55 protein-coding genes and 4 pseudogenes (2 of these 59 only partly in view) are annotated in these 55654 nt (G+C 71.6%); 28 read left to right on the top strand and 31 right to left on the bottom strand.

What is annotated here, in order from left to right:
• The 4 genes and pseudogenes from MDN94_RS29930 to MDN94_RS29915 all read left to right on the top strand — a co-directional run.
• Positions 1-4: the final stretch of a DoxX family protein gene (locus MDN94_RS29930; protein WP_482728958.1), read on the top strand. The gene continues 530 nt to the left of window position 1, outside the view; 4 of the gene's 534 nt are visible here — the last part of the coding sequence; its start codon lies off the left edge, out of view; it ends in the stop codon at positions 2-4.
• Between the two features lie 39 nt (positions 5-43).
• Positions 44-163 (top strand): annotated as a pseudogene (locus tag MDN94_RS29925) (MerR family DNA-binding transcriptional regulator); the annotation flags it as partial.
• Positions 164-165: 2 nt separating this feature from the next.
• Positions 166-270, top strand: a pseudogene (locus MDN94_RS29920) (GNAT family N-acetyltransferase); the annotation flags it as partial.
• Positions 271-375: 105 nt separating this feature from the next.
• The gene (locus tag MDN94_RS29915; protein ID WP_482728957.1) at positions 376-744 is read left to right on the top strand and encodes a VOC family protein; all 369 of its coding nucleotides are present in this window, start codon (positions 376-378) and stop codon (positions 742-744) included.
• A gap of 75 nt (positions 745-819) precedes the next feature.
• Here the strand turns inward: MDN94_RS29915 and MDN94_RS29910 are convergent, their stop codons facing one another.
• Complete coding sequence (locus MDN94_RS29910) at positions 820-1506, bottom strand: response regulator (RefSeq protein WP_482728956.1); 687 nt, start codon at positions 1504-1506, stop codon at positions 820-822.
• Between the two features lie 122 nt (positions 1507-1628).
• On the opposite strand from MDN94_RS29910, the gene MDN94_RS29905 reads away from it, so the two are divergent.
• The 3 genes from MDN94_RS29905 to MDN94_RS29895 are packed head-to-tail and all read left to right on the top strand — an operon-like array spanning position 1629 to position 4632.
• A complete protein-coding gene (locus MDN94_RS29905) occupies positions 1629-2612 on the top strand; it encodes a Bug family tripartite tricarboxylate transporter substrate binding protein (RefSeq protein ID WP_482728955.1) in 984 nt (327 codons plus the stop codon).
• Positions 2609-3139 carry a tripartite tricarboxylate transporter TctB family protein gene (locus MDN94_RS29900; protein WP_482728954.1) on the top strand — a complete coding sequence of 177 codons (531 nt, stop codon included), beginning with the start codon at positions 2609-2611 and terminating at the stop codon, positions 3137-3139. Before MDN94_RS29905 ends, MDN94_RS29900 begins: the two co-directional genes overlap by 4 nt.
• A complete protein-coding gene (locus MDN94_RS29895; RefSeq protein WP_482728953.1) occupies positions 3139-4632 on the top strand; it encodes a tripartite tricarboxylate transporter permease in 1494 nt (497 codons plus the stop codon). The genes MDN94_RS29900 and MDN94_RS29895 overlap by 1 nt, the downstream gene beginning before the upstream one ends.
• Before the next feature lie 62 nt (positions 4633-4694).
• Here the strand turns inward: MDN94_RS29895 and MDN94_RS29890 are convergent, their stop codons facing one another.
• Positions 4695-5183 (bottom strand): ribonuclease FAU-1 family protein, encoded by a 489-nt coding sequence (locus MDN94_RS29890; protein WP_482728952.1) that lies wholly within the window; start codon positions 5181-5183, stop codon positions 4695-4697.
• Entirely contained in the window at positions 5164-6084 is a 921-nt protein-coding gene (locus MDN94_RS29885) for a GNAT family N-acetyltransferase (RefSeq protein ID WP_482728951.1), read from the bottom strand. The genes MDN94_RS29890 and MDN94_RS29885 overlap by 20 nt, the downstream gene beginning before the upstream one ends.
• Positions 6085-6152: 68 nt before the next feature.
• On the opposite strand from MDN94_RS29885, the gene MDN94_RS29880 reads away from it, so the two are divergent.
• Positions 6153-6533 carry a GntR family transcriptional regulator gene (locus MDN94_RS29880; RefSeq protein ID WP_482728950.1) on the top strand — a complete coding sequence of 127 codons (381 nt, stop codon included), beginning with the start codon at positions 6153-6155 and terminating at the stop codon, positions 6531-6533.
• 129 nt (positions 6534-6662) lie between these two features.
• Here the strand turns inward: MDN94_RS29880 and MDN94_RS29875 are convergent, their stop codons facing one another.
• From MDN94_RS29875 to MDN94_RS29855, 5 genes and pseudogenes are all read right to left on the bottom strand, one after another.
• A complete protein-coding gene (locus tag MDN94_RS29875) occupies positions 6663-7169 on the bottom strand; it encodes a cupin domain-containing protein (RefSeq protein WP_482728949.1) in 507 nt (168 codons plus the stop codon).
• A gap of 76 nt (positions 7170-7245) precedes the next feature.
• Positions 7246-8340 (bottom strand): DUF5925 domain-containing protein, encoded by a 1095-nt coding sequence (locus MDN94_RS29870; protein ID WP_482728948.1) that lies wholly within the window; start codon positions 8338-8340, stop codon positions 7246-7248.
• Positions 8341-8409: 69 nt separating this feature from the next.
• Entirely contained in the window at positions 8410-9207 is a 798-nt protein-coding gene (locus MDN94_RS29865; protein WP_482729119.1) for a polysaccharide deacetylase family protein, read from the bottom strand.
• A gap of 20 nt (positions 9208-9227) precedes the next feature.
• A pseudogene (locus MDN94_RS29860) lies at positions 9228-9842 on the bottom strand (glycosyltransferase family 2 protein); the annotation flags it as partial.
• A 1-nt stretch (position 9843) separates the two neighbouring features.
• A pseudogene (locus tag MDN94_RS29855) lies at positions 9844-10588 on the bottom strand (glycosyltransferase family 2 protein); the annotation flags it as partial.
• A 490-nt stretch (positions 10589-11078) separates the two neighbouring features.
• Here MDN94_RS29855 and MDN94_RS29850 point away from each other — a divergent pair.
• Positions 11079-11888: an SGNH/GDSL hydrolase family protein gene (locus MDN94_RS29850; RefSeq protein WP_482728947.1), complete on the top strand. Its 810-nt coding sequence runs from the start codon at positions 11079-11081 to the stop codon at positions 11886-11888.
• A gap of 93 nt (positions 11889-11981) precedes the next feature.
• On the opposite strand, the gene MDN94_RS29845 is transcribed toward MDN94_RS29850, so the two are convergent.
• The gene (locus MDN94_RS29845; RefSeq protein ID WP_482728946.1) at positions 11982-12986 is read right to left on the bottom strand and encodes a serine/threonine-protein kinase; all 1005 of its coding nucleotides are present in this window, start codon (positions 12984-12986) and stop codon (positions 11982-11984) included.
• Positions 12987-13270: 284 nt separating this feature from the next.
• Between MDN94_RS29845 and MDN94_RS29840 the strand changes: the two genes are divergently transcribed.
• A complete protein-coding gene (locus MDN94_RS29840; protein ID WP_159693460.1) occupies positions 13271-13534 on the top strand; it encodes a hypothetical protein in 264 nt (87 codons plus the stop codon).
• 61 nt (positions 13535-13595) lie between these two features.
• On the opposite strand, the gene MDN94_RS29835 is transcribed toward MDN94_RS29840, so the two are convergent.
• The 3 genes from MDN94_RS29835 to MDN94_RS29825 are packed head-to-tail and all read right to left on the bottom strand — an operon-like array spanning position 13596 to position 16581.
• Entirely contained in the window at positions 13596-14804 is a 1209-nt protein-coding gene (locus MDN94_RS29835) for a CaiB/BaiF CoA transferase family protein (RefSeq protein WP_482728945.1), read from the bottom strand.
• A 59-nt stretch (positions 14805-14863) separates the two neighbouring features.
• The gene (locus MDN94_RS29830) at positions 14864-15640 is read right to left on the bottom strand and encodes an ABC transporter permease (RefSeq protein WP_482728944.1); all 777 of its coding nucleotides are present in this window, start codon (positions 15638-15640) and stop codon (positions 14864-14866) included.
• Positions 15637-16581 (bottom strand): ATP-binding cassette domain-containing protein, encoded by a 945-nt coding sequence (locus MDN94_RS29825; RefSeq protein ID WP_482728943.1) that lies wholly within the window; start codon positions 16579-16581, stop codon positions 15637-15639. Before MDN94_RS29825 ends, MDN94_RS29830 begins: the two co-directional genes overlap by 4 nt.
• A 62-nt stretch (positions 16582-16643) precedes the next feature.
• Between MDN94_RS29825 and MDN94_RS29820 the strand changes: the two genes are divergently transcribed.
• On the top strand, positions 16644-17348 hold the full coding sequence (locus MDN94_RS29820; RefSeq protein WP_482728942.1) for a TetR/AcrR family transcriptional regulator C-terminal domain-containing protein: 705 nt from the start codon (positions 16644-16646) through the stop codon (positions 17346-17348).
• Between the two features lie 272 nt (positions 17349-17620).
• On the opposite strand, the gene MDN94_RS29815 is transcribed toward MDN94_RS29820, so the two are convergent.
• The 3 genes from MDN94_RS29815 to hmgA all read right to left on the bottom strand — a co-directional run bounded on the left by MDN94_RS29815 (position 17621) and on the right by hmgA (position 20946).
• A complete protein-coding gene (locus MDN94_RS29815) occupies positions 17621-18781 on the bottom strand; it encodes a type ISP restriction/modification enzyme (RefSeq protein ID WP_482729118.1) in 1161 nt (386 codons plus the stop codon).
• Between the two features lie 61 nt (positions 18782-18842).
• The gene (locus MDN94_RS29810; protein ID WP_482728941.1) at positions 18843-19595 is read right to left on the bottom strand and encodes a GntR family transcriptional regulator; all 753 of its coding nucleotides are present in this window, start codon (positions 19593-19595) and stop codon (positions 18843-18845) included.
• Between the two features lie 22 nt (positions 19596-19617).
• Entirely contained in the window at positions 19618-20946 is a 1329-nt protein-coding gene (hmgA, locus tag MDN94_RS29805) for a homogentisate 1,2-dioxygenase (RefSeq protein WP_482728940.1), read from the bottom strand.
• Positions 20947-21040: 94 nt separating this feature from the next.
• Here hmgA and MDN94_RS29800 point away from each other — a divergent pair, with 94 nt between their 5' ends.
• The 10 genes from MDN94_RS29800 to MDN94_RS29755 all read left to right on the top strand — a co-directional run bounded on the left by MDN94_RS29800 (position 21041) and on the right by MDN94_RS29755 (position 34485).
• Entirely contained in the window at positions 21041-21670 is a 630-nt protein-coding gene (locus MDN94_RS29800) for a TetR/AcrR family transcriptional regulator (protein WP_482729117.1), read from the top strand.
• Between the two features lie 113 nt (positions 21671-21783).
• Entirely contained in the window at positions 21784-24030 is a 2247-nt protein-coding gene (locus MDN94_RS29795) for a molybdopterin oxidoreductase family protein (protein WP_482728939.1), read from the top strand.
• 131 nt (positions 24031-24161) lie between these two features.
• The gene (locus tag MDN94_RS29790; RefSeq protein ID WP_482728938.1) at positions 24162-25601 is read left to right on the top strand and encodes a CitMHS family transporter; all 1440 of its coding nucleotides are present in this window, start codon (positions 24162-24164) and stop codon (positions 25599-25601) included.
• Position 25602: 1 nt separating this feature from the next.
• Positions 25603-26961: an MFS transporter gene (locus MDN94_RS29785; protein ID WP_482728937.1), complete on the top strand. Its 1359-nt coding sequence runs from the start codon at positions 25603-25605 to the stop codon at positions 26959-26961.
• 118 nt (positions 26962-27079) lie between these two features.
• Positions 27080-27766, top strand: coding sequence for a hypothetical protein (locus MDN94_RS29780; protein WP_482728936.1), 687 nt, complete (start codon positions 27080-27082; stop codon positions 27764-27766).
• 274 nt (positions 27767-28040) lie between these two features.
• The gene (locus MDN94_RS29775; protein WP_482729116.1) at positions 28041-28670 is read left to right on the top strand and encodes a class F sortase; all 630 of its coding nucleotides are present in this window, start codon (positions 28041-28043) and stop codon (positions 28668-28670) included.
• Positions 28671-28974: 304 nt separating this feature from the next.
• The gene (locus tag MDN94_RS29770) at positions 28975-30306 is read left to right on the top strand and encodes an ABC transporter ATP-binding protein (protein WP_482728935.1); all 1332 of its coding nucleotides are present in this window, start codon (positions 28975-28977) and stop codon (positions 30304-30306) included.
• Positions 30307-30415: 109 nt separating this feature from the next.
• Entirely contained in the window at positions 30416-31810 is a 1395-nt protein-coding gene (locus MDN94_RS29765) for an aldehyde dehydrogenase family protein (protein ID WP_482728934.1), read from the top strand.
• A gap of 17 nt (positions 31811-31827) precedes the next feature.
• Positions 31828-32907, top strand: coding sequence for a zinc-binding dehydrogenase (locus MDN94_RS29760; RefSeq protein ID WP_482728933.1), 1080 nt, complete (start codon positions 31828-31830; stop codon positions 32905-32907).
• 210 nt (positions 32908-33117) lie between these two features.
• Positions 33118-34485 (top strand): MFS transporter, encoded by a 1368-nt coding sequence (locus MDN94_RS29755; RefSeq protein WP_482728932.1) that lies wholly within the window; start codon positions 33118-33120, stop codon positions 34483-34485.
• 69 nt (positions 34486-34554) lie between these two features.
• Here the strand turns inward: MDN94_RS29755 and MDN94_RS29750 are convergent, their stop codons facing one another.
• The 3 genes from MDN94_RS29750 to MDN94_RS29740 are packed head-to-tail and all read right to left on the bottom strand — an operon-like array spanning position 34555 to position 36896.
• Entirely contained in the window at positions 34555-35475 is a 921-nt protein-coding gene (locus MDN94_RS29750) for a DMT family transporter (protein ID WP_482728931.1), read from the bottom strand.
• A gap of 32 nt (positions 35476-35507) precedes the next feature.
• Positions 35508-36206, bottom strand: coding sequence for an ArsR/SmtB family transcription factor (locus MDN94_RS29745; protein WP_482728930.1), 699 nt, complete (start codon positions 36204-36206; stop codon positions 35508-35510).
• A gap of 15 nt (positions 36207-36221) precedes the next feature.
• Positions 36222-36896, bottom strand: coding sequence for a TetR/AcrR family transcriptional regulator (locus MDN94_RS29740; RefSeq protein WP_482728929.1), 675 nt, complete (start codon positions 36894-36896; stop codon positions 36222-36224).
• A 62-nt stretch (positions 36897-36958) separates the two neighbouring features.
• On the opposite strand from MDN94_RS29740, the gene MDN94_RS29735 reads away from it, so the two are divergent.
• Together MDN94_RS29735 and MDN94_RS29730 are read left to right on the top strand one after the other, a co-directional pair.
• Positions 36959-38110: an acyl-CoA dehydrogenase family protein gene (locus tag MDN94_RS29735; protein ID WP_482728928.1), complete on the top strand. Its 1152-nt coding sequence runs from the start codon at positions 36959-36961 to the stop codon at positions 38108-38110.
• 175 nt (positions 38111-38285) lie between these two features.
• Complete coding sequence (locus MDN94_RS29730) at positions 38286-38924, top strand: TetR/AcrR family transcriptional regulator (protein WP_441266506.1); 639 nt, start codon at positions 38286-38288, stop codon at positions 38922-38924.
• On the opposite strand, the gene MDN94_RS29725 is transcribed toward MDN94_RS29730, so the two are convergent.
• Positions 38912-39376, bottom strand: coding sequence for a MaoC family dehydratase (locus MDN94_RS29725; protein WP_482728927.1), 465 nt, complete (start codon positions 39374-39376; stop codon positions 38912-38914). The two genes, MDN94_RS29730 and MDN94_RS29725, sit on opposite strands and share 13 nt — an antisense overlap.
• A 107-nt stretch (positions 39377-39483) precedes the next feature.
• Between MDN94_RS29725 and soxR the strand changes: the two genes are divergently transcribed.
• Positions 39484-39960 carry a redox-sensitive transcriptional activator SoxR gene (gene soxR / locus MDN94_RS29720; RefSeq protein WP_482728926.1) on the top strand — a complete coding sequence of 159 codons (477 nt, stop codon included), beginning with the start codon at positions 39484-39486 and terminating at the stop codon, positions 39958-39960.
• A gap of 78 nt (positions 39961-40038) precedes the next feature.
• Here the strand turns inward: soxR and MDN94_RS29715 are convergent, their stop codons facing one another.
• Positions 40039-41112 (bottom strand): RNA ligase (ATP), encoded by a 1074-nt coding sequence (locus MDN94_RS29715; protein WP_482728925.1) that lies wholly within the window; start codon positions 41110-41112, stop codon positions 40039-40041.
• A 143-nt stretch (positions 41113-41255) separates the two neighbouring features.
• On the opposite strand from MDN94_RS29715, the gene MDN94_RS29710 reads away from it, so the two are divergent.
• Positions 41256-42008, top strand: a complete 753-nt coding sequence (locus MDN94_RS29710) for a hypothetical protein (protein ID WP_482728924.1) — start codon at positions 41256-41258, stop codon at positions 42006-42008.
• Between the two features lie 40 nt (positions 42009-42048).
• Here the strand turns inward: MDN94_RS29710 and MDN94_RS29705 are convergent, their stop codons facing one another.
• The 4 genes from MDN94_RS29705 to MDN94_RS29690 all read right to left on the bottom strand — a co-directional run bounded on the left by MDN94_RS29705 (position 42049) and on the right by MDN94_RS29690 (position 46826).
• The gene (locus MDN94_RS29705; protein ID WP_482728923.1) at positions 42049-42660 is read right to left on the bottom strand and encodes a hypothetical protein; all 612 of its coding nucleotides are present in this window, start codon (positions 42658-42660) and stop codon (positions 42049-42051) included.
• 101 nt (positions 42661-42761) lie between these two features.
• The gene (locus MDN94_RS29700) at positions 42762-44045 is read right to left on the bottom strand and encodes a serine-threonine protein kinase (RefSeq protein ID WP_482728922.1); all 1284 of its coding nucleotides are present in this window, start codon (positions 44043-44045) and stop codon (positions 42762-42764) included.
• Between the two features lie 78 nt (positions 44046-44123).
• Positions 44124-45443, bottom strand: coding sequence for an erythromycin esterase family protein (locus MDN94_RS29695; protein ID WP_482728921.1), 1320 nt, complete (start codon positions 45441-45443; stop codon positions 44124-44126).
• A gap of 144 nt (positions 45444-45587) precedes the next feature.
• Positions 45588-46826: an exo-beta-N-acetylmuramidase NamZ family protein gene (locus MDN94_RS29690; protein WP_482728920.1), complete on the bottom strand. Its 1239-nt coding sequence runs from the start codon at positions 46824-46826 to the stop codon at positions 45588-45590.
• Positions 46827-46985: 159 nt separating this feature from the next.
• On the opposite strand from MDN94_RS29690, the gene MDN94_RS29685 reads away from it, so the two are divergent.
• The 3 genes from MDN94_RS29685 (at position 46986) to MDN94_RS29675 (ending at position 50054) form a co-directional block, all read left to right on the top strand.
• Positions 46986-47750 (top strand): SDR family oxidoreductase, encoded by a 765-nt coding sequence (locus MDN94_RS29685; protein ID WP_482728919.1) that lies wholly within the window; start codon positions 46986-46988, stop codon positions 47748-47750.
• Entirely contained in the window at positions 47747-49399 is a 1653-nt protein-coding gene (locus MDN94_RS29680; protein ID WP_482728918.1) for an AMP-binding protein, read from the top strand. The genes MDN94_RS29685 and MDN94_RS29680 overlap by 4 nt, the downstream gene beginning before the upstream one ends.
• Positions 49400-49460: 61 nt before the next feature.
• Positions 49461-50054, top strand: coding sequence for a TetR/AcrR family transcriptional regulator (locus MDN94_RS29675; RefSeq protein ID WP_441266495.1), 594 nt, complete (start codon positions 49461-49463; stop codon positions 50052-50054).
• A gap of 648 nt (positions 50055-50702) precedes the next feature.
• Here MDN94_RS29675 and MDN94_RS29670 read toward each other — a convergent pair.
• From MDN94_RS29670 to MDN94_RS29640, 7 genes are all read right to left on the bottom strand, one after another.
• A complete protein-coding gene (locus MDN94_RS29670; protein WP_482728917.1) occupies positions 50703-51917 on the bottom strand; it encodes an acyl-CoA dehydrogenase family protein in 1215 nt (404 codons plus the stop codon).
• 7 nt (positions 51918-51924) lie between these two features.
• Positions 51925-52944: a phosphotransferase family protein gene (locus MDN94_RS29665; protein ID WP_482728916.1), complete on the bottom strand. Its 1020-nt coding sequence runs from the start codon at positions 52942-52944 to the stop codon at positions 51925-51927.
• Between the two features lie 166 nt (positions 52945-53110).
• Positions 53111-54025, bottom strand: coding sequence for an MBL fold metallo-hydrolase (locus MDN94_RS29660; protein ID WP_482728915.1), 915 nt, complete (start codon positions 54023-54025; stop codon positions 53111-53113).
• A 71-nt stretch (positions 54026-54096) separates the two neighbouring features.
• On the bottom strand, positions 54097-54393 hold the full coding sequence (locus MDN94_RS29655) for a hypothetical protein (protein WP_482728914.1): 297 nt from the start codon (positions 54391-54393) through the stop codon (positions 54097-54099).
• A gap of 129 nt (positions 54394-54522) precedes the next feature.
• Complete coding sequence (locus tag MDN94_RS29650) at positions 54523-54822, bottom strand: DUF202 domain-containing protein (protein ID WP_482728913.1); 300 nt, start codon at positions 54820-54822, stop codon at positions 54523-54525.
• Positions 54819-55208 carry a YidH family protein gene (locus MDN94_RS29645; protein WP_482728912.1) on the bottom strand — a complete coding sequence of 130 codons (390 nt, stop codon included), beginning with the start codon at positions 55206-55208 and terminating at the stop codon, positions 54819-54821. Before MDN94_RS29645 ends, MDN94_RS29650 begins: the two co-directional genes overlap by 4 nt.
• A gap of 90 nt (positions 55209-55298) precedes the next feature.
• On the bottom strand, positions 55299-55654 hold the 3' portion of the coding sequence (locus MDN94_RS29640) for an NUDIX hydrolase (RefSeq protein ID WP_482728911.1). Its footprint extends 172 nt past the window's final position; the window shows 356 of its 528 coding nt (coding positions 173-528); its start codon lies off the right edge, out of view; the stop codon is at positions 55299-55301.

Raw genomic sequence — 55654 nt, 5'->3', positions numbered from 1 at the left:
GTAGCTCGAGTCTCCTTCCGGGGGAGACATCAGGGTGGGGGGCATGGACGGCGACGCACTCCTTTCGATCGGCGAAGTGGCCCGGCGGGCCGGTCTCACGGTCAAGACCATCCGGTTCTATTCGGATCACGGGATCGTGTCGCCCGCTGAACGCGGCCCGGCCGCCGCGTCGCGGAGAAACGCCGCTACGCATTCGACAGGGTTCTGCCCGTGGTGCCTCCCGCTTTCCCTCTCGACGGCCACCTCCACATACGTCACAAGGACGTCTGACCACCGCAGGGGACCGGCGCACAGCGGCGGACCGGCCGGATGCGGGGGCCGGGCGGCCGCCGTACGGTGGGACGGCACCGGGTACCACCGACGTCGGGAGAGGGCATGGCCGGGGAGATCTCGTTCTTCGAACTGGGCGTCGCGGACTCCGAGCGGGCCCGGACCTTCTACGCCGGGCTGTTCGGCTGGACCTTCGAGGCCGGGACGACGGAGGGCGGCGGCTACTCGATCCGTACCCCCGGTGTCCCCGGCGGAGTGCACGGAGGGGACCCGGGAGCCGGCCCGTACGTCTTCTTCCGCGTCGACGACATGCAGCAGGCCGTCGTCCGCGTGCGCGAGCTCGGCGGCACGGTCGACGAAATCGACGTCGGCAGCGGCGACGAGGACACGATCGCCCGCTTCGGCCGCTTCCAGTTGTGCCACGACGACCAGGGCTCGCCCTTCGGCCTCCACCAGCCACCGGCCGGCACCTGACCCGCACCTTCGAAGACGCGGCACCCGCCGCGCCTTGCCACCTGCCGCACCCGTGGCGCCCGCCGCGCCCCCTAGTCAGCCGACGCGGCGGTAGCGGCGCTCCGGGCGGCCCGTGCCGCCGTAGCGGAGCGTCACCTCGGCCCGGCCCGTCTCCGCGAAGTACTCCAGGTACCGCCGTGCGCTCACCCGCGAAAGAGAGCCCGCCGCCGCGCACTCGGACGCAGAGAGATCGCCCGGGTGCTCCCGCAGGATGCGCTCCACCAGCTCCGCCGTGTGCGGGGCGAGGCCCTTGGGCAGTTCGCGGGAGCCGGGCGGGCGGGTGCCGAAGATCTGGTCCACGTCCTCCTGACGCGCCTCGTCCAGCCGGGCGAGGCGTGATCGGAGCGCGGCCACATGCCGGAGCTGCTCGTGCAGGGCGGCCTGGTTGAAAGGCTTGATCAGGTAGTGCAGCGCGCCCGCACGCAGCGCGGAGCGGACCACCGCCGCGTCCCGTGCGGCCGTGATGAACAGGGCGTCGGCGCTGGGCCGGTCCGGATCACGCTCCTCCGCCGCCCGCAGCTCGCGCAGCACCGTGATCCCGTCCATGTCGGGCAGGTAGATGTCGAGCAGCACGAGGTCGGGCCGCAGCCGCTCCGCGGCGCGCAGCGCTTCGCCGCCGCTGTGGGCCACGCCGGCGACCGTGAAGCCCTCCGCCTGGGACACATAGCGGCTGTGCAGCTTCGCGACCATGAAGTCGTCGTCCACCACCAGCACCTTTGTCACGCCGACACGCTAAGCCGCGACCACAAGGACCACAACGTCCGTTGATTCCGGAAGAGAGACAGCTTCTTAACGCGCAGGCAACATGTGGGCCACTTCACACATCTACGACGAGAGGCGATCCCGTGCGACTGCGCACCCCCATTGCCCTGCTCGGGGCGGCACTACTGGTGCTCGTGGGGCCGCCGCTGCTCACCTCGGGCAGCGGCGCAGAAACCGGTACCCAGATCCCTGGTCTGCGGTTCATGGTTCCCAACACCCCCGGTGGCGGCTACGACATCACCGCCCGCACGGCAGCCAAGAACGCCGAGGACGCAGGGTTCACCCACAACATCGAGGTCTTCAACCTGCCCGGCGCCGGCGGCACCGTCGGACTGACCCGGCTCGTCGGCGAGCACGGCAACGGCAAGCTGGTCATGTCCATGGGCCTCGGCGTCGTCGGCGCCGTACACACCAACAAGTCGCCGAAGACCCTGGCCGACACCACACCGATCGCCCGGCTCACGGAGGAGCAGGACATCGTGGTGGTCGCCAAGGACTCCCCGTACAAGAACATCGGCCAGCTGATCGAGGCGTGGAAGAAGAACCCGGGCAAGCTTCCGGTCGGCGGCGGCTCCTCGCCCGGCGGGCCCGACCACCTCGCGCCCATGTTGATGGCGCAGGCCGCCGGGATCGCACCCAAGTCCGTCAACTACATCCCCTTCGACGGCGGCGGTGAGCTGCTTGCCTCGATCCTCGGCAACAAGGTCGCCTTCGGGGTCTCCGGTGTCGGCGAGTACCTCGACCAGATCAAGTCGGGCGAGCTGCGGCTGCTGGCCGTGACCGGGCCGAAGCGTGTCCCCGGTCTGGACGCCCCCACCCTCCGTGAGGCCGGACTCGACACCGAATTCACCAACTGGCGCGGCATCGTGGCACCGCCCGGCCTCACCGACGGCGAGCGCGACAAGCTCGTCGGGCTGGTCACGAAGCTGCACGAATCGAAGCAGTGGCAGGACTCCATGAAGAAGAACGGCTGGGACGACGCCTTCCTCACCGGCGACAAGTTCGGCGACTTCCTCGACCAGCAGGACGAAAGCGTCGACCAGGTGCTGAAGGAGCTGGGGCTGTGAGCTCGACCAGGTCCACGACCACAACCCCGAACAGGCGTGCCTGGCTCCGGGAACACTCCGAACTCGGTGTCGGCGCGCTGCTCCTCGTCATCGGCGTCCTCGTCCTTGCCGACGCGCTCACCATGGACGTCGACATCACCCAGCGCGGGCCCGTCGGACCCACGACCGTGCCGATCGCCGTCGGCATCGGCCTGCTGGCCGTCGCCGTCCTCCTCGCCGTCGACGTACTGAGAGGCGGGCGGGGAGAGGCGGAGGGTGGCGAGGACATCGACCTCTCCGAGTCGAGCGACTGGCGGACCGTGCTGCTGCTCGCCGGTGTCTTCCTCGCGAACGCGGTCCTCATCGGGCCGCTCGGCTTCCCGGTCTCCGGGGCGCTGCTCTTCTGGGGCTCCGCCTACGCGCTCGGCAGCCGGCGCATCGACCGCGATCCGCTGATCGCGGCGGTCCTGTCCGTCGTCACCTACTTCGTCTTCAACAACCTGCTCGGCGTCCCGCTGCCCGGCGGCCCGCTGATGGGAGTGCTCTGATGGATTCCCTGAACTCCCTCCTCGACGGCTTCGGGACGGCGCTCACCCCGGTCAATCTGCTCTGGGCGGCGATAGGCGTCCTGCTCGGCACGGCCATCGGCGTGCTGCCCGGCATCGGCCCCGCCATGGCGGTCGCACTGCTGCTGCCGGTGACGTACGGGCTGGAGCCGACCGGCGCGTTCATCATGTTCGCCGGCATCTACTACGGCGCCATGTTCGGCGGTTCCACGACGTCGATCCTGCTCAACACGCCCGGAGAGAGCGCGGCGGTGGTCGCCGCGATCGAGGGCAATCCGATGGCCAAGGCCGGGCGCGGCGCCCAGGCGCTGGCGGCCGCGGCGGGCGGCCACTTCGCAGGCGGTCTGATCGGCACCATCCTGCTGGTCGCCCTCGCCCCGACCGTCGCCGAGCTCGCTGTCGGCATCGGCGCGCCCGACTACTTCGCCATCATGGTGCTGGCGTTCATCGCGGTCACCTCGGTCCTCGGTTCGTCGAGGATCCGCGGCCTCGCCTCGCTGCTCATCGGTCTCACCCTCGGCCTCGTCGGCCTCGACCAGATGACCGGTCAACAGCGCCTCACCTTCGGCTCCCTCCAACTCGCCGACGGCATCGACGTCGTCATCGTCGCGGTTGGTCTCTTCGCCATCGGCGAGGCTCTTTGGGTGGCCGCCCATCTGCGGCGCAACAGCGGTGACGCGATCCCGGTCGGCAGGCCGTGGCTGGCGAGGTCCGATGTGAAGCGCACCTGGAAGCCGTGGCTGCGCGGGCCGGTCATCGGCTTCCCGTTCGGCGCGATCCCGGCCGGCGGTGCGGAGATCCCCACCTTCCTGTCGTACGTCACGGAGAAGCGGCTCTCCAAGCACAAGGACGAGTTCGGCAAGGGCGCCATCGAGGGAGTGGCCGGGCCGGAGTCCGCGGCCTCCGCGTCCGCGGCGGGCACGCTCGTCTCCATGCTGACGCTCGGCCTGCCCACGACGGCCGTCGCGGCGGTCATGCTGGCCGCCTTCCAGCAGTACGGCATCCAGCCCGGACCGCTGCTCTTCGAACGCGAACCGGACCTGGTGTGGGGCCTGATCGCCTCGTTGTTCGTCGGCATGGTGCTGCTGCTCGCGCTGAACCTGCCGCTCGCGCCGCTCTGGGCGAAGTTGCTGCGCATCCCGCGCCCGTATCTCTACGCCGGCATCCTGTTCTTCGCGGCGGTGGGCGCCTACGCGGTCGGCGGCGAGGCCATCGACCTGGTGATCCTGCTGATCATCGGTCTCATCGGCTTCGGAATGCGCCGCTACGGGCTTCCCGTACTGCCCGCCGTCATCGGTGTGATCCTCGGCCCGGCGGCCGAGCAGCAGTTGCGGCGCGCGCTCCAGATCAGCGACGGCAGTGCCGTCGGGCTCGTCGGCACACCCTTCTCGGTGACCGTCTACGCCGTGATCGTGGTGCTGCTCGCCTGGCCGTGGCTGAAGAAGTTGCTCCTCAAGAACCGGTCGGTTGCCTAGACCGCGAAGCCGACATGAACAAGTGAGGGGCGGGCCACGGCGTGGCCCGCCCCTTCACCGTGTCACCGGTCCAGCAACTGCGTGAGACTGCCCCTCCGGGCCCGCTGTTCCAGCTCGTCCAGCGCCCGTACGGCTTCGGCCGCGGCGGTCGGGTCACGGTCGCGGAGACCGCTGTCCTCGAACTCGTCCTCGTCCAGCCGGAGGATCTCCTTGCCGTCCGCTGACACCCACAGGTCCAGATCCAGGTCCTCGACGCTGAGCCCGCCGGCCTCGTCGAGCTCGGCGGGCCGGGTGATGTCGCAGTACCAGCCCTTGAGCACGCCGTCGTCCGTGCGGACCTCTTTCACCGAGTACCAGCGGTCCCGCCAGTAGTGCTCGGTGAACACGTCGCCGGGCTCGAAGCGCACGAAGCCGAAGTCACGCACCCCGGGAGCCGCCCACAGGGCGCGGACCGTGAGATGTGTGCCGTCGTCAAAGAGCAGGTCCGCCGGATAGCGGATCTTCGTCACCCCCGCCTTGATCAGCCGTACCTCAATCGAGGGTGCGGACATGGCGGACCTCCGACGCGCAGATCTCGTACCCGAACCACTTGTTGATCGCGAGCATGGGGCCGTTGGCGCCGTCGTTGCTCGTGAACGCGTCGGTGTAGCCCGCCGCACGGGCCCTGCGCAGTGAGTCGGTCTTGGCGAGCTTGGCGTACCCCTTGCCGCGGTGGGCACGCATCGTGCCCGTCATGCCGGACAGGTAGCGGGTGCCGCCGTCCGTCATGGCGGCCGTGTAGGCGGCGACCTCGCCGTCGACCATCACCACGGAACTCAGCCGCCGGTCGAGGAGCGGTTGGTTCCAGGTGTGGCTCAGCCAGTCCTCGTAGTCGCTGAAGTCGGTGGGGATGTCGCTCGGTTCGTCCGACGTGGCCTCGGCGTCCGCCTCGAACATCGGCCGCGGGTCCGCCTCGAAGTCGGCGGCGGTCCGCAGCTCCACGCCCGGGGGCGGCGGGGGCAGTTCCGGGAGCGGCCCGTTCGCCAGATCGAGGCGCTGGAAGTGCGCGGAACGGGTCGGCCGGTAGCCGCGCTTCTCGGCGAACGCGAGGTTCCGAGGCTCCTTCAGCACCCACGCGTACACCTTCGCCGCCCCCTCCGCCCCGAGATGCTCCTCCGCGACGCGCAGCAGCAGCCCGCCCGCGCCGTGGCCCTGGTGATCGGGGTGGACATGCGGGGTGACGAAGCCCTGCCCGGGCTCCGCCGCGTCGTACGCGATGCCGACATGGGCCGTGCCGATCAGCTCCCCGTCCTTCTCGGCGACCAACAGCCGGTACTTCTTCGCGGGGTTGGCGCTCTCGACCTCGAAGAGGAGCGACTTCGGGGTCATCACCTCGAACGGCAGCGACGTGCGGCGTACCCGCGTCACCGCTTCGGCGTCCTCGGGGCGGAAATCACGGACGATCACAGTCATGGGCAGGCACGGTACGCGCCGACGGGCACGATCGCCCGGGAATTTCCGGGCGGTGCGAGAATCGGCCGGTGACCTTGAACATCACCATCGACGCCGACGCGCCGGACGCGCCCTACGAGCAACTGCGCGCGCAGATCTCCGAACAGGCGCGCTCGGGCGTGCTGCCCGTCGGCCATCGGCTGCCGACCGTCCGCGGCCTCGCGGAGGAGCTCGGGCTCGCTGCCAACACCGTGGCAAAGGCGTACCGGGCGCTGGAGGGGGACGGCGTCATCGAGACGCGCGGCCGCAACGGCACGTTCGTCGCGGCGGCGGGTGACGCGGCGGAGCGGCGGGCTGCGGCGGCCGCGACGCAGTACGCGGCCGAGGCACGCCGTCTCGGCCTGAGCCGCGCGGCGGCGGTCGAGGCGGTGGAGGCGGCGCTGCGGGTGGCGTACGACGGCGAGGGGTGACGTTCCCCCACCGCGGGCCCTCACCGCGGGCGGGCGGCGCCTGCGGCGGGCCCTGCGGCTCCGCCGTGTGGCCGGGCAGGCACCGGACGCCGTGCCGCGCGGTGCCCTCAATCGCCGGGGCGCCCGCGCTCAGGTTGCGGACGCGGGGCCGGGCGGGAGGTGGACGGTCATGACCAGGTGGCAGGTTTCGGTGCCGGAGCCGCGGTAGGTGTGGGGGGCGTCGCCGTCGAAGGCGGCGGTCTGGCCGGCTTCAACGGTGTGCTCGGTGCCGTCGACCACCAGGGTCATCCGGCCGGCGGTGACGCTGACGGTTTCCACGACTCCGGCCTGGTGAGGATGGCTGGGGTATTCCTCGCCCGGCTCCAGCCGCCAGCGCCAGACCTCGACCGGGGCAGGGCCCGAGGTCGTCAGCATGAGCCGGGCCTCACTGCCCTGCGCTCCGGTCCACAGCGGCGCGACGGCGTCGGCGGTCACGACGCGCACGCGTCCTTCGGGTGACCCCTCCATCAGAGCGGACACGGAGACGCCGAGTGTGTCGGCGAGCCGTACCAGGGTGCCGAAGTAGCCTCCTCGCACTGACCTGATCGGCCCGCAGCCCGTCCCGGCACCGACCGCGTACGAGACCAGCATGTTCATCCGGCCTCGGGACGCCGGCCTGGGCGAAGCCGAATGCCAGACCTGGATCGCCGAGGGCCACGACTGGACGGACGTCTCAGAGGTAAAGTCCCGCGTCCGGGCCCGGCGTCTGGGAGGGGACCGAGGCCGGCGTCGTCCCGCGGCGGAGCGCGTACAGCTCCGCAAGCGTCGCGCCCTCCCGGTTCACGCCCTTTTCCGTGCCGAGCCAGGCCACCGACTCCTCGCGGGTCAGCGGGCCGACCTCGATGCGGGCCAGGCAGCGGCCCGGGCGGACGACCGCCGGGTGGAGACGTTCGAGGTCCTCGTTGGTGGTGACGCCCACCAGGACGTTGCGGCCCTGGCCGAGCAGACCGTCCGTCAGGTTGAGCAGGCGGGACAGGGCCTGGCCCGCCGTGTGCCGTGCCTCGCCGCGGATCAGCTCGTCGCAGTCCTCGAGCAGGAGCAGCCGCCATCGTCCCTTCGAGGTGCCCTCGTCCTCGCCGATCGCGATGTCCATCAGATAGCCGACGTCGTTGAACAGCCGCTCCGGGTCCAGGACGCAGTCGACCTGGCACCAGTCGCGCCAGGAGCGGGCCAGGGTCCGCAGCGCGGACGTCTTGCCCGTGCCGGGCGGGCCGTGGAGCAGCAGCAGCCGGCCCGCGATGTCGTCGGGGGTGACCTTCATCAGCCGATCCATCGCGTCGGCGACGGGCGCGGTGTAGTTGGCCCGGACCTCTTCCCATGTTCCGGCCGCGATCTGGCGTGTCGTGCGGTGCGGGCCCCGCCGCGGCGAGACGTACCAGAAGCCCATGGTCACGTTCTCCGGCTGCGGCTCCGGCTCGTCGGCCACCCCGTCGGTGGCCTCCTTGAGGGTCTTCTCTGCGAGGTCGGCGCTGACGGCGGTGACGGTGACGTCCGCGCCGCGGTTCCAGCGGGAGACCAGCAGCGTCCAGCCGTCGCCCTCGGCGAGCGTGGCGCTGCGGTCGTCGTCGCGCGCCGAGCGCAGCACCGTCGCCCCGGACGGCAGCATCGTCGCGCCGGGCTTGACGCGGTCGATCGAGGAGCTGAACGAGTACGGCTGCTCGCCCGTCGCGAAGCGACCGAGGAACAGCGCGTCGATGACGTCAGAGGGTGAATCACTGTCGTCGACGTTGAGCCGGATCGGCAGCGCGTCCTGAGGGTTGGCAGACATGGCGCCCATGATCCGGCACGGCCCCTGCCGCCGCACCGTGTTTTGCCCGGTGCGGCGGCACGGACCGGTTCAGCGGCGCGCCGTGGCGGAGGGCGTGAGCGCGTTCAGGTGCGCGGCGGCCCGGCGGGTCCGGCGCACGACGGCGTAGCCCTTGGTGAGGGCCCTGTCCTTCGCGAAGTTCCTGACAAGGTCCCGTCCTTCCACGAGCCGTTCGAACTCCGCCGGCCCGGTGCTGCGCCGTACGGTCAGCCGCCGCAGCGCGTACGGCCCCTGGCGCCGCGCCGCCAGGGCGTTGCCGACGGCGAGGGACTGGGCGAATCCGGCGGCGCGGACAGCGCCGCGCACCCGCCGGTCGGAGTAGCCGTAGGGGTAGGCGAACGAGACGGGCGCGGTACCCAGCTCCTGGGCGATGACGTCCCGGCAGTGGGCCGTCTCGTGGGCGAGACGTTTCCCTTCGAGCTGGTCGAGCTGGGCGTGGGTGTGGGAATGGCCGCCGATCTCCGTCCCCGCCGCGGCCAGTTCACGCACCTGGTCCCAGTCGAGCATCGTGTCCGGTGCGCCTCCCTCGTCGTGTTCTCCCCGCAGCCACCCGGTGGATAAGAACGCGGTGGCCGCGAAGCCGTGTGCGGCGAGGACGGGGAGGACGTGCCGGTGCACCCCCTCGTATCCGTCGTCGAACGTGATCAGCACGGGCCGGCCGGGCAGCGGCCGGTGTCCGTCCGATCGCCAGGCGTCGCCGAGTGCGGCGGTCGTGACGGGGGTGAACCCGCGTTCAGCCAGCACCCGCATCTGGTGTGCGAAGGCCCTCGGCGCGACCGAGAGACCGTGGGCCGCGGGAGCGGGCCGCTCCCCGACGGCGTGGTACATCAGGATGGGCACCGGCTCGTTCACCGCGCGGCCTCCGACGGTGCCGTGCTCGCGATCGGCCCCGAGGAGAACGCCGCAGCGCCCCTGCGCGCCCGTACGCCGCCGACCACGTACCCGGCCGCGGCCGCCGCGACTCCCGCGACGATCGCGCCCGCGCGGCCGGCACCGCCCCGCCGGCCGAGGGCCGCGTCGCGCAGCCCGCGGGCGACACCGGCCGGCAGGACCCGGGTGGTGTAACGGCGTTCCGACTCGAGCCCTTTGCCCGCCCCGACGCTGCGCGCGACGAGCGCCTTGGACAGGCCCTCCGCGTAGCTGCGGCTGCCGAAGTAGCCGAACCGCTCGCGCGCGGCGGGGACCCAGTGGTGGATGACCGCGCGGTCGTCGATCAGCAGCACCGCGTCCGGCAGCGCCCGGGTGAGCCTGATGCACAGTTCGGTCTCCTCGCATCCCAGAGGCCGCCGGTCGCCGTCCCGCCCGATGCCGGTGGCGAATCCGCCGCAGGCGTCGAACGCGGCGCGCCGGAAGGAGGCGTTGCCGCCGAGGACGTTGCGGACCTTGACCTTCCCGGGCGGCAGGCCCCGGTAGGTGCAGCCGACGACCCAGTCGAACTCCTCCGGGAACCAAGCGGGTCTGCGGCTTCAGCACCCGCAGTCCGTCCCGCACGGCCCGCAGGTTGCTGACGCCGTGGATGCGGAGGTACTCGTGGCTGGGGACTTCCTGGACCCGCAGCCCGGCCCTGAAACCACGCGGATGTTCATCAGGGTCTCGATCTCGAAGCCGGTGCAGTCCAGGGCGATCTCGTCGAGGCAGTGCCTCCAAAGGCGTTGTAGCCGTAGCACAGATCGGTGTAGCGGGCGCCGAACTTGGCGTTGACGACCGCGCACAGGACCCGGTTGCCCAGTCGGCGTACCCGGGTCATGTCGTCCGTGCCGCCGCCGTTGGCGAAGCGGGAGCCCTTGGCGAAGTCGGCACCGGAGGCCAGGGCGGAGACATAGGAGACGATCTTCTGCCCGTCGGCGGAGCCGTCGGCGTCGACCATCACGATGATGTCGCCGGTGCAGGCGGCGAATCCGCTGATGAGGGCGCCGCCCTTGCCTTTGCCGAGCTGCTGGACGACCTTGACCCCGGGCCACAGGTCGCGGGCCACCTCGACGGTGCCGTCGGTGGAGTTCCCGTCGACGAGCACCACTTCGTGGATCCAGTCGGGCAGCGTCTTGAAGACGTACGGAAGGTTCTCCGCCTCGTTCATCGCGGGAATCACCACGCTCACGGGCGGGGTGATGGCCAGATGCGACGAGATGGGCCGGTATCTGACCGACGGGCGGGCGCGTTCGTTCACCGGATCTTGCCCCGGGGCCGCCGGGTGCAGGACTGAGCTCATGGCCTTCGTTCCCTCTCTCCACCGGTGGACCGCCCTCCCCAGGGCGGTCCGGATGAGTGTCCGGTTCGAAAGGGGGGTGTTCTGCTCGTCGGCCCATGGCGAAGCGCCGCTCCGTGCTGGGTCGGTCGAGCCGGCATCACTGGCCGAGCGGTCCACGGCCCGTCATGAACGCGAGCGCGGAACCGGCACGGCACCCCCCTGCCGTAACACCCGCCCGGAGTTCATCGCGGTGCCGTTGCCCTCCCCTGAGCCGCTTGCGTGATGGACCGGTGCGGGTGGATGTACGACGGTATTGATGATTGGGACTGTATTACAAGACACGTCAGAGAGGCCTGTTTTTGTCTTTTTGACGATAAATCAACCATCAAGTGCCGTACTGTCCCCACACGCACCACTGACTCGTCAGTAACATTCTTGGCATGGACACTTCCGGTGAACTCTGTCCCCTGCTACGAAAGTTGAGGCAGAGATCCTGCTATAGGGAGGTTCCATGAAACTGTCCCGAGCCGCGGCATTCTCATCCTCACTCCTCCTCGGCGCCGTCCTCGCTCTCACCGGAGCAGGTCAGGCGCAGGCCGACTCGACCGCCCAGTCCCTGGACTACGTGGCCCTCGGCGACTCCTACTCCTCCGGCGTGGGAGCCGGCAGCTACGACAGCGCGAGCGGCAACTGCAAGCGCAGTACCCGGGCCTTCCCCAAGCTCTGGGCCAACGCGAACTCACCCTCGTCGTTCGCCTTCACGGCTTGCTCGGGCGCCCGTACGGGTGATGTCACGGCGAGTCAGCTGGGTCCCCTCAGCTCGTCCACCGATCTCGTCTCCATCACCGTCGGCGGCAATGACGCGGGCTTCGCCGACGTCATGACCACGTGCGTCCTGCAGTCCGAGTCCACCTGCCTGAACCGGATCGCACAGGCGAAGGCGTACGTCGACTCGACACTGCCGGGAAGGCTCGACCAGGTGTACTCGGCGATCAGTGCCAAAGCCCCGGCGGCGCGGGTCGTCGTCCTCGGCTATCCCCGTTTCTACAAGTTGGGCGGCAGCTGTATCGCCGGCCTCAGCGAGAACGAGCGGGCCGCCATCAACGGTGCCGCCGACCACCTCAACACGGCGATCGCCAAGCGCGCGGCCGACCACGGCTACGGCTTCGCCGGCGTCGTGGGGACGTTCACCGGCCATGAGATCTGCTCCGGTTCCGCCTGGCTGCACAGCGTCAACTGGCTGAACATCGGAGAGTCCTACCACCCGACCGCGGCCGGCCAGTCCGGCGGCTACCTACCGGCGTTCAATTCCAACGCCTGACCGATCTCGACCTTCCGTCAGCAGTCGGTTCACGGCAGGCCCGCGGCTTCCTCCGCGGTCCTGCCGTGTTCCTCCCGGACAGGCGCCACGGTCTCAAGCGGCCACCAGCCAGACGAGGGCGACGACGAAGAGCAGCAGCAGCGCCACCCCCACGGCCAGCACCGTCGTGGCCCGTTTCGAGTCGTCGCTCTGCGGCTCGGTCACGGCGGTCACGGCCGGGGGCCGCCCGGGAGCCGGCTCCGCCTTCGGCTCGAAGCGCGGCCCGGACTCCTCCACGGCCGAGGGCGTGGCCGCCGGCACCGGCACATCCGTACGCGCACCACCGCCCGCGCTCGCAAGGCGCAACCGGTGCTCGGCCTCCGCCGCGTCGAGCCGCTCCGCCGGATTGCGGTGCAGCAGATCCGTGACGACCGCGCTCAGGGTGTCCGACCTGCCGGCCTCGGCCTGCTCGTCGCGGCGGTGGTCCATGCCGAACGCGGACCGCCCCTCCGTCGCCGCGTGCAGCATCGCCCCGAGTGACCACAGGTCGGACTCCGGGCCCGGGTCGCGGCCCGCCAGTACCTCAGGGGCGCCGAATCCGGGAGACTCGCGGGCCGTCAACTCGCCGAAGCCGGTGACCATCACCCGGCCGTCGTTGGCGATCAGCACGTTCGACGGCCGCACGTCCAGGTGCAGCACACCCGCGGCGTGCGCGGCCCGCAGGGCCGCCAGCACCTCCGCCCCTATATGGGCGGCGCGGCGCGGTGGCAGCGGCCCCTCCGCGTCGAGCACGTCGGAGAGGGACAGCCCGCGCACCAGTTCCATCACGATCCACGGCCGGCCGTCCTCCGCCGCCACGTCATGGACGGCGACCACATTGCGGTGCGAGACCCGGCCGGCGGCGCGGGCCGCGTTCTCCAGGTGCTCGTACAGATCCCGGACGTCTCCGGCTCCGAGCGAGGCCGGCGGCTTGACCTCCCTGACCGCGACCTGGCGGCCGAGGACCTCGTCGCGGGCCAGCCACAGGACTCCCGTGGCGTCCTCGTCCAGCGGGCTCAGCAGGTGGTAGCGGCCGGCGACCAGCCGTACCGCTCCCGGCGTTTCCGGCACGTCGCTCATGGTGGGCCCCCTGTCCGCGACCTGGAGCCGCAAGCCGGTGGAAATCACTTCAAGTTAACTCAACTCCAGGCGTTTCAAGAGTCGTTGATTGGTCATCAGTACGAAGGAAGACCGGAAGTCGCGCACACGCTGTCCAACTCGCCCTGGAATCAGCCACATTCGGAGCGTAATCGTCAACCCCCGTACGGGTGTGGTGAATCATGCGGGCGGGATACACGGGTGTCCCGGCGGGGAGATAGGGTTAACCTGCCCGGGCCGGGTGCCTCGTACGGGTGGGGAGTGACATGGAACAGATAACAGTGCGCAGCAGGCCGCGTGTGCCTGCCATCACATGCGGAAGCGGTGCGACGAGTTCGCGTCTCGACCGGCACCTCTCGGTGCTCGGCGGACCGGCCGTGCCGCAGGTCGAGGCGGCGGAAGCGACGCTGCTGATGCGTGAACTGACCTCGCGCGACGTGACGCGCAGCCGCAGGAGCAAGAGTGCGCGCGTGTCGCTCTTCGCACCGCTGCGCAGGCTCCGCCGTTCACTGTTCGGCAGCCGCGGCTGACCCGACCCCCGGCCGAACCACCCACGGCTCCCACGCGTCGGGACGAGCGCGCCCACCCCGCTCAGGCGACCACACCGTCCCGGCGCAACAGCGCTGCCGCCTCATCCGTCATCCCCAGGCCCCGCAGCAGCGCGTCCGTGTGCTCACCCAGACCGGGAATCGCCGCCATCCGAGCCGGTTCCCCGCCCGGCAGTGTGATCGGGGGCAGCATCGCCTTCAGCGGCCCCGCCGGTGAGGCGACCTCGCGCCACCGGTCCCGTGCCGCGAGCTGCGGGTGGGCGGCCACGTCCGCCATGCTGTTCAGTCGGGCGCAGGCGATCCCCGCCGCCTCCAGCCGGGCCACCGCGTCCGCCGTGTCCAGCCCCGCCAGGGCCTTGGCCACCGCCGCGTCCGTCCGCTCGCGGTTCGCCGTGCGTGCCCGGTTGGTCGCGAAGTCGGGATCGAGGGCCAGTTCGGGCCGGCCCAGGACCTGTTCGGCCAGCCGCCGCCACTCGCGGTCGTTCTGCACCGACAGCAGCACCTGACCGCCGTCGGCGGTCGCATAGGCGTCGTAGGGAGAGATGACGGCGTGCGCGAGCCCCGTGCGTGCCGGCGGCTCGCCCCCGTGCATCCCGTGGTGCAGTGGGTGTCCCATCCATTCGGCGAGCGCCTCCAGCATGGAGATCTCCACGACGCCGCCGCGACCGGTCGTCCCCCTGCGCAGCAGGGCGGCGAGCACCCCGGAGAACGCGTACATGGCCGCCGCGATGTCGGCCGCCGGAACGCCCGCCTTCACCGGCTCTTCCGCCGTCCCGGTCACCGACACCAGCCCAGCCTCGCACTGTACGAGCATGTCGTAGGCACGCTTGTGTGCGTAAGGGCCGCCGGAGCCGTAGCCGGAGATGTCGACGGCGACGAGCCTCGGATGCGCCTCGCACAGCGCGGCGGCGTCCAGTCCGAGCCGGGCCGCCGCGCCCTGCGCGAGGTTCTGTACGAACACATCGGCGTCGGCGACGAGCCGGTGCACGATGTCGAGGCCGCGCGGATCCTTCAGATCCACCGCGATGGACTCCTTGCCCCGGTTGCACCACACGAAGTGCGAGGCCAGACCCCGGGCCGCGGTGTCGTAACCGCGGGCGAAGTCCCCGCCGTCCGGCCGCTCCACCTTGATCACCCGGGCGCCGAGGTCGGCGAGCTGGCGGGTCGCGAAGGGGGCGGAGACGGCTTGCTCGACGGCGACGACGGTGATGCCGTCGAGGGGGAGGGGCAGGGGCGGCGGATGTGGGCTCATGACAGCCGTGCATATCGTGTAGGTGGCACCTTTGTCACCACCGCCGGGCGCGGGCCGGGTCATGACCGGGCGTAGCGCCGCACCGCGAGCGGCACGCAGACCGCCAGCAGCACCAGTGACCAGCACACCGCTCCGGCCACCGGATGGGCCACCGGCCAGGCCGCGTCCGCCGCCGGGGAAGCGCTGCCGAAGAGGTCCCGCACCGCGGCGGTGACCGCGGAGACGGGGTTCCACTCGGCTACCGTGCGAAGTCCGGCCGGCAGCCCGTCGGTGGGCAGATACGCGTTGGACAGCAGCGGCAGCATGAAGGTCGCGCCGCCCAGCTGCCCAGCAGCCTCCTCGCTGCGCGAGGCGAGGCCGAGGAGGATGCCGGCCCAGGTCGAGGCGAAGCGGAAGAGCAGCAGGATCCCGAATCCGCCCATGGCCTCGAGGGCGCTGCCCTCGATCCGCCAGCCCATCGCGAGGCCGACGAGCAGGAGCGGCACCAGGCCGGCCGCCGCGGCCACGAGATCCGCGGCCGCCTGGCCGAACGGGACCGCGCCGCGGCTCATGGGCAGGGAGCGGAAGCGGTCCATGACGCCGCGGTGGGAGTCCTGGGCGGCGGTGAACATTCCGGTCATGACGCCGTTCGCGGCTGTCGCCACGAGCATGCCCGGGACCAGGAAGGCCCGGTAGTCGGCGCCCGGCATGGCCATCGCGCTGCCGAAGACGTAGCCGAAGAAGAGCAGGAAGACGATCGGCATGGTCTGCGTCATGACGGGGATCGCGGGGGCGTGCTTCATGCGCAGCAGGTGGCGGCCGAGGACGGCCGCGCTGTCGAGGACGACGGTGCTCATGCGGCGGGCTCCTTCACGGGTCGGCCGGTGAGGCGCAGGAACACCTCGTCCAGGGTGGGCGGGCGCAGCCCGGCGTCCAGGACCGCGACCCCCGCCGCGTCGAGCTCCCGCACGAGCCGGGGCAGGGTGAGCGTCGAGTCGGTGGTGACGGCCCCGGCGGACCGGCGCTCCACGTCGACGACCGGCTCCGCGCCGGTCAGCTGATCGAGGACGGCCGCCGCGGCCGGCAGTGCGGCCCGGTCGAGGACGACCACCTCCGCGTAGTTGCCGATGAGCCCTTTGAGTTCGCTGGGGGTGCCGTTGTGGGTGGCGCGGCCACCGTCGATCAGTACGACGTCGTCGGCGAGCCGGTCGGCCTCCTCGAGGTACTGGGTGGTCAGCAGCACGGTCGTGCCCTCTTCGGTCAGTTGCCGCACCGCGTCCCAGATCTCGTTCCGGCTGTGCGGGTCGAGCCCGGTGGTCGGCTCGTCCAGGAACAGCACCTCGGGGCGCGTGATCAGACCGGCCGCCAGGTCGAGCCGGCGGCGCATGCCGCCCGAGTAGGTGCGGGCCGGGCGGCCGGCGACCTCGGTCAGACCGAACCGCTCCAGCAGCTCGGCGGCCCGGGTGCGGGGGGCACGCAGGAGCCGGGCGAACAGCCGCAGGTTCTCCGCGCCCGTCAGTTCGCCGTCGACCGAGGCGTACTGCCCGACGACGCCGATGCGGCGGCGTACGGCGGCGGGATCACGCCGCAGGTCCTGCCCGGCGACCGTGGCGCTTCCCGCGTCGGGCCTGGTGAGTGTGGTCAGGATCCTTACGGCGGTCGTCTTCCCGGCGCCGTTGGGGCCGAGCACCGCGCAGACCGTGCCCCGGGCGACGGCCAGATCGAGGCCGCGGAGGGCGGGGACGTCGCCGAACCGCTTCTCCAGACCTTCACTAAGTACAGCGTACGTAGTTGTCATGGGTCGACGGTACCTCACTACGTACGCTGTACGTAACTAGGATGTGAGGGAGGTGATGATCCATGGCGGGCCGAGCGGCCGAACCGGAAGTGATCTGGGCGCGCCCCGAGCGCACGGGCAGAGGCCCGAAACCGGCGTACAGCCGGAGCGACATCGCGGCGGCCGCCGTGCGCATCGCGGACGAGGAGGGCATCGACGCCCTTTCCATGCGGAAGGTCGCGGCGCTGCTGGGCTGCGGCACGATGTCGCTGTACAACTACGTGCCCCGCAAGGAAGACCTGTACGAGCTGATGGTCGACGCGGTCAGCGGTGAGTACGAGCTCGGGGAGCCGTCGGACGACTGGCGCGCGGAGATACTCGCCCTCGCGCACCAGGCGCGGGCCATGATGCTCCGCCATCCATGGCTCGCCCGGGTGATGTCACCGATGTACGGCTTCAGCCCCAACGTGCTGCGCTACCTGGAGTGGTGCCTTCGCGCGCTGGAGAGCCTGGACGCGCCGTACGGCACGAAGTTCGAGCTGATCGCGATGGTCAACGGCACGGTGATGACGACGGTCGCGAACGAACTCGCGATGGCCGAACGCGCCAGGTCCCTCCCGTGGTCGCCGGAGCAGGAACAGGCGGCACGCCGCGCCTATCTGGCGGGTCAGGTGGCGGGCGGGGAATACCCACGGCTGGCGGCGGCGCTGGGAGAGGCGGCGGAGCCGGGGGACGCGGAGGAGACGTTCGAGCGGGTGCTGAGGCGGGTGATCGACGCGTTCGCCTGACGGCGTGCGGGGTGTGTGCGTGGCGGCATGGCGCCTGCGGCCGGATGTACCCCACCCACCCACCCCACCCCGCCCGTTCCCGGAACCGGGCTCCGCCGGGACCACGTGACCGCGCTTCGCACGGTGTCCTCGATCTCCTTCAGCGGCCCGGCGGCCGCGGGGGTACGCGGACCCGGCCCTACCGGGGCGGCGGCTCGGCCTCGATGCCGGCGGCCGCTCGAGCCTCGCCGGCGTCGAGGGGGGCAGCGGGGAACCCCCGGAACACGGACGCCTCACAGAAGGGCGAACTGCCCCTCCGGGCCCTCCTCCTCGTGGTCGAGGACCGACGCCGGGCGGCGGGTCGCCGGCGGTGGGGGCAGGACGCCCGACGCGCGCAGTTCCGTTGCGGAGATCAGGGGGCCGGTGGACGTCAGCGCCGTCCGCCGTGGGGCCAGTTCCGCCAGCAGTGCCAGGACCGTGACCAGTTCCAGCAGTTCGGAGGTCCACTCCTGCGGCCAGGCTCCGGGGCGCATTGCCTCGAGCGTGCCCGCCTCGCCCGTCGACGTGCGCCGGTCGAACCAGAGCTCCAGCACCCGCACCCCGCCCACCTCGAACTCCCATGCCGTGCGCGGGACGGGGGAGATGCGGCCGGTGCCGCCGAGGAGCAGGGCCTCGTCCTCGGGGGCGTAGTCGATCGAGTCCGGCCGGGGCGGCAGCGCGGCGCGGACGTAGGGCCGGCGGCCGCCGGGGAGCCGGGGGCGGTCGCCGCCCCGCGCGCCGCGCAGCATGACGCGGATCATCTCCTGGCCGAGTGCCACTCCGGTGGACCAGACGCCGGCTTCCGCCGTCAGGGGCACCACGCATCCGGCGGGGGAGGGCGCCGCGGCCGCGACCGTCCAGGCGGCCAGGTCCTCGGCGTCGACGGGCTGCCCGTACCGCTCGGCCAGCAGGCCGGTGAGCCCGGGCGTGATGTTGGGTTCGTGTCCGCCGGGCCGCCGGTACAGAGGTCGGATGCGGCCGGGACGTCCGGCGGCAGAACGGCCGTCCGGGAGCAGGCCGGTGACCGTGAGCGCGGGTCCGTCGGCCTTCGGCACGTGTCCCTGTTCGACGACGAACAGCTGCCGCTCGTCCCGTACCCGCCACAACTCGGGCCGTGCGACGTCGATCAGCCGGTGGTCGGGGATCAGCCACTGTTCGTCGAAGGCGCCGTGCAGCACCCGCACGGGTTCCGGGCATCGGCCGGTCTCGCGCGCCATGCGTCCCGTACCGGTCGGCTGGCCCGGCAGCTGGGCCACCGTGCCGTGCGTGCCACGGGCCCTGGAGACCCGGAACAGGGTCTCGCGGGTGCCGTCCTGCGCCCGTACGAGGGCGTCCCAGCGGGCCCGCAGGGACGCGGCGTCCGGCGCCATCACCCAGTCCCTGCCCAGCCGCAGCGGCGCCACGGACCAGGGCATGAGGTCGTCGAGCAGCGGCACGTCCTCGGTGAGAGCAGTCACCGTCGCATGCTAGTCAGGCTCAGTCCGCGGCATCCACGGTGACCGAGAAGGAGAACCGGTCCCCGCGGTAGCGGATGCGGGCCACGTCCACGACCCGGCCGGTGTCGTCGTAGGTCACACCGGTGTAGTGCAGGATCGGGCTCAGCAGTGGCACCCGCAGCAGTTCCGCGGTCCGCGGGTCGGCGAGCCGGGCCTCCACCGTGTCGGTGATCCGGCTGATACGGACCCCGAGGGCGTCCCGCAGCACCTTCGTCATCGGCCAGCGCTCCAGGTCGGTGATGTCCAGCCCGGCGGCGACATCGGGATGCAGGGCGTTCTCCGCCCAGTTGGTGGGCTCGCCGCTGTCGCCGTCGCAGCGCAGCCTCCGGTACACCACGACCTCGGCGGCCCCGGGGAAGTGCTCGGCGAGCTCGACCGGCACCGGCTCCGGGCCGTGGCCGAGGACCGTGGTGCGCTCGCCGGACTGCTGGGCGACGATCGCGTCGATCGAGCCCAGCAGCCGCCGGGGCGCCCCGCGGCGTGCCCCCGGTTCGATGAAGGTGCCGCGCCGCCGGTGCCGGCTGATCAGACCCTCCTCCTCCAGCTCCTTGAGCGCCTGGCGCATGGTCAGGACGCTCACTCCGTAATGCTGGGCGAGCTGTTCCTCTGTGGGCAGCCGCAGCGACGCCTCGGGCGTTCGGCCCAGTATCGAGGCGCGCAGGGACTGCGAGACCTGGTACCACAGCGGCAGCTTGCGGTTCAGGACCAGCGAGTCGGGGGCGAAGGAGGTCACGGCATCTCCGTACTACGACGAACTACGACCTGAAGTGGCGCTGAAGACCCTGCCACACGTCGTCGTACCCCATCTGCAGATGGTCGGCGTTCGCCGCCTGCGCGGTGGCGGTCACCGGCCAGCGGGTCTCGAACATGAAGGCAAGGCCGTCGTCGATCTTCTGCGGCTTCAGCTCGGCCGCGCTCGCCCGGTCGAAGGTCTCCCGGTCGGGGCCGTGCGCCGACATCATGTTGTGCAGCGAGCCGCCGCCGGGGACGAACCCTTCGGCCTTCGCGTCGTACGCGCCCTCGATCAGGCCCATGTACTCGCTCATCACGTTGCGGTGGAAGTACGGCGGGCGGAAGGTGTCCTCGCCGACCAGCCAGCGCGGTGCGAAGACGACGAAGTCGACACCGGCGAGCCCCGGGGTGTCGGAGGGCGAGGTCAGCACCGTGAAGATCGACGGGTCGGGGTGGTCGTACGAGATCGTCCCGATGACGTTGAAGCGGCGCAGGTCGTAGACGTACGGGACATGGGTGCCGTGCCAGGCGACCACGTCGAGCGGAGAGTGGTCGTAGGTCGCCGCCCACAGGTTCCCGCAGAACTTGTTGACCACCTCGACCGGTTGCTCGACGTCCTCGTAGGCGGCGACGGGGGCCAGGAAGTCGCGGGCGTTGGCCAGGCCGTTGGCGCCGATCGGACCGAGCTCGGGAAGCTCGAAGGGCTGCCCGTAGTTCTCGCAGACGTAGCCGCGGGCAGTGGCGTCCAGCAGTTCGACCCGGAAGCGGACGCCGCGGGGAACGAGGGCGACCTCCCCGGGCCGGGCGGGCAGCAGCCCGAACTCGGTCACGAGCAGCAGCCCGCCGTGCTCGGGGACGATCAGCAGTTCGCCGTCCGCGTTGCTGAACACGCGGTCGGTCATGGACGTATTGGCGTGGTAGAGGTGCACGGCCATGCCGGTGCGCTGCGTCACGTCACCATTGCCGCCGAGTGTCCACAGCCCGGCCAGCCAGTCGGTGCCCGGGGTCGGCTCGGGCAGCGGGTTCCAGCGCAGCCGGTTCGGGTCGGGCACGGTCTCGGTGAAGGGGGCGGTACGGACGCGGCCGTTGTCGACGCGGACGAAGGGAGGGTGTGCGGCAGAGGGACGGATGCGGTACAGCCACGAGCGGCGGTTGTGCGCCCGGGGCTCGGTGAAGGCCGAGCCGCTGAGCTGTTCCGCGTAGAGGCCTAGGGGGGCGCGCTGGGGGGAGTTGCGCCCGTGCGGAAGTGCGCCAGGCTCCGCCTCCGAGCTGTGCTCGTTGCCGAAGCCGGGGGAGAACGACGTCTCCGTCAGCCCCTCGACAATCTTCCGCGCCTGTCCGGTGCCACTCATCGCCCGCTCCTGGTGCTGAAGGATTCCTCAATCCATTCCTATGGACAACCGTAGGATTGCACCTCGGCCCCGTCAACGGCAACGGACCGGCATGATGGGCCGCGTGTCCCAGCCACCACTGCGCCGCCGTCCGGTCCAGCGGCGAAGCGCCGACCGGCTCGCCCGCATCCTCGACGCGTGCGCGGCGCTGCTGGACGAGAGCGGCTACGAGCAGCTGTCGACCCGGGCGGTCGCGGTGCGGGCGGGAGTGCCGATCGGATCCGTCTACCGCTTCTTCGGCAACAAGCGCGCGCTGGTCGTCGCGCTCGGCCACCGCAATCTCGACGCCTACGCCGACCACGTCTCCCGGCGGCTCGTCGCCTCCTCCGGCGAGGACTGGGGCGCCGCGATCGATGTGATGCTCGACGAGTACCTGACGATGAAGCGCACCTGCCCCGGCTTCACCCTCGTCGACTTCGGCGCCCAGCTGCCGGTCGGCGCGCCGGTGGACGGCGTGCACCACGAGGTCGCCGACCGGCTCGGCGAACTGCTGGCCTCGCACCTGGGGCGCGAGTCCGACGTGAAGCTGCGCAGGGCGGTGCTGGTGTGCGTGGAGGCGGCGGACGCGCTGCTGCAACTGGCGTTCCGGTCGAGGGTCGGCGGTGACGAGGCGATCATCGCGGAAACCCGACGGCTGCTCCGTGCCTATCTCGCCGACGTCCTGGACGCCCCCGGGGTCGCGTGAAAACCGTGCGTGAAAGACCCTCCCGCACATGCATACCGGTCGGTATGCTCAGTTCGGCGTCCATGCCGCCGCCGTCCACGCCGTCGCCGCCCACGCCCGTCCGGGGAGGACCCGTGTCCCGCACCGCTCCAGCCGAATCCACTGCCGCCGCCCCCGGGGAGCCCACCCGCACAGCACTGCGGGTCTGCCCGCTGTGCGAAGCTACCTGCGGGCTGACCCTCACCATCGAGGGCAGCCGCGTCACCCGCGCCCGCGGTGACCGCGACGACATCTTCAGCCGTGGCTTCATCTGCCCGAAGGGTGCCTCCTTCGGGGAGCTCGACGCCGACCCGGACCGGCTGCGCACACCCCTGATCCGGGAGAACGGTGAACTGCGCGACGCCACCTGGCAGGAAGCCTTCGACCTGATCGCCGCCCGCATCAGGCCGCTGATCGAGGAGCACGGACCGAACGCCGTCGGAGTCGTCCTCGGAAACCCGAACGTCCACACCATGGCCGGCGCCCTCTACCCGCCCGTCCTGCTCTCCGCCCTGGGCACCCGCAACGTCTACTCCGCGTCGACGCTCGACCAGATGCCCAAACACGTCTCCAGCGGACTGCTCTTCGGCAGCGCCACGGCCATCCCCGTGCCCGACCTGGACCGCACCGACCACCTGCTGCTGCTCGGCGCCAACCCGCTGGAGTCCAACGGCAGCCTGTGCACCGCGCCCGACTTCCCCGGCAAGCTGAAGGCCCTCCGCCGCCGCGGCGGGACCCTGACCGTGGTCGACCCGCGCCGCACCCGCACCGCCCAGCTCGCCGACCGGCACGTCGCGATCCGGCCCGGCACGGACGCGCTGCTGCTCGCGGCCCTCACCCAGGTGCTGTTCGAAGAAGGACTCACCGACCTCGGCGCACTGGCCGCCCATGTCGAGGGGGTGGCCGAAGTGGAGGCCGCCGTCAAGGACTTCACACCAGAGGCTGTGGCGGAGGCCTGCGACATGGACGCGGAGGAGATCCGCACGATGGCCCGCGAGCTCGCGGGCGCACCCACCGCGGCCGTCTACGGGCGCATCGGCAGCTGCACCGTCGAGCACGGTACCCTCGCCAGCTGGCTCGTCGACGTCCTCAACGTGCTGACCGGCAACCTCGACAGGCCCGGAGGCGCCCTCTTCCCGCTGTCCGCCACCGAACGCGCTCCACGGCCGGCCGCACCCGGCAAGGGGTTCTCCCTCGGCCGCTGGAGGAGCCGGGTGAGCGGCCACCCGGAGGCCAAGGGCGAACTGCCCCTCGCCGCCCTCGCGGAGGAGATCGAGACCCCGGGCGACGGACAGATCCGCGCCGTGATCGTGATCGCGGCCAACCCGGTGCTCTCAGCCCCCGACGGCGGCCGCCTCGACGGGGCCCTGGCCGGCCTCGGCCTGATGGTGAGCATCGACCCCTATCTCAACGAGACCTCACGCCACGCCGACGTGGTGCTGCCCCCGCCGCCGCCCTCCCGGAGCGCGCACTTCGACTTCGCCTTCAACGCCTTCGCCGTCAGCAACCAGGCCCGCTTCAGCCCCGCCGCCGTACCGCTGGAGGAGGGGCTGATGGACGAAAGCGAGATCCACGCGCGCCTGATCCTCGCCGTCTCCGGCATGCACGGCGCGGAGCCGTCAGCCGTCGACGACATGGTCATCAAGAGCACCCTCGCAAAGGCGGTCGCGGACCCCGCGTCCCCGGTGCACGGCCGGGCGGCGGAAGAGGTCGCCTCCGAACTCACCGGACGCACCGGCCCCGAGCGCCGTCTCGACATGATGCTGCGCCTCGGCCCGTACGACCTGACCCTCGACATGCTGCTGGAGGCTCCGCACGGTGTCGACCTCGGCCCCCTGCGGCCCCGCATCCCGCAGATCCTGAAGACCCGCAGCGGACGCGTCGAGCTGCTGCCCGGCCCCGTCGCCGACGATCTGCCCAGGCTGCGTGCCGCCCTCGCGGCCCGGCCGGAGGGCCTCGTGCTGGTCGGCCGCCGCCATCTGCGTTCCAACAACAGCTGGCTGCACAACGTGCCCGCGCTGAACGGCGGTTCCAACCGGTGCACCCTGCACATGCACCCCGACGACGCGGCTCGGCTCGGACTCGAGGACGGAGCGACGGTGAGTGTCACCGGCGACGGAGGCGTCGTGTCGGCCCCGGTCGAGATCACGGACACGGTGCGACCCGGTGTCGTCAGCCTGCCGCACGGCTGGGGCCACGACCGTCCCGGCATCCGCATGTCGGTGGCCGCCGGCCGTCCCGGAGTCAACGTCAACCAGCTGCTCGACGGCTCCCGGCTGGACCCCCTGTCGGGCACCGCGGTGCTCAACGCCATCCCGGTGGATGTAGCGCCAAGCCGATGACCTGGGGTTTTGCTCGTATTGCTCACGAGTCGACGTCTTGTTAACGGCAGACGGCGACACCTAACGTCATCCGGACCCACCGGCGGGCCGCTCCTCCGGTGGCAGTTCAAGGATGAACGTTAGGTGTCCCCATGCTGACAGTCCTCGGCTTCGCCATGATCGCGACCTTCCTGGTCCTGATCATGATGAAGAAGATGTCGCCGATCGCGGCGCTGGTCCTGATCCCCGCACTCTTCTGCGTCGCCGTCGGGCAGGGCGCACAGCTCGGGGACTACGTCCTCGAAGGTGTGGGAAACCTCGCCCCGACGGCGGCGATGCTGATGTTCGCCATCGTCTACTTCGGCGTGATGATCGACGTCGGGCTGTTCGACCCGATCGTGCGGGGCATCCTGCGCTTCTGCAAGGCGGACCCGCTGCGCATCGTGATCGGTACGGCGGTGCTCGCCGCCATCGTCTCGCTCGACGGCGACGGCTCCACGACCTTCATGATCACGGTCTCGGCGATGTATCCGCTCTACAAGCGCCTGAAGATGAGCCTCGTCGTGCTGACAGGCATCGCCGCCACGGCGAACGGCGTGATGAACACCCTGCCCTGGGGCGGTCCGACCGCCCGTGCCGCCACCGCGCTCAAGCTGGACGCCGCCGACATCTTCGTGCCGATGATCCCCGCCCTCGGCGCCGGACTTCTCTTCGTCCTCGTCCTCTCGTACGTCCTCGGCCGCCGCGAGCGCAAGCGCCTCGGACATCTCACGCTCGACGAGGCGCTCGAGCCCGAGCCCGGCACGGTGCTCGTCAAGGCCGGCGGGGGCGGCGGGCACGCCGGCGGGACCACGGGCTCCGGCACCGGCGCCGAGGGCGCCGGATCCGGTCCGGGTCCGGACACCGGGTCCGCCCGCGAGGGGGACGAACCCCCGCTCCAGGACGGCGGTTTCCAGGGCCTCGACCCGAACCGCGCGACGCTGCGGCCCAAGCTGTACTGGTTCAACGCCGGTCTGACGCTGGCCCTTCTCATCGCCATGATCACGGAACTGCTGCCGATCCCCGTGCTCTTCCTGCTCGGCGCGGCCCTCGCCCTGACCGTCAACTTCCCCTCCATGGCGGATCAGAAGGCACGTATCGCGGCCCACGCGGACAACGTCCTGAACGTCGCGGGCATGGTCTTCGCCGCCGCCGTCTTCACCGGCGTCCTCACCGGCACCGGCATGGTCGAGCACATGGCGGACTGGCTCGTCGGCGCCATCCCCGAGGGCATGGGCCCGCACATGGCGATCGTCACGGGCGTACTGAGCCTGCCGCTCACGTACTTCATGTCGAACGACGGCTTCTACTTCGGTGTGCTGCCGGTCCTCGCGGAGGCGGGTGCCGCCCACGGCGTCTCGCCGCTGGAGATCGCCCGCGCCTCCCTCGTCGGCCAGCCGCTGCACATGTCCAGCCCGCTCGTCCCCGCCGTGTACGTCCTCGTCGGCATGGCGAAGGTCGAGTTCGGCGACCACACCCGCTTCACGGTCAAGTGGGCAGCCTTGACCAGCCTGGTGGTGCTGGGGGCCGGGATCCTGTTCGGCATCGTCTGACATGGGTCGACTCTGGCTGCTGCGCCTCGTCATCGCCTTCGGGTTCGCCCAGGCGGCGGTGTCGATGGCGCGCCCGGCCGTCTCCTACCGGGCGCTGTCGCTCGGCGCCGACGAGCGGGCGATCGGTGTGATCGCCGGTGTGTACGCGCTGCTTCCGCTGTTCGCCGCCGTACCGCTGGGCCGCAGGACCGACCACGGCCGCTGCGCGCCGCTGCTGTACGCGGGCGTCGCTCTGATCGCCGGCGGCTGCGCGCTCAGCGGACTCGCCGGCTCGCTGCCGGCGATGGCCGCGTGGAGCGGTGTGATGGGACTCGGCCACCTCTGCTTCGTGATCGGCGCCCAGTCGATCGTCGCCCGCCGGTCAGCCCCCGCCGAACAGGACCGCAACTTCGGGCACTTCACCATCGGCGCCTCCCTGGGTCAGCTGGCCGGACCTATTGCCGCCGGCGCGCTGATCGGTGACGACATGGCCCGCACGAGTGCGCTGGCGCTCGTCGTCTCCGCGGCCGTGGCGTCCGTCGCGCTGACCTCGATGTGGCGTATCGAGCTGCGGCGCAAGGGAGTCGGGCACAACCGGGACTCCGCGGCGAAGGTTCCCGTGCACCGCATCCTGCGTACCCGCGGCGTACCCGCGGGGATCTTCATCAGCCTCGCCGTGCTCTCGGCCACGGACATCCTCACCGCATATCTGCCGGTCGTCGGCGAGCACCGCGGTATCGCGCCCATCGTCGTGGGCCTGCTCCTGAGCCTGCGGGCCGCCGCCACGATCGCGTGCCGGCTGGTGATGACGCCGATGATCCGCCGCCTCGGCCGTACCAGCCTGCTGACCGTGACCTGTCTGCTCGGCGGGGTGCTGTGCGCGGGCATCGCACTGCCGGTGCCGCTGTGGGCGCTGGCGCCGATGCTGGCGGCGCTCGGCTTCTGCCTGGGCGTGGGGCAGCCGTTGTCCATGACGACGGTGGTGCAGGCGGCCCCGGCCGGCGCGCGTTCGACGGCGCTCGCTCTGCGGCTGACCGGCAACCGTCTCGGCCAGGCCGCCGCGCCGGCCTTCGCGGGACTGGCCGCCGGGCTCGCCGGTGCCGCGGCGCCCTTCGTGACGCTCGGTGTGCTGCTGGTGGCGTCGGGCGGGACCGCGGTGCGCTCCGGCCGCGCCGGACGCGGACCGTCGGCGACCGTCGGCCAGTCCGGCGGTCCCCCGGACGGCTCCCCGGGTGGCGCTCCGGACGGCGCCGTGGGTGGCCTTCCGGGCGGCGCTTCGGTCGGGGCGGCGGTGACCGGGGCGGACCGTTCGCCCGGCGGTGCCGCTCAGGCCGCCGACACGCAAGAATCGCCCGGTCGGCACAACCGCGGTGTCCGCTAGTAGGGGCATTTCTGACGGCTTCTCAGCGTTTCGATGCGTCTTCACGTCAATTTCGTGACATTTAGTCAGGCGATCGCGTGATCAGTATGACAATCGCATCGGCTTGAAGGAGCCTCGCATGAGCACGACCGCAACTCTCCGCCCCCGCCGTGCCCGCACGGCGGCGGCCGCCCTTGCCGCCCTGGCTTACGCCGGCGTGACGCTGGCGACGGCGCCGGCGGCCTTCGCCGCCATCGGCGACAGCGGCGACATCAAGATCCACAAGGCCGGCGTCGAGCACTGGGACACCCGGGACGACATCAAGGGAGTCTGCAAGTTCAGCCTCAGCGCCTTCAACTTCGAGAGCCTGCCGCAGGTCACCTGGACCATCACCCCGCAGCCGCCCACCGCTGCAGGGCCCACCCTGACGGACAGCATCGTGCTGGTCGCCGGCCGGGGTCACACAGAGGAGTACGCGCTCCCCGACGGTGACTACCGGCTCGCCTGGACGGTCCCGAACGGTGTGCCGAAGCAGAAGGTCTTCAAGGTCGACTGCGAGAAGTACGGCGACAAGGGCGGTGAGAGGAACAACGCGAACAAGGGTCCGGAGAACGACAAGGGCACCGTCTGGGGGAAGGGCGACAAGGACGCGCCCCATGGCGCGGTGCCCGCGGGCGGCGGCGGCATGGCCGGCGACGGCGGCGAGGGCTCCGGGGACGACGGTTCATCCGTCGCCGCGGCGACGGCGCTCGTCGCGGGCGCGGCCGGTGCGGCCGGGCTGGTCCTCGTCCGACGGGCACGCCGCCGCGCCCATGGTGCCGCGTAACGTACCGAGTCGCCGACGACGCGGACCAAGCCGTGCCTGCCGTCTGACCATCACGCTCAGCGTGACGGCCACCCTGGTCACCGGCGTCGTCCGGGGGTGTCAGGAAACACCCCCGGACGCGCCGACGGTCACCGTCGCGGCGGACAGCCCCCTCGGCGCGAGGCCGCCGGCGGCCGATGAGGCCGAAGAGAACGCCGCGGGAAGGGACGGGAAGGCTCCGGGGCACGACGAGCCGGCCGCGGCGGGCAGTCCGGCCAAGCACGGCGGATCGAACGTGATCGACCTGCCGCCGCTCACCGTCCGCTCCGCGGAACCGGCGAAACCGGGGGCACCTGTGCCGCCGCCGTCCGCGACGCCGGAGGCGGCGCGTCCGCCACGGCCCGGGACACCGCCCCCGACCGTCGCGCCGTCGCCCGCGGCCGCCCGGGGAAAGCTCGCATTGCGGCCCTCGCCGCCGAGGAAGCTCGCCATCCCGGCCATCATGATCGAGTCGCCCGTGATGAGGCTCGGTCTCGACAAGAAGGGCCGGCTCACCGCCCCTCCGGAGGACGATCCGCGTCTGGTCGGCTGGTACCAGAAGGGCCCCGCGCCCGGCGAGAAGGGCACAGCGCTGCTCGTCGGCCACCGCGACACCAAGACCGGCCCCGCCGTCTTCCTCAACCTCAACGCGCTGAAACGCGGTGACAAGGTCAACATCGCCCGCGCGGACCGGCGGACGGCCGTGTTCACCGTCGACAAGGTACGCACCTACACGAAGGAGGCCTTCCCCGACGCGGAGGTGTACGGCCACACGGGCCGGTCCGAACTGCGGCTGCTCACCTGCGGCGGCAGCTTCGACAAGAAGACGGGCTACTCCGCCAACGTCGTCGTTTTCGCACACCTCACGGACGTCCGACAGGTGTGATCCGGTCATGGGTGCACGGGGCCGGCCGAGCGGTCGACCCCGGCCCCCGCGGCCGTGCTGCGCACGAGCGACCATCGGCCGTGCTGCGCACGAACGACCGGTAGCCGTGCTGACAGGGCGAGTTGGGCGGGCGGCCCACCACGCGGAAAACAGCCATTTCCGGCCGCTCGACGGCGCTGGTCTCGCATGGTGGACACATGCGTAACAAGCGCCCCGCACATCGTGCGCGATCCATTCCCTGACGGGACATAGTGGGCTAGCTTCTGGCGACGCAGATGCCCCTTCTCATCCCGGGCGGGACCCTATGACTCGCGCCATCGCTCTGCACAACGTCAGCAAGAGATACGGCCGTGCTCCCCGCGCCGTCGACAACTTCTCCCTCGGTGTCCGGCCGGGGGAGTTCCTCGTGCTGTTGGGCCCCTCCGGCTGCGGCAAGTCGACCGTGCTGCGGATGATCGCCGGACTGGAGGACATCACGGAGGGCGAGCTCCTGCTGGACGGCGAGTACGCCAACGACATCCCGCCGCGTGAACGCGACATGGCGATGGTCTTCCAGAACTTCGCTCTCTACCCGAGCATGACCAACCGGGAGAACATCGGCTTCCCGCTGAAGCTCGAGAACCCGCGGGCCGACCGCAACCCGCGGGTGGAGGCCACCGCCAAGATGCTGGGCATCGAGGACATCCTCGACCGGTTCCCCGCGCAACTCTCCGGCGGTGAACGCCAGCGCGTCGCGATGGGGAGGGCGATCTCCCGGCGGCCGTCGGTCTTCCTGATGGACGAGCCGCTCTCCAACCTCGACGCCAAGCTCCGTAACCATCTGCGGGCCGAGATCGCCCGGCTGACCGCGGAGTTGGGGGTGACCACGGTCTACGTCACGCACGACCAGGCGGAGGCCATGTCCCTCGGGGACCGCGTCGCCGTGATGCGCGGCGGAGTGCTCCAGCAGGTCAGCTCCCCGCGCGACACCTACGCCCTGCCGGCGAACGTCTTCGTCGCCGCGTTCATCGGGACGCCCCGGATCAATCTGCTCCAGGCCGTCGTCCATGCGCCGCTGGACGGCCGGATGTCCATCGACCTGGGCCGGCAGCGGCTGCCGCTGCCCGAGCCGCTCAGCACCGACCACCAGCTGCTGCGCATCCAGCAGGGCCGGCAGATCATCGTGGGTCTGCGGTCGGAGGCCGCGCGGATCGCGCCGCCCAGCCAGGCCCGCCCGGGAGAGGTGGCGCTGACCGGGATCGTCGAGCACATGGAGTACCAGGGGCACGAGGCGCTGGTCCACTTCAACACCGGTTCCCGGCCCGCCGTGGTCGCCGATCTCGAGTCGCCGCGTCCGCAGACCGCGGTGCGGCGGCGAAGAAGCCACGGCCCCGGAGTGCTGACCCGGCTCAAGGACCGGGCGATGGCTCAGGTCGCGGGGCCGGTGGCGGTGCTCGACGAGCCGGTTCCCGAGCCCGCCCACGAGAGCAGGGTCACCGCGCCGAGCGACCTCGTCGTCCGTACCGGCCCCGACCTCCGGCTGCGCACAGGGGCCCAGGTACCGCTGCTCGTGGACCTCGCCCACCTCTATGTGTTCGACCATCAGGGCCGCCGCATCTGCCCCGCCCCCACGGACCTTCCGGGCCTAGACGCCTGAGTGCTCCGCCACGGAACGTGGTCTCCGGCACGTCCGATGCCCCTGGCGCCGTAAAACTAACGGCGCTAGTTTGGGCTGCGGACACTACCGTGAGGCGTGGAGGAGAGCGATGAAGGCCCACGACGGCATGTATATCGGCGGCCGGTGGCGGCCTGCCGCGGCACCGGAAACGATCGCGGTCGTCGACCCCGCGGACGAGCAGGTCATCGCCCATGTGCCGGCCGGCACGGCGGAGGACGTCGACGCCGCCGTACGTGCCGCCCGCGCGGCCTTCCCGGGCTGGGCGGCGACCCCGCCCGCCGAGCGTGCGCGGTACATCGCCGCCCTGCGCGACGAACTCGGCCGGCGCGCCGAGGAGATCGCGGGGACGGTCACCGCCGAACTCGGCGCACCGCCCGCCCTGGCTACCGCGGTCCACACGAGCCTGCCCGTCGCGGTCGCCGGCTCCTACGCGGAGCTCGCGGGCTCCTACGCGTTCGAGGAGAAGATCGGTACCTCCACTGTGCTGATGGAGCCGGTCGGCGTCGTCGGCGCGATCACGCCCTGGAACTACCCGCTGCACCAGATCGTCGCCAAGGTGGCACCGGCGCTGGCGGCCGGCTGCACCGTGGTGCTCAAGCCGGCGGAGGACACGCCGCTGACGGCGCAGCTCTTCGCGGAGGCCGTCCACGAGGCGAACATCCCCGCGGGCGTCTTCAATCTGGTCACCGGACTCGGGCCCGTGGCCGGCCAGGCGCTCGCCGAGCACGACGGCGTCGACCTGGTGTCCTTCACCGGATCGACCGCCGTCGGCCGGAAGATCGGCGCGACCGCGGGCGGCGCGATCAAGCGCGTCGCACTGGAGCTGGGCGGCAAGTCCGCCAACGTGATCCTGCCGAGCGCCGACCTGGCCAAGGCGGTGAACGTCGGCATCGCCAACGTGATGTCCAACTCGGGCCAGACGTGCAGCGCGTGGACCCGGATGCTCGTGCACAAGGACCGGTACGAGGAGGCCGTCGAACTCGCCGCGGCCGCCGTCGCCAAGTACGTCCCCGGCGAACGGGTCGGCCCCCTCGTCAACGCCAAGCAGCAGGAGCGGGTGCGGGGTTACATCGAGAAGGGCATCGAGGAAGGTGCCCGGCTGGTCGCCGGTGGCGCCGAGGCGCCGCTCGGAGTCGGCTACTACGTCAGCCCGACCGTCTTCGCCGACGTCACCCCCGGCATGACCATCGCCCAGGAGGAGATCTTCGGGCCGGTCGTGTCGATTCTGAAGTACGAGGACGAGGAGGACGCCCTCGAGATCGCCAACGGCACCGTGTACGGCCTCGCCGGCGCCGTCTGGGCCGGCGACGAGTCCGAGGCGGTGGCCTTCGCCCGCCGCATGGACACCGGTCAGGTCGACATCAACGGCGGCCGCTTCAACCCGCTGGCGCCGTTCGGCGGCTACAAGCAGTCCGGCGTCGGCCGGGAGCTCGGGCCGCACGGCCTCGCCGAGTACCTCCAGACCAAGTCCCTCCAGTTCTGAGCGGTAAGGAATCCATCGTGGTCCGTGCAGCCGTCCTGCCCTCCGTCGGCGCTCCCCTGGAGATCACCGAGATCTCGCTGCCGGAGCCCGGCCCCGGCCAGGTCCGGGTAAGGCTCGCCGCCGCCGGTGTGTGCCACTCCGACCTGTCGCTCTCCGACGGCACCATGCGGTTGCCCGTCCCGGCCGTCCTCGGCCACGAGGGCGCGGGTACCGTCCTGGCCGTCGGCGAGGGCGTCACCCATGTCGCACCCGGCGACGGCGTCGTTCTCAACTGGGCGCCCGCCTGCGGCCGTTGCCACGCCTGCTCCATCGGCGAGGTGTGGCTGTGCGCCGACGCGCTGACCGGCGCGGGACGGGTGCACGCCGTCGCGGCCGACGGCACCGAGCTCCATCCCGGCCTGAACGTGGGCGCGTTCGCGCAGGAGACGGTCGTCGCCGCGAACTGCGTGCTGCCCGTCCCTGACGGTGTCCCACTGGTGGATGCGGCACTGTTGGGCTGCGCCGTCCTCACCGGGTACGGCGCCGTCCACCACTCCGCGCGGGTACGTGAGGGCGAGTCCGTCGTGGTCTTCGGTGTCGGCGGGGTCGGGCTGGCCACCCTCCAGTCAGCCCGGATCGCCGGAGCGGACCCGATCATCGCCGTCGACGTCTCCCCTGAGAAGGAGGCACTGGCGCGCGGCGCCGGCGCCACCGAGTACGTCGTCGCCTCCGACACCACGGCCCGGGAGATCCGGGCGCTGACCGGCAAGCGCGGCGCCGACGTGGCGATCGAGTGCGTCGGACGCGCCTCGGCGATCCGCGCCGCCTGGGACTCCACCCGCCGCGGCGGGCGTACCACCGTCGTCGGTATCGGCGGTAAGGACCAGCAGATCACCTTCCACGCTCTCGAGCTGTTCCACTGGGGCCGCACGCTGTCCGGTTGCGTCTTCGGCAACTCGGATCCGGCGGCCGACCTGCCGGTCCTCGCGGAGCACGTCCGCGCCGGCCGGCTGGACCTGAGCGCGCTGGTCACCGAGCAGATCGCCCTCGACGGCATCCCGGCGGCCTTCGAGAACATGCTCGCGGGCAAGGGCGGCCGGGCGCTGGTCGTCTTCTAGAGCAGCCGCATACACGGACACTCCGGCCGCCGTCGCGGCCGGGGTGTCCGTGCTGCTCGAACGGCATTCCCCGGCGGTAGGAGCCGCCGGGAAACTTCACCCGTCCAACCCGTTGACCCCATACCCACCGGTCGGTACGGTCCCCGGAACTCCCCAGCGCCACCCCCCTTCCCCGACTCCGTCCCCGCATCCACCGGAGTGTGCACGTTCATGGACACCGCAGCTCAGCCCACCGACACCCCCGGCTCCACACCCTCCGACCCCCGGCGGCGACGCGTCGCCACCGCCGCCGCCCTCGCCTCGGCCGTCGAGTGGTACGACTACTTCGTCTTCGGCATCGCCGCCGCCCTCGTCCTCGGCGACCTGTACTTCCCCGCCGGCAGCTCCTCCGCCGGGGTGCTGGCCGCCTTCGCCACCTTCGCGGTCGGCTTCCTCGCCCGCCCCGTGGGCGGCGTCATCGCCGGGCAGCTCGGCGACAAGCGGGGCCGCAAGCCGATGCTCGTCCTCGCGCTCACGCTGATGGGCGTCGCCACCGCAGGCATCGGCCTGCTCCCCACGTACGAGACGATCGGCATCGCCGCGCCCGTACTCCTCGTCCTGCTCCGCATCGTCCAGGGCATCGCGGTCGGTGCCCAGTGGGGCGGCGCGATGCTGATGGCCACCGAGTACGCCCCCGAGGGCAAGCGCGGTCTCTACGGCAGCCTCGTCCAGCTCGGCGTCCCCATCGGTGTCGTCACCGCCAACACCGTGTTCCTGATCGCGGGCTCCCTCACGAGCGACTCCGAGTTCGCCGCCTGGGGCTGGCGGGTGCCGTTCTTCGTCGGCTTCCTCGTCCTCGGTCTGGCCTGGTACATCCACACCAAGGTCGAGGAGACGCCCGAGTTCCGTGCGGCCGAACGCGCGCTCGCCGAGAAGGAGAAGAGCGAGACCCGCTCCCCGCTGCGCACGATCCTGCGCGACCACCTCGGGACCGTGTTCCTGGCAGGCGGCTCGTTCGCCGTCAACACCGCGACGTTCTACATCATCATCACCGGCGTCCTGGACTACGCGACCCGCGAGCTCGACATGAAGCGGAGCGCCGTCCTCGCGGTGTCCCTCGGCGTGAGCCTCACCCAGCTGGTGCTGATACCCGCCGCGGCCGCCCTGTCCGACCGCATCGGACGGCTGCGGATCTATGCGGCCGGCGCTGTCGGCCTGCTGGTGTGGGCCGTGCCGATGTTCCTGCTGATCGACACCGCGTCGCTGCTCTGGCTCGGGGTCGGGACGTTCGTCACCAGCTGCTTCCTGAGCATCATGTACGGGCCCCAGGCGGCGCTCTTCGCCGAGCTGTTCACCGCGGAGATGCGCTACACCGGCGCCTCCCTCGGTTACCAGATCGCCGCCGTCTTCGGCGGCGGCCTGGCACCGTTCATGATGGTCCTGCTGCTGGAGGCGACGGGCACGTCCATGGCGGTGTCCGGCTACATCATCGGCCTGGCCGTCATCGCACTGATCTCCATCAAGATCCTTGCCTCCCGCGCGGCGAAGGCCGCCCCGGCGCCCTCGGCTCCCACCCCGGCCGACGCGCACTCCGACTGACCGCCGCTCGCTTCGACCGGCCCCGGTCCGTCGCCGCACGAGGCGGCGGACCGGGGCCGTCACGGACGGTCAGGCGCGGGGGGCCGTGAGCTCGCTCCCGGGGGCGGGCGCCCGGCCGCGGGAGCGGGACACCGCCACACCCGCGAGGCACAGCGCCCCGCCGCAGAGGGTCAGCCATCCCGGCACCTCGTCCAGCGCGAGCCAGGACATCAGCACAACCAGCGCCGGGACGGCGTACGTCGTCGCGCCCATCCGGCCGGCCGTCGTACGCGCCAGTGCGTACGCCCACGTCGTGAACGCCAGTGCCGTGGGGAAGATGCCCAGGTAGACCATGTTGAGCGTGGCCGGCACCGGCGCACGGGACGCCTCCTCCACCAGCTGCCCGGCGAACGGCAGGCACGCCACAGCGCCCACCAGACAGCCGAACGTCGTCGCCTGGAGCGCGCTCGCATGCGCCAGCGCCGGCTTCTGCGCCACCACGCCACCCGCGTACCCGACCGCCGCCAGCAGACAGAGCACCACGCCCAGTGCCGAGGCCCCGCCCTCGCCCGACATCGACAGGCCCACGACCACGGCGCCCGCGAACGACACGGCCATCCCCGCCACCAGCCGCGGGCCCAGCCCTTCGCCCAGCAGCCTGGCGCCCAGCAGCGCGATGAGGATCGGGCCGATGTTCACCACCATCGCCGCCGTGCCCGCGTCGACCTGCTGCTCGCCCCAGTTGAGCACCACCATGTAGACGCCGAACCACAGCAGACCGGAGACGAGGATCCCCGGCCAGGCGGCGCGCGGCGGCAGGCCCTCCTTCCGGATCAGCAGGACACAGCCCAGCGCGAGGGAGCCGGCGAGGAGCCGGCCGAGGGCGAGCGCGCCGGGGGAGTAGGCGTCACCCGCGCTGCGGATCGATACGAAAGCGGACGCCCAGAGCACGACGGTGACGGCGGCGGCGGCCAGGGCGGGCCACTTAGTGTGGCGGATGGGGTTCGTCATGGTGCGACCGTATGGGCCGGACCTTTCGGGGTTCACCGCAATATCCCCGGCTCGATCCCGAGGAGCGTGTGCAGCGCCCGCTCGCCGTCGTCCGTCACCTTCACGGCCCGGTCGGAGCCGATGCGTACGCACCAGCCGGCGTCCAGGGCGTGGCCGCACAGCCGGGCGCCGGCGACGCCGGCGAGGTGCGGCCTGCGCTCCGTCCAGTCGAGGCAGCCCCGTACGAGCGGCCGGCGGCCCTTGGCCGTGAGGTCGATCCCCAGGTCGCCGAACCACCGGGCGCCGCGCTCCGTGAGCGCGAAGCCGGTGTCCTGGGTGAGCAGTCCGCGGGCGGTCATGGCCCGGGTGATCGTGATGCCGAGCCGTCCTGCCAGATGGTCGTAGCAGGTCCGTCCCCGCGCCAGGGCTCCGGCGACGGTGGACTCGCGCAGGGACCGCGGCTCCGGAGGAGGTCCGGGCGACGTGTGCGCGGCGAGTTCCTCGACGAGGTGCGCCACCCGGTCGTCGGCGAGCCTGACGTACCGGTGCCTTCCCTGCCGTTCCTGCGAGAGCAGCCCGCCCGAGACGAGTTTGCCGAGGTGCTCGCTCGCGGTCGACGGGGCGACCCGGGCGTGCCGGGCGAGCTCCCCGGCCGTCCAGGCCCGCCCGTCGAGAAGGGCGAGGGCGAAGCATGCGCGGGTCTCGTCGGCGAGCAGCGCGGCGAAGGCGGCGAGGTCGCGGGAGGAGGTCATGCCTCCCAGGATGCGTCAGGGACGTTTCGGCCCCGACCGAAGGGTGGTGCCGTGCCGGACGGTCTCGTACTGGAGCGCCAGCCCGTCGAGCAGGGCCTCGAGTCCCGTCTCGAACGCCCCTTGGTCCACCTGTTCCTGCCGGTCCGCCAGCAGGTGGGCCTGGCCCAGGTGCGGGTAGTCCGCGGGGTCGTAAGCCGTCGCGTCGTCGACGAAGCCGCGGGCGAAGGAGCCCAGTGCGGAGCCGGTGATGAAGTAGCGCATCAGGGCGCCGATGCGGGTCGCGTGGGCGGGTGGCCAGCCGGCGCGCATCATCGCGCCGAACACGGCGTCGGCGACCTTGAGACCGGCCGGGCGTCGGCCGGGCCCGTGGGCGAGGACGGGCACGGTGTTGGGGTGGGCGCTCAGGGCGGCCCGGTAGGAGACGGCCCAGTCGTGCAGGGCGGTGCGCCAGTCGCGGTCGTCGTCCTCGTCGAACATCGACAGGTCGACACGGGCGCTGACCGCGTCGGCGACCGCGTCGAGGATCTCGTCCTTGTTGCGGAAGTGGTTGTAGAGGGAGGGGCCGCTGACGCCGAGTTCCGCGGCGAGCCGGCGGGTGGAGACCGCGTCGAGGCCCTCCGCGTCCACGAGCGCGCTCGCCGTCTCGACGATGCGTTCTCTGCTGAGGAGGGGCTTGCGCGGGCGGGCCATGCGGCACATAGTAGGCCCTGCACAAATAAACTAGCAGTGATAGTTAAAGTGGGGTGTCCGCAATGAACCTGGAGCTCGACGAGGAGCAGACGGCCGTCCGGCAGCTGGCGAAGGACTTCGTGGACCGTGAGATCACCCCGCACGTCGTGGAGTGGGACCGCGCCGAGAGCGTCGAGCGGGGCATCGTCAAGAAGCTGGGCGCGCTCGGCTTCCTCGGTCTCACGATCGACGAGGAGTACGGCGGCTCCGGCGGCGACCACCTCGCCTACTGCCTGGTGACCGAGGAGCTCGGCCGCGGTGACTCCTCCGTGCGCGGCATCGTCTCGGTCTCCCTCGGTCTGGTCGCCAAGACCGTCGCCGCCCACGGGACCGAGGAGCAGAAGCGCGACTGGCTGCCCAAGCTCACCTCCGGCGAGGCCCTCGGCTGCTTCGGCCTCACAGAACCCGGCACCGGCTCCGATGCGGGAAACCTGATCACCCGGGCCGTCGCCGACGGCGGCGACTATGTGATCAACGGCTCCAAGATGTTCATCACCAACGGCACCTGGGCGGACGTGGTGCTGCTGTTCGCCAGGACCAACGACACGCCCGGTCACAAGGGCGTGTCCGCCTTCCTCGTTCCCACCGGCACCCCGGGGCTGACCCGCCGCACCGTCCACGGAAAGCTGGGGCTGCGCGGCCAGGCCACCGCGGAGCTGGTGCTCGAGGACGTCCGGGTCCCGGCGTCCGCCATGCTCGGCGCCGAGGGAAAGGGGTTCTCCATCGCCATGTCCGCACTCGCCAAGGGCCGGATGTCGGTCGCCGCCGGCTGCGTCGGCATCGCGCAGGCCGCCCTCGACGCCGCGGTCGGATACGCCAAGGAGCGCGAGCAGTTCGGCAAGCCCATCGCGCACTACCAGCTGGTGCAGGAGCTGCTCAGCGACATCGCCGTCGACGTGGACGCCGCCCGGCTGCTGACGTGGCGGGTCGCCGACCTGATCGACCGGGGGGAGTCCTTCGCCACCGCCGCCTCCCAGGCCAAGCTGTTCGCCTCCGAGGCCGCCGTCCGCTGCGCCAACAACGCCCTCCAGGTCTTCGGGGGCTACGGCTACATCGACGAGTACCCCGTCGGCAAGCTGGTGCGCGACGCCCGTGTGATGACGCTGTACGAGGGCACCAGTCAGATCCAGAAGCTGATCATCGGCCGTGCGCTGACCGGAGTCTCCGCTTTCTGAGGCCGTTCGCCCCGCGGGGCACGGGCCGGATCGTGAGCCGGGCGGCACGGGCCGGCCCCCGGGGGAGCCGCTCGCGGAGCCCGATCCGTACCGGGAAGCCGTGCTCAGGCTCTAAGCGCTTGCTCACCGTCGGGGTATGGTGTTCGTCCTGTGCCACGAAAGGGGCGAACGAGCGATGAGTGCGGCGGACGAGACGGCGGACCGGGCGGCCGGCGAGGAGCAGCCGTGGGACGAGGTCACACCCGAGGCGGCCAGGAAACTGCTCATCGCCGCCGTGGAGGCCTTCGCCGAGCGCGGTTACCACGCGACCACCACCCGGGACATCGCCGGCCGGGCCGGCATGAGCCCCGCAGCGCTCTACATCCACTACAAGACCAAGGAAGAGCTGCTCCACCGGATCAGCCGGATCGGGCACGACAAGGCCCTCGAGATCCTGGGCGCCGCCTACGCCGGCGCGGGCACGCCCACCGACCGGCTGGCCGACGCCGTGCGCTCGTTCGTCCGCTGGCACGCCGGCCGGCACACCACCGCCCGAGTGGTGCAGTACGAACTCGAAGCGCTCAGCGAGACCCACCGCACCGAGATCACCGGCCTGCGCAGGCAGAGCGACGCCGTGGTGCGCCGCATTCTCGAAGAGGGTGTGGAGGCCGGCGAGTTCGACGTGCCGGACGTGCCCGGGACGGCCGTCGCCGTGCTGTCGCTCTGCATCGACGTGGCGCGCTGGTTCAACACCAAGGGGCGTCGGACGCCCGACGAGGTCGGCGCGCTCTACGCCGACCTCGTCCTGCGCATGGTGAGCGCTCAGAAGAAGTAGCGCGACAGCGACTCCGCCACGCACACCGGCTTGTCGCCGCCCTCGCGCTCGACGGTGACGAGGGCGGTCACCTGCACGCCCCCGCTGCCCGCGTCCTCGACGCTCTGCAGCACCGCGCTGGCCCGCAGCCGCGAGCCCACGGGCACGGGGGCGGGGAAACGGACCTTGTTGGTGCCGTAGTTGATGCCCATTTTCATGCCCTCGACCCGGAGCACCTGCGGCACCAGGGCGGGCAGCAGCGACAGCGTCAGATAGCCGTGGGCGATCGTCGTGCCGAACGGGCCGCTCGCGGCGCGCTCGGGGTCCACGTGGATCCACTGGTGGTCGCCGGTGGCGTCGGCGAAGAGATCGATCCGCTTCTGGTCCACCTCGAGCCAGTCGCTGTGTCCCAGCTGCTCGCCGACCCCTGCGCGCAGCTCCTCTGGGGAAGTGAAGATCCTCGGCTCTGCCATGTCCTGGTGCCTGCCTCTCGACCGTTGTGACACTCATGTCTAAGCGCTTGCTCAGCATGGTTGGGTGGGCGCCCTCCTGTCAACGACGGACCAGTAGGCTTCGAGGAGTGCCACAGATTCCAGAGAAGATCCACGAGCTCACGGTCGGCCAGCTCTCGGCGCGCAGCGGAGCCGCCGTATCAGCCCTGCACTTCTACGAGTCCAAGGGCCTCATCAGCAGCCGCCGCACCAGCGGGAACCAGCGCCGCTACGGCAGGGACGCACTGCGCCGGGTCGCCTTCGTGCGCGCCGCCCAGCGCGTCGGCATCCCGCTCGCCACCATCAGGGACGCCCTCGCCGAGCTGCCGGAGGAGCGGACGCCCGACCGTGACGACTGGGCCCGGCTCTCCCGGGCCTGGCGCGGCGAACTCGACGAGCGCATCAAGCAGCTCAGCCGGCTCCGCGACCATCTGACCGACTGCATCGGCTGCGGCTGCCTCTCCCTGGAGACCTGCGTCCTGTCCAACCCGGACGACGTGTTCGGCGAGCAGCTGACCGGTTCACGGCTGCTGCCGGAGCGGCGCCGCGTGGGCGAAGGGGGTTGACCCGGGACGCCGACGGGCCCGGTCCAACCGGACCGGGCCCGCGTGCGCCCCGCGCGTCCTCCCGCATTCGGGCAGGAGTTACTCGAACTCCGTACCGCCCTTGCGGGTCAGGTACGCCGGGCTGACCGCCTTCGCGATCGCCCGCCCGCCGGTGACCGGGCTGTACCGCTCCACCACGGGCCGCACGACGACGCCCTCCCGCAGGTGCAGTCGCCGGCCCGACACCGTCTCACGGCCGTTCGCCAGCTCCAGCACCGTGTCCACGTCGAACGGGCCCTTGAACAGCCGGGGCACCACCGGCAGTTCACCGCCGAGGACGGCCGCCGCGTCCAGCCAGCGGACCCGGCCGTCGATCTCCGCGGAGATGTCGAACACGGCATAGCCCGGCGCGGTCTCCGTCCTGGCGTTCTTGCCGTAGCCGAGGTCCTGCACCCCGGCGCCGTACACCTCGGCGAACACACCCACCCGGCTCGCGCCCAGCTTCTCGGCCAGGCGTGCCGCGACCTTGGGCACACCGTGCCCGCGGACCGCGCGCCAGTACAGGTTGGCCGGGTCCTCCTTGAGCGCCAGGCCCTTGGCGCCGAAACCCTTGGACGAGACCTGCACCCGGCCGCCGTCCGCCGTGCTCCAGGTCGTCAGGCAAGCGGTGCCGTGCAGCTTCTCGGTGATCACGACGGCCTCGCCCGGCTCGAAGATGCCCGGATAACGCTGGAGATTCTCGATGTCCACCCAGGGCAGCAGGCCGGGCGCCGCCTCGATCTCGCCACTCATCCTGGACGGCACCGGCGGCGCCCACTTGGTGATCGAGAGCAGTTCCGCGAAGTCCGTTCCCTCCGCGGCCGCCCGCACCAGATCGACGTCCGCCAGTGCCCGGGGCCGGCACACGATCCCCTGCGAGAGCTCGCCCCGCAGCCGCACCGCCTTGACCCGGTCGGACTCGCCGCCCGCCAGACGGCCGGTCAGCCCCAGTTCGTCGATGAGCGCCGCGGGGAGCACCGCCTGCTCGGGGATGTAGAGCGCGGCGTCACCGGTGCGGTAGACGCCCTTCGCGACGACGGCCCGGTACAGGCCCACCTGTGCCACTTCCAGGGCGTCGGCGTTCGGATGCTCGTGAACGGTCAGAAGTTCGGCGGTGACGCGCAGCGTCGACATCTCATGGCTCCTCGTCGGTGGTTCGCAGCACCGCCAACTGTCGTGCCGCCCGAACCCGGTGGCCCACCGGTTTTCCACCCTGGTAGCGTCGCGCCCTTCGGCGGGCGGAGCCGCGACCGGAGTACTCGAAGGACGTGGCGCACATGGCCTCACCGGCACTCGACGCGGCGGTGGACCGCATACGGACGGTCTTCGCCGGCATGACCAGCCCCGTGGAGACGGGCTGCGGCATGTGCCATCTGCCCGAGGAGACGGCGCTGCTGCGCACACCGGACGTGGAACTGCCCGACGACGTGCTGCGGCTGTTCGCCCACGAGGTGCCGAACCACTTCGACGACCATCCGGCGGTGGTGCGCCGGATCCTGCCGCAGCTGGCGGCGCGGCTGGCCACGGGCCGGTTCGCCGGTCTCGACGCCTACGAGCTGACCGGCCTCGCCCGCTCCGGCTGGTCCGCCTGGCCCGCCGAACAGGCTGGCGCCGTACGGGCTTTCATCGAGGCGTGGTGGGCGGACACGGTGACCTCCGACGCGCCGCCGTACCCGGTGCACGACGTGTTCGAGTCGTGCGTGACCGCCGGCTCCACCGTGACGCCGTATCTGGCCGTGTGGGCCCGGCAACCGCTCGGCGGACCGGCCGACCGGCATCTGGCCGATTGCCTCGAGCGGTGGATCGACGATCTGATCGGCGGCCTCACGTCGCCCGTCTTCAGCTGGTGGAGCCACCCCTACCGCGACGAGCCCCTCGCGGAGCTCCAGGCGTGGCTCGTCGAGCACGCGCTCCCGCGACTGCGCGCCGGCGGCGCCGACCCACTGCTGCTGTTCCGGACCGGGCTGCTGGCCCTGCCGTACGACCGGCGCTGGACCGAGGAGGTGTGGGCCACGGCTCCGGATTCCTGAGCCGGGCGGGTTCCGGCCCCCGTACCGGAACCCCCGCGTCTCAGGCGACGGACGCGAGCTCGCGCCGGCCCGCCCGCTTCGCCGCGGCGACGGCTTCCGCCGTCAGCACGGGCTGGGGGACGACGATGCCGCAGCCGGTGCAGACCGGACCGGACCACGGTTCGTGCTCCAGGTCCTGCCGCCACACGATGTGCGTGTCCGAGCACACCGGGCAGGCCCTGCCCGGCTCCGCCTCCAGGGCGCCGATCAGGCGGCGCAGCACCTCGGCCAACGGCGCCGACGGGTGCTCCGTCCAGGTGTCGCAACGGGCCACCCCGTTGCCGCCCCACGTCCTGCGGTGCCAGTCGTCGATGTGTCCGGGCCGCCGCAGCCCGTCGTGCTTCTCCCGTTTGCGGCGGTCCGCGAAGTTGTCCTCGTAGGCGAGCCAGACGGCCCGCGCCTCTTCCAGTTCCTCGAGCGCGGCCACCAGCCGCGCCGGATCCGGGGCCCTGTCCTCCGGGTCGATACGGTGCCTGCCGCACAGGTGGTCCCATGTGGCGCGGTGCCCGTACGGGGCGAAGCGTTCCAAACATTTGCGCAGTGAGTAGCGCCGCAGCGCCAGGTCACACCGTGGGTCACGCACCTGTCTCGCGAGACTCCGGAAACCGGCCATCGCAAGTCCACCTCCGTCGCTGGTACATCGGCGTTGAAGAATGGACGTAGGAGTGCCCGTTTCGGCTCCATCGAAAAGAGGAAGGTGCCGGTTCGGCCGGATCACGTCCCTGGCGCGGCGCCCCCTATCCGTCCAGCCGTCAGCACCACCCGAGCCAGTTCCTCGTGACAGATGTCACCGTGAGCGCCCGTCGGCGGACGGCCGTGGCGCACCACGTCGGAGGCGTCGACGCTGACGCAGCCGGTGGCCGGCACCCCGCCGCGCAGCGCCTCGTCCAGCGTCAGCCGGGGCGTGTCCGCGACGCCCTGGATTCCGTCGTGTCCCATCGCCCACCACCGCGGGTCCGTCCCCGCCGCGTCCGGCGTCTCGCCGGCCAGGCTCGACGCCAGTGGGTAGAACACCCCGAGCGCGGTGTCGTGCCGTGAATGGCACGCCACCACCGGCCCGTCGACCAGCTGCTCGAGGCCGCCCAGCACCCCGCGGCGGGACGGCGCGTGCGGCAGGCGGGTGGCGAACGCGTAGTGGGAGAAAGCCGCTTGGAGCAGCGTCACCGACTTCACGTTGCACGCCCCCTCCGGCAGCCCGCGCAGCGCGAACGCGACCAGCCTCGCGCCGTGACCGTGGCCGACGAGATGCACGCGCACCTGCGGTGCGGAGCGGGAGAGCCGCCCCAGCAGCGGACCGAGACCCAGCTCGCCGACGGTGCCGGCCCGCCGTTTCATCGCGTAGTACGTCGTCTGCCGCAGCAGCTCCTTCGCTCCCCGCCAGGCCGGCCCAGCGGCACCGTCCTGCGCGTGGACGCCGAGGGCCGCCGCGAGACGCCGGCAGAGCGTCAGGGTGTCCTCGTACAGGACGGCCGGCGGTCCCTGCTCGTCATGCGGCAGGTCCTCGGCGAAGCCCGCCTCCAGGCCGCCCGGCGGGACCGCCGCCAACTGCCGTGCCAGCGATCCGAATTCGGCGAATGCCGCCCGGGAGTCGGGCTGTGCGCCGAGCAGCCACGCCAACCGCCCGACGGTCGCCGTGTGTCCCGGGAACAGACCGGTGAGCAGCTCACGCGTCCCCCCGTCCAGCCCGGCGCCCCGCGCCGGCGCGTCGTCGGCCTGTTCCGAGCCCGGGAACGGCTCGTCGGGGAACCGCATCGAGGGCCACAGCACGCCGGCATACCCGACCTGCGTGCCCGGCCTGCCGCCCGCCAGCTTGGGGAAGGGCGCGAAGAAAGCGGAGTGCAGCCGACGGGCCAGAGCGGGGGAGTTGTTCCAGCCATGTGCGAAGACGACGAGATCGGTGACCTCCAGCCCGGCGAGCGTGTCGTACGGACCGCCGCCCGGGTCGCCGTCCGCGTCGAAGCAGATCTCCCGGTACGGCTGCACACTCATGCCCGCCATGGCCCGACCCTCCCCTTGCGCTCCGCTGCTGGCCCAGCATCCTGCGCAAGAGGAGAAACGGCCATACCCCGCGAGAGGTCAGAGACGGTCGGCCGCGCTGACGCGGTGCAGATGGATCAGGACGTCGTACGAGGAGAGCAGCCGCAGCGGTTCGGGTTCGGAGGGCCAGGCGTTGCCGATGTCCCTCGACGGCCGGGTGCCTCCCAGCCACGCACGGGCGGCCGCGGGAGCTGTACGCAGGTCCAGGTAGTAGTCGTGGGGCGCCACCCGCTCCAGCGTGTGCTCGTTGCTGCCCGACGCCGGGCGGCCCACGGAGAAGGTGCGCAGGGGTTCGGCGGGATCGGTGATGTCCAGGGCGTTGAACGAGCCGCGGCCGAAGGTGAAGCCGACGGCGACGTAGTCGTCGCCCACCATCTCCCGCAGGAAAGTGCCCTGGACCTTCGGATAGCGCTCCGGGCTGTTGGTCTCGAGGCGGACGTGGCCGTTGTGGGCGGAGAGCAGCATGCGGTGCCCGGTCCGCCGCTGCCACCAGACCGTGTTCTCCGCCATGACCTGGTCCCGGTAGCGCATCGCGGCCCCCACCTGAGCGGGGTCGAACAGGTCGTAGGAGAACTCGGTCCCGGTCTGGGCGATGGCCCTGGCGTGCTGGACGATCCAGGCATGCCTGACCCGGTCGGGTCCCGGCCGCTGCCGCTCCAGCAGGGCGAGGGCCCGCTGTACTTCCTGCGCCATGGCACGGCGCTCGGAGAGCGGCCTGCGCAGATTGCCCTTGATGGTGTCCTCGACGCCGCCCGTCGGCCGGGACGCCGCGTAGAGCCGGCGGAACTCGGGCAGCAGCCACGGGTAGTGCTCCGCGACGTAACCGGTCACCTCGTCGAACAGCCGCTGACCCGCGTAGGCGAGGTCGTTGCCCATGAACTGCACCTGCCGGTGCGGGTGACGGAGGTTGTGCTGCCGCATCCAGCGGACCAGGTCCAGATACTCGCGGGTGTGCCAGATCAGATACGACTCCTGGAACTCCTCGCGCATGATCGTGCGGGGATCGCCCTTGCCGTACAGGACATAGTCATTGAGCCGGAGCCCGGCGCTCCAGTTCGCCTCCAGGGCGTAGGTGGTGAAGCCCTTGTGCTCGACCAGGTGCCGGAACAGCCTGTGTTTGGTGGTGAAGAACTCGGAGGAGCCGTGGGTCGCCTCGCCGACGCCGACGATCGTCGCGGATCCGACCGCCTTCTCCAGCGGACGCAGGTCCCGCAGCGGCTCCGCCGACCGCGCGAGCGCGCGCACGGGCGAGACGTGGTGGGGATCCGCGCGGACCGGCCCTGCCACGACGAGCGACAGCAGGGCCGGCAGCAGGAACAGCAGCCAGGACCGTAAGGGGTGACGCGGTGAATGATCCATGGATCCAGCCTCGCGGCGCGGCGGCAGCGCTGCGATGGGGCGGGTCCCCTTACCGCGGTGGGGATTTCCCCACCGGACTCCCCACCGGACTCGCCACCGGCCCCTTCGCCGCTGGCGCGGTGGTGCCGGCCGGGCGGCCGTCGCTCAGTAGCGCAGGTACCGCTTCCGTACGGCCCTGAACGCGGCCAGATCGTCCTGCCAGGCGCCGACGACCTCGTCGGTGTCCGCGCCCGCGTCGATCAGGGTGCGCACGCGGGTGGAACCGGTGAGCTTGTCGATCCAGTTGTCGGAGCGCCAGGCGAAGCCGCTCCAGCTCCGCTTCGCCGTCACCAGCAGTCCGATCCCCGCGCGGACCGGGTCGAAGGCCTTGCGGTCGTGGACGTGGAGCTGCACTCCGCCGACGGTCTTGCCCTGCCACTTGGAGAAGGTGGGCGCGAAGTACGCCTCACGGAAGCGGACGCCGGGCAGACCGAGACCGTTGGCCGCCTCCGCCCAGGCCGGGCCGATGCCCTCCGCGCCCAGCAGCTCGAAGGGGCGGGTGGTGCCGCGGCCCTCCGAGAGGTTGGTGCCCTCGAACAGGCAGGTGCCGGAGTAGACCAGCGCTGTCTCCGGGGTGGGCATGTTGGGGCTGGGCGGGACCCACGGCAGGCCCGTGTCGTCGAAGAAGTCCCCCCGCCGCCACCCCGACATCCGTACGACGTCGAGTTCGACCTGCCGGGACAGGAACTCGCCGTTGAACAGCAGTGCCAGTTCGGCGACGGTCATGCCGTGTGCCTGGGAGATCGGTTCCCGGCCCACGAACGTCGCGAAAGCCTTGTCGAGCACCGGCCCGAGCGCCGCCCTGCCGGTGACCGGGTTCGGCCGGTCGAGGACGACGAAGCGCTTGCCGGCGAGGGCCGCCGCCTGCATGCAGTCGAACAGCGTCCAGATGTACGTGTAGAAGCGGGCGCCCGCGTCCTGGATGTCGAAGACGACGGTTTCCACGCCGGAGGCCGTGAAGATGTCGGCGAGCGGCTGTCCGCTCTTGAGGTACGTGTCGTAGACGGGCAGCCCTGTCGCCGGGTCGTCGTAGCGGCCCTCGGAGCCGCCGGCTTGCGCGGTGCCGCGGAAGCCGTGCTCGGGGCCGAAGACCGCGACGAGGTCCACGCGGTCGTCGGCGTGCATCACGTCCACGATGTGGCGTACGTCGCGGGCGATGCCCGTGGGGTTGGTGACCATGCCGACGCGCTGCCCGGACAGTGCGGCGTACCCGTCGGCCGCCAGGCGTTCGAAACCGGTGTGGACCCGGCCGCGGCCCTGGGCCGCGGCGGGCGTGGGGGCGGCGGCGAGTGCACCCACCGCGCCGCCGCCCGCGACCAGCAAACCCCGTCTGGACAGGCTCATCGAGCTACCTCCGTGATCGCCGTGTGTCATGACCACTGCACGCTAGCGCTCATGTCGGTCCCGGGGAACGACCCCGGCAAGTGGTTGTGCCCCCTTCCGAAGTGACATACCGACTGGTTAGTCTGCGCCCACGGGACCTGGGTACGAAAGGCGGAGCTGATGAGTACGGTGCAAGGTGCTGGGGTTGTGGTCACGGGCGCGGGCGGAGGCATCGGAGCCGCACTCGCCCGCCGCTTCGCCGCGGAAGGCGCCAAGGTGGTCGTCAACGACATCGACCCCGGCAAGGCGAAGACCGTCGCCGACGAGATCGGCGCCGTCGCCGTACCCGGCGACGCCTCACAGATCGTCGACGAGGCCCGTGACGCCCTCGGCGGCGTCGTGGACGTCTACTGCGCCAACGCCGGGCTCGCCTCCGGCGGCGACGCCTTCGCCGACGAGGACGTATGGGCCGCGGCCTGGGACGTCAACGTGATGGCCCACGTCCGCGCGAGCAGGATCCTGCTCCCGGACTGGCTCGAGCGCGGCGCCGGACGCTTCGTGTCCACCGTCTCCGCCGCCGGACTCCTCACCATGATCGGCGCGGCACCCTACAGCGTCAGCAAGCACGGCGCCCTCGCCTACGCCGAGTGGCTCTCCCTCACCTACCGGCACCGCGGCATCAAGGTCCACGCGATCTGCCCCCAGGGCGTACGGACCGACATGCTGACCGCCAGCGGCAGCGCCGGCGAACTCGTCCTCACCCCCACCGCGATCGAGCCCGAGGACGTCGCCGACTCCCTCTTCGAGGCCATGGCGGAGGACCGCTTCCTCGTCCTGCCGCACGCGGAGGTCGCCGGATACTACGCGGCCCGAGCGACGCAGAACGACCGCTGGCTGGCCGGCATGAGCCACCTCCAGCAGAAGTGGGAGGAGGCCCGCCGATGAGCTCGATCTATGCCGCCAAGCCCTGGCTCTCCCTGCTCAGCGACGCCCAGCGGGCGCCGATCGACCCGCCCGCGACCGTGCTGCACGCGTTCCGCGCCGCCGTCGGCCGTGCCCCCGGTCACACCGCGCTCGCCTATTTCGACGGGCGCCTGACCTACCGCGAGACCGACGAACTGTCCGACTCCGTCGCCGGGCACCTCGCCGCCCGCGGGATCTCCCGCGGGGACCGGGTCGCGATCATGCTCCAGAACACCCCCCACTTCGTCATCGCCCTGCTCGGCGCGTGGAAGGCCGGAGCCACCGTCGTCCCTCTCAACCCGATGTACAAGTCGGGCGAGGTCGCCCACGTCCTCGCCGACGCCGAAGTGAGCGCGCTGATCTGCTCCGACCGCGCCTGGGACGGACACCTGCGCGACTGCGCCGCCGCGTCGCCCGTGCGGATGGCCCTCACCGCCTGCGAGCTCGACCTTCAGACGCGGGGCGACGAACGGGTCCTCGGCTTCGAGCGCACCGCGCCCGCCGACGACGCGGACGACCTCCTCGCCGTCGCCCGCCAGGGCCTCCCGGCCCCGTCCGACCGCGAACTCGCGGCCACCGACGTCGCGCTGATCAGCTACACGTCCGGCACCAGCGGCACCCCCAAGGGCGCCATGAACCTGCACGGCGGCATCACCTACAACGCGGAACGCCAGCGCACCGGCCACCCCGTGCCCGAAGGCGCCTGCTACTTCGTGCTCGCGCCGCTGTTCCACATCACCGGCATGGTCTGCCAGCTCGCCGCCTGCATCGCCAACGCGGGCACTCTGGCACTCGCCTACCGCTTCGAGGCCGGTGTCGTCCTCGACGCGTTCCTCGAGCACCGGCCCGCGTACACCGTCGGCCCGTCGACCGCCTTCATGGCCCTCGGCGCCCACCCCTCGGCCACGCCGGAGCACTTCGAGTCCTTCCGGGTGATCTCCTCCGGCGGGGCGCCCGTGCCGCCCGCGCTCGTCGAGAAGTTCAGAGCCGGCTTCGGCCCCTACATCCGCAACGGCTACGGGCTCACGGAGTGCACCGCCCCCTGCGCCTCCGTACCCCCGGAGAGGGAGGCCCCCGTCGACCCGGCCTCCGGCGACCTCTCCGTCGGACTCCCCGGCCCCGACACGGTCGTCCGGATCATCGACGACAAGGGCGAGGACGTGCCCTTCGGTGAGCAGGGCGAGATCGCGGTCTTTGGCCCGCAGGTCGTGCCCGGCTACTGGCGGCTCCCCGAGGCCACCGCGGAGGCCTTCCCCGACGGCGAACTGCGCACCGGCGACATCGGCTTCATGGACGAGGACGGCTGGCTCTACGTCGTCGACCGCAAGAAGGACATGATCAACGCCTCCGGCTTCAAGGTCTGGCCGCGCGAGGTCGAGGACGTCCTCTACACCCACCCCGCCGTCCGCGAGGCGGCCGTCGTGGGCATTCCCGACGCCTACCGCGGGGAGAGCGTGAAGGCGTTCGTCAGCCTGCGGCCCGGGGCGGTGGCGGAACCGGAGGAGATCTCCGCGTACTGCGCCGAGCGGCTGGCCGCCTACAAGTACCCCCGCGAGGTCGAGGTCCTGCCGGAGCTCCCCAAGACGACAAGTGGGAAGATCCTCAGGCGGGAACTGCGTTCCCCCGCGTAGCAGCCGGCCGAGCACGGCACGTACAGCACACAGCAGACAGCGAGAAAGGCGGGTGGCGGCAATGGCCAGGACGACGGACGGGGACGGCACCCCCGTCCCGCAGAGGCTGCTGGCCGCCGCCACCCGCCTCTTCGCGGAACGCGGCTACGACCGCACATCGGTCCAGGAGATCGTGGAGGCGGCCGGTGTCACCAAGGGCGCGCTCTACCACTACTTCGGTTCGAAGGAGGACCTCCTCCAGGAGGTCTACGCCCGCGTGCTCCGCGTCCAGCAGCAGCGCCTCGACGCCTACGCGGACGCCGACGAGCCCGTGGAGACCCGGCTGCGCGGGGCGGCGGCCGACGTCGTCGTCACCACGATCGAGAACCTCGACGACGCGGACATCTTCTTCCGCTCCATGCACCACCTGAGCCCGGAGAAGCACAAGCAGGTACGCGCGGAACGCCGCCGTTACCACGAGCGCTTCCGCGCGCTGGTGGAGGAGGGGCAGCGGGACGGCGTCTTCTCGTCGGCCACCCCGGCGGACCTTGTGGTCGACTACCACTTCGGCTCGATCCATCACCTGTCGACCTGGTACCGCCCGGACGGCCCCCTGACGAAGCAACAGGTCGCGGACCACTTGGCGGACCTGCTGCTGAGGGCGCTGCGACCGTAGCGGGGCGGGCTTGTCCGCTGCGCGGGGCGCGGCGTCCGGGGCGGGCGTGCCGCCTGCGGAGGGCTGTTCCGCTGCCGGGGCGCGGCGCCTGCGGCGAGCTTGTCCCTCCCCGCCCCTACCCGCGGCCGGGCTTCGCCCGGACCCCGGGTATCGCCCTGCGGCGGTGTTCGGGGCCGGGCTCGAACACCGTGCCGCCTTGCGGGCGGTGTTCCGGCTTCGTGCGGACCCGCGCGCCGTGCGGGGGTGTTCCGCGGATCCGCCGGCCGCGCCCCGACGCGGAGGCACTGGCGCAGGCGGCGCGGCCGCCGGCCGCTGCCCGTCATGGGTGGCGGCGTGCACACCCTGTATCGCCCTGCGGGCGGCGTTCCGGCTCGCGCGCGCACCCCGTACCGCCGCGCGGACGGCGTACCGTGTGCCCTCCAGTACCGGGCAGGATTCCGCTTGGCGAATCGGCCCCGCCGGCGGAGGCGCTCCGGCCTGGCCGGGCAACTCCAGCCTCGCCGGCGTTCGAGGAGCGGGGGTCCGGCGGGGGTCCCCCGCCGCCAGGCGTAGGGGGAGCCTCCGAAACACCGCGCGGAGCGCGGTGCCGGGTCCGGGCGGAGCCCGGTTCCGGGAGCGGCCCCGCCCAGCGGGGCCGCCCCGACCACGTCACATGTACTTCTTCAGTTCCCGCCGCGCCAGCGACCGCTGGTGCACTTCGTCCGGCCCGTCCGCCAGCTTCAGCGTCCGCGCCGACGCCCACAGCTCCGCCAGCGGGAAGTCCTGGCTGACGCCGCCCGCGCCGTGCGCCTGGACGGCCTTGTCGAGGATGTCGACGACCGCCCGCGGCGTTGCGATCTTGATCGCCTGGATCTCGGTGTGTGCCCCGCGGTTGCCGACCGTGTCCATCAGCCACGCCGTCTTCAGCACCAGCAGCCGCAGTTGCTCCACGGTGACCCGCGCGTCGGCGATCCAGTTCTGGACGACGCCCTGCTGCGCGATCGGCTTGCCGAAGGCGGTACGGGAGACGGCCCGCCGGCACATCAGCTCGATCGCGCGCTCCGCCATGCCGATCAGCCGCATGCAGTGGTGGATACGGCCCGGACCCAGCCGCGCCTGGGCGATGGCGAAGCCGCTGCCCTCCTCGCCGATCAGGTTCGTCGCGGGGACCCGTACGTCGTCGAAGACGACTTCGGCGTGGCCGCCGTGGGAGTGGTCCTCGTAGCCGTACACCTGCATCGCGCGTCGTATCTGCACGCCGGGGGTGTCGCTGGGCACCAGGATCATCGACTGCTGGCGGCGGATGTCCTCGCCGTCCGGGTCGGTCTTGCCCATGACGATCAGGATCTTGCAGTCGGGGTTCATGGCCCCGGAGATGTACCACTTGCGGCCGTTTACGACGTAGTCGTCACCGTCCCGGTCGATGCGGGTCCGGATGTTGGTCGCGTCGGAGGAGGCCACCTCGGGCTCGGTCATCGCGAACGCCGAGCGGATCTCACCCGCGAGCAGCGGCTCGAGCCACTGCTTCTTCTGCTCGTCGGAGCCGAACTGGGTGAGCACCTCCATGTTGCCGGTGTCCGGGGCCGCGCAGTTCAGCGCGGTCGGCGCGAGGTGCGGGCTGCGGCCGGTGATCTCGGCGAGCGGCGCGTACTGGAGGTTGGTCAGCCCGGCGCCGTACTCGGAGTCGGGGAGGAAGAGGTTCCACAGGCCCTGCTTGCGGGCCTCGGCCTTGAGTTCCTCCACGATCGCGGGCGTGTCCCAGGGGGAGGCGAGCTCGGCGCGCTGCTCCTCCGCGATCTTCTCGGCCGGGTAGACGTGCTCGTCCATGAAGGCGACCAGTTTGCCGCGGAGTTCTTCGGTGCGCGCGTCGAATGCGAAGTCCATGAGGTACTCAGCCTTCCTGAAGGGTGGTGAGACCGTGCTCGATGAAGAGGGGGACGAGGTCGCCGATGCGGTCGAATCCGGCGCCGACGGTCTGACCGAGGGTGTAGCGGTAGTGGATGCCCTCGAGGATCACGGCGAGCTTGAACCAGGCGAACGCTTCGTACCAGGAGATCGCCGAGGTGTCACGGCCGGAGCGCTCCGCGTAACGCTCGATCAGTTCGGCGGGGGACGGGTGGCCGGCGGCGCCCGCGGTGGTGCTGACGGGGGAGTCGGGCAGTTCCAGCCGCTTGCTGTACATGACCAGCAGGCCGAGGTCGGTCAGCGGGTCGCCGAGGGTCGACATCTCCCAGTCCAGGACGGCCTTGATCCGGTCGTCGTCGCCGATCAGGACGTTGTCGAGGCGGTAGTCGCCGTGGACCACGGTGGCGGCGGGGGAGTCGGGCAGCGCGCGCCCGAGCGCGGCGTGCAGTTCGTCGATGCCGGCCAGGTCGCGTCCCCGAGAGGCCGCCAGCTGCTTGCCCCAGCGCCGCAGCTGCCGGTCGAGGAAGCCCTCCGGCCGGCCGAAGTCGCCGAGGCCGACGGCCGCCGGGTCCACGGCGTGCAGCTCGACGAGGGTGTCGACGAGGGCGAGGACGGCGTCCCGGGTGCGCTCCGCACCGAGCGGAGCCAGTTGCTCCGCCGTGCGGTAGGGGGTGCCGTCCACGAACTCCATGATGTAGAACGGCGACCCGATGACCGACTCGTCCTCGCACAGCAGCACGGGCTGCGGGACCGGGACGGCGGTCGGCGCCAGGGCGCTGATGACACGGTGCTCGCGCTTCATGTCGTGCGCCGTCGCCAGCACATGGCCGAGCGGCGGCCGGCGTACCACCCACCGGCTGGTGCCGTCGGTGACGGCGTAGGTGAGGTTGGAGCGGCCGCCCTGGATCAGCCGGGCGCTGAGCGGTCCGCCCACCAGTCCGGGCCGCTCACGGTCGAGATGGCCGCGCAGCTGCTCGGGATCGAGGCCTGGCGGGACTGAGCTCATGATGCGCACCTCCGGGGGGCGGTCCTGGGGAACGCGTTCATGATGACCGACCAGTCGGTATGTCGTCCAGTGGCCCGGTGGAAAGCGATGCCAGGATCACACTCGCGCGACAGGCGCCGGCCCCCTCGGGGGTCGCCCGCTCGAGGAAGCGGAGCGCGCCGAGAGGTCAGGCGTGGCAGGCCACCGGCACCCCGCCGTTCATCGCCGCCATGTCCGCGAACACCGCGGCGGGATCGAGCGGGGAGCCCTCGGGGAGACCGTCGAGCTCCGCGTACGCCCGGTGCAGGTTGGCCACCAGCCGTTCGCTCTCCCGCAGTTCGGCGAACACGCCGAGATCCGCCTCGCGTGCCGTCTCCAGCGGACTCAGTCCCTTGGCGTGGCCCTCCGCGGCCAGTTCGGCGACGAAGCGCAGGTAACGCTCCGTCGCGTCGTAGGCCGACGGGTCGGTGATCGGCCCGTGGCCGGGCACCACGGTCTCCGCCCCCAATGAGCGCAGTACATCCAGCGCCCGCAGCGAGCCGCTGAGCGAGCCCATCGGGACGAACGGCGTACCGCCCTGGAAGACCAGGTCACCGGTGAAGACGATGCCCTGCCGCGGCAGGTGGACGATCGTGTCGCCCGCGGTGTGGGCGACCCCGCCGGGATGGACGAGCCGCACTTCGATGTCCCCTGTATGAACCGTCATCCGGTCGTTGTACGTGACGGTCGGCGCGGTGATCCGGATATCCCCGAAATCCGTCTGCGGCCAGATCAGGTGGAGCTGGCGGCCCGCCGCGAGCACCTCGGTCCGGCACGATGCGTGCCCGACGACCACGGCCTCCGGCAGGAAGACCCCGTTGCCGTAGGTGTGATCGCCGTGGTGGTGGGTGTTGACGACGGTACGGGGAAGAGGCGCGCCGGTCGCGAGGAGCGCCCCGCGCAGCGCCCGGGCCCGACGCTCGGTGGCCGTGGTGTCGACGAGGAGCGTCGACTCCCCGTCGGTCACGAAGCCCGCGTTGTTCAGGCACCAGCCGCCGTCGGGCTGGACGTAGGCGTGCACGCCCGGCGCGAGCCGGACGGTGTAGGGCTCTGTGGCAGGCACGATGGCTCCCGGAGAGGTGTCGACGGTGGATCGGCCCTCAGAGCCTGCCAGTTGACCCGCCTGCGCGTCAGTCAGTGGTCGTCCCAGTGCCCGTCGTGTCCCGCGTGCCGGTGCCCGTCGTGGAGGTAGTCGACGTGGTCGCCGTGCACGACGGCGGGGTGGCCGCACCCGTTGCCGTGCTCGTGCGCGTGACCGCTGTGCGACACGTGCTCACCCGGCTCGCACTCGTCCCAGTGCCCCCCGTGCTGCCGGTGGAGATGCCCGTCGTGCGCGTAGTCCATGTGGTCGCCGTGGGGGATCTCGGTGTGGCCGCAGGACGGGCCGTGCGTGTGCTCGTGTGCGGTGTGCTCCTGGTGTGCAACGGTCATGGCGCTCACCTCTGGTGCTTTCGTGCCGTTCTGTCCGCCTTCCAGGCTAGTCGGCGGCTCCGGGGCCGGCCGCCCGCCGCCCGTCACGCCACGAGGGAACAGTTGTCCGACATGGAGCGTCACCCGCTGTCACACCACGATCGCCACGGCGCACGCGGCCAGAGCCAGCACGCACCCGACCGCCGCGATCGCCCCACGCACCGGCATCGCCGCCGGCCTGGCCGCGTCCATCGCGCGCAGGCGCCGGTGCGCGACCCACAGGAACCCCAGCCACGCGACCACGCTCAGTCCTGCCGCGAGAGCCGTGTCCTGAGCCGTCTGCCGGGCGGCGAGGACCGCCACCACCGTGCAGGTCAGCGTCGTCCGGCGCCAGGCCAGCCGGGTCCGCTCGGGCTGAAGCCCCGGATCGCGAGCGAGAGGCGCCGTCACAGGTCACCCCAGGCCACCACGGCCACCATGGCGAGGGAGACGACCGCGACGACGACGGCCAGCAGCGCCGGGAACCGGGACACCGGCAGATCGTCGCCGCGCCGCATCGCCAGCTCGCACCGGACCCAGTGGTTCACCGCGCGTACCGCACACACCGCCCCGACGCCGATCAGCGCGAGCGCCAGCCCCGCCCGTACACCCCAGCGCAGGTCCGGCAGGAACTGGTCGACGGCGAAGCCGCCGCCGATGAGCGCGAGCGCCGTACGGATCCAGGCAAGGAACGTCCGCTCGTTGGCGAGCGAGAACCGGTAGTCGGGCGTGTCGCCCTCTTCCCGGATCCGCGCAGGCGCGAACCACAGCCGCAGGCTCTGCAGGAAATCGCTCACGCAGGGCACCCTACCCGCGCACTGTCGGTGGCTCCGGCCCAGCTCCGGGCACAACCCGGCACCGTCCGGCCCGGTGCCGAGCCCGGACGCTCAGCCCGTTCGGTGCGCCTTGAGCCGCTCGTACGCGGCCAGCCCGTCGGGCACCCACTCCCACGCCCCGAGCCTCGCCTCCAGTTCGGCGTCCGTCAGGAAGCCGTACCAGTCGATCTCCTCAGGCTGAGGCTCCACCGGCAGCTCACAACGGACCTCGTAGACGTACGACCACCAGGTGGGGCCGGAGCCGCTGTCCCCTTCGTAGAGGAACTTGAACAGCGGTACGGGGCGGGGGAGTCCGCGTACGCCGAGCTCCTCCTCCGCCTCGCGCAGCGCCGCGTCGTCGTAGCTCTCCCCGGTGCCCACGACACCGCCGACGAACATGTCGTACATCGAGGGGAAGACCAGCTTCG

It is taken from the genome of Streptomyces sp. WAC00040, assembly GCF_056835925.1.
This window is presented reverse-complemented; position numbering and strand designations above follow the sequence as displayed.

Excerpts from the sequence above, each read along its gene's own strand:
- MDN94_RS29915 (WP_482728957.1), top strand. The coding sequence starts at position 376 with ATGGCCGGGGAGATCTCGTTCTTCGAACTGGGCGTCGCGGACTCCGAG.
- MDN94_RS29895 (WP_482728953.1), top strand. The coding sequence starts at position 3,139 with ATGGATTCCCTGAACTCCCTCCTCGACGGCTTCGGGACGGCGCTCACC.
- MDN94_RS29890 (WP_482728952.1), bottom strand. The coding sequence starts at position 5,183 with ATGTCCGCACCCTCGATTGAGGTACGGCTGATCAAGGCGGGGGTGACG.
- MDN94_RS29885 (WP_482728951.1), bottom strand. The coding sequence starts at position 6,084 with ATGACTGTGATCGTCCGTGATTTCCGCCCCGAGGACGCCGAAGCGGTG.
- MDN94_RS29875 (WP_482728949.1), bottom strand. The coding sequence starts at position 7,169 with ATGAACATGCTGGTCTCGTACGCGGTCGGTGCCGGGACGGGCTGCGGG.
- MDN94_RS29870 (WP_482728948.1), bottom strand. The coding sequence starts at position 8,340 with ATGTCTGCCAACCCTCAGGACGCGCTGCCGATCCGGCTCAACGTCGAC.
- MDN94_RS29865 (WP_482729119.1), bottom strand. The coding sequence starts at position 9,207 with ATGTACCACGCCGTCGGGGAGCGGCCCGCTCCCGCGGCCCACGGTCTC.
- MDN94_RS29850 (WP_482728947.1), top strand. The coding sequence starts at position 11,079 with ATGAAACTGTCCCGAGCCGCGGCATTCTCATCCTCACTCCTCCTCGGC.
- MDN94_RS29845 (WP_482728946.1), bottom strand. The coding sequence starts at position 12,986 with ATGAGCGACGTGCCGGAAACGCCGGGAGCGGTACGGCTGGTCGCCGGC.
- MDN94_RS29840 (WP_159693460.1), top strand. The coding sequence starts at position 13,271 with ATGGAACAGATAACAGTGCGCAGCAGGCCGCGTGTGCCTGCCATCACA.
- MDN94_RS29835 (WP_482728945.1), bottom strand. The coding sequence starts at position 14,804 with ATGAGCCCACATCCGCCGCCCCTGCCCCTCCCCCTCGACGGCATCACC.
- MDN94_RS29830 (WP_482728944.1), bottom strand. The coding sequence starts at position 15,640 with ATGAGCACCGTCGTCCTCGACAGCGCGGCCGTCCTCGGCCGCCACCTG.
- MDN94_RS29825 (WP_482728943.1), bottom strand. The coding sequence starts at position 16,581 with ATGACAACTACGTACGCTGTACTTAGTGAAGGTCTGGAGAAGCGGTTC.
- MDN94_RS29820 (WP_482728942.1), top strand. The coding sequence starts at position 16,644 with ATGGCGGGCCGAGCGGCCGAACCGGAAGTGATCTGGGCGCGCCCCGAG.
- MDN94_RS29815 (WP_482729118.1), bottom strand. The coding sequence starts at position 18,781 with ATGCCCTGGTCCGTGGCGCCGCTGCGGCTGGGCAGGGACTGGGTGATG.
- hmgA (WP_482728940.1), bottom strand. The coding sequence starts at position 20,946 with ATGAGTGGCACCGGACAGGCGCGGAAGATTGTCGAGGGGCTGACGGAG.
- MDN94_RS29800 (WP_482729117.1), top strand. The coding sequence starts at position 21,041 with ATGGGCCGCGTGTCCCAGCCACCACTGCGCCGCCGTCCGGTCCAGCGG.
- MDN94_RS29790 (WP_482728938.1), top strand. The coding sequence starts at position 24,162 with ATGCTGACAGTCCTCGGCTTCGCCATGATCGCGACCTTCCTGGTCCTG.
- MDN94_RS29785 (WP_482728937.1), top strand. The coding sequence starts at position 25,603 with ATGGGTCGACTCTGGCTGCTGCGCCTCGTCATCGCCTTCGGGTTCGCC.
- MDN94_RS29780 (WP_482728936.1), top strand. The coding sequence starts at position 27,080 with ATGAGCACGACCGCAACTCTCCGCCCCCGCCGTGCCCGCACGGCGGCG.
- MDN94_RS29770 (WP_482728935.1), top strand. The coding sequence starts at position 28,975 with ATGACTCGCGCCATCGCTCTGCACAACGTCAGCAAGAGATACGGCCGT.
- MDN94_RS29765 (WP_482728934.1), top strand. The coding sequence starts at position 30,416 with ATGAAGGCCCACGACGGCATGTATATCGGCGGCCGGTGGCGGCCTGCC.
- MDN94_RS29755 (WP_482728932.1), top strand. The coding sequence starts at position 33,118 with ATGGACACCGCAGCTCAGCCCACCGACACCCCCGGCTCCACACCCTCC.
- MDN94_RS29750 (WP_482728931.1), bottom strand. The coding sequence starts at position 35,475 with ATGACGAACCCCATCCGCCACACTAAGTGGCCCGCCCTGGCCGCCGCC.
- MDN94_RS29745 (WP_482728930.1), bottom strand. The coding sequence starts at position 36,206 with ATGACCTCCTCCCGCGACCTCGCCGCCTTCGCCGCGCTGCTCGCCGAC.
- MDN94_RS29740 (WP_482728929.1), bottom strand. The coding sequence starts at position 36,896 with ATGGCCCGCCCGCGCAAGCCCCTCCTCAGCAGAGAACGCATCGTCGAG.
- MDN94_RS29735 (WP_482728928.1), top strand. The coding sequence starts at position 36,959 with ATGAACCTGGAGCTCGACGAGGAGCAGACGGCCGTCCGGCAGCTGGCG.
- MDN94_RS29730 (WP_441266506.1), top strand. The coding sequence starts at position 38,286 with ATGAGTGCGGCGGACGAGACGGCGGACCGGGCGGCCGGCGAGGAGCAG.
- MDN94_RS29725 (WP_482728927.1), bottom strand. The coding sequence starts at position 39,376 with ATGGCAGAGCCGAGGATCTTCACTTCCCCAGAGGAGCTGCGCGCAGGG.
- MDN94_RS29715 (WP_482728925.1), bottom strand. The coding sequence starts at position 41,112 with ATGTCGACGCTGCGCGTCACCGCCGAACTTCTGACCGTTCACGAGCAT.
- MDN94_RS29710 (WP_482728924.1), top strand. The coding sequence starts at position 41,256 with ATGGCCTCACCGGCACTCGACGCGGCGGTGGACCGCATACGGACGGTC.
- MDN94_RS29705 (WP_482728923.1), bottom strand. The coding sequence starts at position 42,660 with ATGGCCGGTTTCCGGAGTCTCGCGAGACAGGTGCGTGACCCACGGTGT.
- MDN94_RS29700 (WP_482728922.1), bottom strand. The coding sequence starts at position 44,045 with ATGGCGGGCATGAGTGTGCAGCCGTACCGGGAGATCTGCTTCGACGCG.
- MDN94_RS29695 (WP_482728921.1), bottom strand. The coding sequence starts at position 45,443 with ATGGATCATTCACCGCGTCACCCCTTACGGTCCTGGCTGCTGTTCCTG.
- MDN94_RS29690 (WP_482728920.1), bottom strand. The coding sequence starts at position 46,826 with ATGAGCCTGTCCAGACGGGGTTTGCTGGTCGCGGGCGGCGGCGCGGTG.
- MDN94_RS29685 (WP_482728919.1), top strand. The coding sequence starts at position 46,986 with ATGAGTACGGTGCAAGGTGCTGGGGTTGTGGTCACGGGCGCGGGCGGA.
- MDN94_RS29680 (WP_482728918.1), top strand. The coding sequence starts at position 47,747 with ATGAGCTCGATCTATGCCGCCAAGCCCTGGCTCTCCCTGCTCAGCGAC.
- MDN94_RS29675 (WP_441266495.1), top strand. The coding sequence starts at position 49,461 with ATGGCCAGGACGACGGACGGGGACGGCACCCCCGTCCCGCAGAGGCTG.
- MDN94_RS29670 (WP_482728917.1), bottom strand. The coding sequence starts at position 51,917 with ATGGACTTCGCATTCGACGCGCGCACCGAAGAACTCCGCGGCAAACTG.
- MDN94_RS29665 (WP_482728916.1), bottom strand. The coding sequence starts at position 52,944 with ATGAGCTCAGTCCCGCCAGGCCTCGATCCCGAGCAGCTGCGCGGCCAT.
- MDN94_RS29655 (WP_482728914.1), bottom strand. The coding sequence starts at position 54,393 with ATGACCGTTGCACACCAGGAGCACACCGCACACGAGCACACGCACGGC.